Source organism: Bradyrhizobium sp. USDA 223, assembly GCF_044909005.1.
Taxonomy (GTDB): Bacteria; Pseudomonadota; Alphaproteobacteria; order Rhizobiales; family Xanthobacteraceae; genus Bradyrhizobium; species Bradyrhizobium yuanmingense.
Genome location: NZ_JBIYDR010000001.1, coordinates 5,503,412 through 5,560,296 on the forward strand (window position 1 = coordinate 5,503,412; position 56,885 = coordinate 5,560,296).

Annotated in this window: 52 protein-coding genes and 1 tRNA gene (2 of these 53 running past the window's edge); 29 read left to right on the top strand and 24 right to left on the bottom strand. The window is 64.4% G+C overall.

Annotated elements, in window-relative coordinates:
• From ABIA40_RS25545 to ABIA40_RS25555, 3 genes are all read right to left on the bottom strand, one after another.
• Window positions 1-457 carry the 5' portion of a response regulator transcription factor gene (locus tag ABIA40_RS25545; protein WP_404543796.1) on the bottom strand. The gene continues 236 nt to the left of window position 1, outside the view, so 457 of the gene's 693 nt are visible here — the first part of the coding sequence; it begins with the start codon at window positions 455-457; the stop codon falls past the left edge of the window.
• 97 nt (window positions 458-554) lie between these two features.
• A complete protein-coding gene (locus tag ABIA40_RS25550; protein ID WP_271541400.1) occupies window positions 555-968 on the bottom strand; it encodes a hypothetical protein in 414 nt (137 codons plus the stop codon).
• Between the two features lie 283 nt (window positions 969-1,251).
• Window positions 1,252-3,588 carry a Tex family protein gene (locus ABIA40_RS25555; protein ID WP_271541399.1) on the bottom strand — a complete coding sequence of 779 codons (2,337 nt, stop codon included), beginning with the start codon at window positions 3,586-3,588 and terminating at the stop codon, window positions 1,252-1,254.
• A gap of 242 nt (window positions 3,589-3,830) precedes the next feature.
• Here ABIA40_RS25555 and ABIA40_RS25560 point away from each other — a divergent pair, with 242 nt between their 5' ends.
• Complete coding sequence (locus ABIA40_RS25560; protein ID WP_404543799.1) at window positions 3,831-4,940, top strand: ring-opening amidohydrolase; 1,110 nt, start codon at window positions 3,831-3,833, stop codon at window positions 4,938-4,940.
• A gap of 116 nt (window positions 4,941-5,056) precedes the next feature.
• Window positions 5,057-6,532, top strand: coding sequence for an amidase (locus ABIA40_RS25565; protein WP_404543801.1), 1,476 nt, complete (start codon window positions 5,057-5,059; stop codon window positions 6,530-6,532).
• A gap of 76 nt (window positions 6,533-6,608) precedes the next feature.
• Here the strand turns inward: ABIA40_RS25565 and ABIA40_RS25570 are convergent, their stop codons facing one another.
• Window positions 6,609-6,929, bottom strand: coding sequence for a hypothetical protein (locus ABIA40_RS25570; RefSeq protein WP_025032108.1), 321 nt, complete (start codon window positions 6,927-6,929; stop codon window positions 6,609-6,611).
• A gap of 136 nt (window positions 6,930-7,065) precedes the next feature.
• On the opposite strand from ABIA40_RS25570, the gene ABIA40_RS25575 reads away from it, so the two are divergent.
• Together ABIA40_RS25575 and ABIA40_RS25580 are read left to right on the top strand one after the other, a co-directional pair.
• Entirely contained in the window at window positions 7,066-7,974 is a 909-nt protein-coding gene (locus ABIA40_RS25575) for a PaaI family thioesterase (protein WP_404543803.1), read from the top strand.
• A gap of 69 nt (window positions 7,975-8,043) precedes the next feature.
• Window positions 8,044-8,403, top strand: coding sequence for a hypothetical protein (locus ABIA40_RS25580; RefSeq protein ID WP_198399827.1), 360 nt, complete (start codon window positions 8,044-8,046; stop codon window positions 8,401-8,403).
• Window positions 8,404-8,405: 2 nt separating this feature from the next.
• Here the strand turns inward: ABIA40_RS25580 and poxB are convergent, their stop codons facing one another.
• From poxB to ABIA40_RS25595, 3 genes are all read right to left on the bottom strand, one after another.
• On the bottom strand, window positions 8,406-10,142 hold the full coding sequence (poxB, locus tag ABIA40_RS25585; protein ID WP_404543805.1) for a ubiquinone-dependent pyruvate dehydrogenase: 1,737 nt from the start codon (window positions 10,140-10,142) through the stop codon (window positions 8,406-8,408).
• 109 nt (window positions 10,143-10,251) lie between these two features.
• Window positions 10,252-10,884 carry a 2-dehydro-3-deoxy-6-phosphogalactonate aldolase gene (locus ABIA40_RS25590; protein WP_271541388.1) on the bottom strand — a complete coding sequence of 211 codons (633 nt, stop codon included), beginning with the start codon at window positions 10,882-10,884 and terminating at the stop codon, window positions 10,252-10,254.
• 14 nt (window positions 10,885-10,898) lie between these two features.
• Window positions 10,899-11,813: a 2-dehydro-3-deoxygalactonokinase gene (locus ABIA40_RS25595; protein ID WP_404543808.1), complete on the bottom strand. Its 915-nt coding sequence runs from the start codon at window positions 11,811-11,813 to the stop codon at window positions 10,899-10,901.
• 235 nt (window positions 11,814-12,048) lie between these two features.
• On the opposite strand from ABIA40_RS25595, the gene ABIA40_RS25600 reads away from it, so the two are divergent.
• Both ABIA40_RS25600 and ABIA40_RS25605 read left to right on the top strand, forming a co-directional pair.
• Window positions 12,049-13,146: an LLM class flavin-dependent oxidoreductase gene (locus ABIA40_RS25600; protein ID WP_128264029.1), complete on the top strand. Its 1,098-nt coding sequence runs from the start codon at window positions 12,049-12,051 to the stop codon at window positions 13,144-13,146.
• Window positions 13,147-13,204: 58 nt separating this feature from the next.
• On the top strand, window positions 13,205-13,759 hold the full coding sequence (locus ABIA40_RS25605) for a flavin reductase family protein (protein WP_271541382.1): 555 nt from the start codon (window positions 13,205-13,207) through the stop codon (window positions 13,757-13,759).
• A gap of 165 nt (window positions 13,760-13,924) precedes the next feature.
• Here ABIA40_RS25605 and ABIA40_RS25610 read toward each other — a convergent pair whose 3' ends face one another.
• From ABIA40_RS25610 to ABIA40_RS25630, 5 genes are all read right to left on the bottom strand, one after another.
• The gene (locus ABIA40_RS25610) at window positions 13,925-15,778 is read right to left on the bottom strand and encodes a sigma-54-dependent Fis family transcriptional regulator (RefSeq protein WP_404543811.1); all 1,854 of its coding nucleotides are present in this window, start codon (window positions 15,776-15,778) and stop codon (window positions 13,925-13,927) included.
• Between the two features lie 234 nt (window positions 15,779-16,012).
• Complete coding sequence (locus ABIA40_RS25615) at window positions 16,013-19,318, bottom strand: carboxyl transferase domain-containing protein (RefSeq protein ID WP_271541378.1); 3,306 nt, start codon at window positions 19,316-19,318, stop codon at window positions 16,013-16,015.
• 8 nt (window positions 19,319-19,326) lie between these two features.
• On the bottom strand, window positions 19,327-21,048 hold the full coding sequence (locus ABIA40_RS25620) for an AMP-binding protein (RefSeq protein ID WP_271541376.1): 1,722 nt from the start codon (window positions 21,046-21,048) through the stop codon (window positions 19,327-19,329).
• A gap of 147 nt (window positions 21,049-21,195) precedes the next feature.
• Entirely contained in the window at window positions 21,196-21,867 is a 672-nt protein-coding gene (locus tag ABIA40_RS25625) for an aspartate/glutamate racemase family protein (protein ID WP_271541375.1), read from the bottom strand.
• Window positions 21,868-21,879: 12 nt separating this feature from the next.
• A complete protein-coding gene (locus ABIA40_RS25630; protein WP_157285001.1) occupies window positions 21,880-23,562 on the bottom strand; it encodes a methyl-accepting chemotaxis protein in 1,683 nt (560 codons plus the stop codon).
• 293 nt (window positions 23,563-23,855) lie between these two features.
• Between ABIA40_RS25630 and ABIA40_RS25635 the strand changes: the two genes are divergently transcribed.
• Window positions 23,856-24,356 (top strand): hypothetical protein, encoded by a 501-nt coding sequence (locus ABIA40_RS25635; protein WP_157285002.1) that lies wholly within the window; start codon window positions 23,856-23,858, stop codon window positions 24,354-24,356.
• Window positions 24,357-24,370: 14 nt separating this feature from the next.
• Window positions 24,371-24,838, top strand: a complete 468-nt coding sequence (locus ABIA40_RS25640; protein WP_271541371.1) for a hypothetical protein — start codon at window positions 24,371-24,373, stop codon at window positions 24,836-24,838.
• 3 nt (window positions 24,839-24,841) lie between these two features.
• On the opposite strand, the gene ABIA40_RS25645 is transcribed toward ABIA40_RS25640, so the two are convergent.
• Window positions 24,842-25,441: a TetR/AcrR family transcriptional regulator gene (locus ABIA40_RS25645; protein ID WP_404543814.1), complete on the bottom strand. Its 600-nt coding sequence runs from the start codon at window positions 25,439-25,441 to the stop codon at window positions 24,842-24,844.
• A 159-nt stretch (window positions 25,442-25,600) separates the two neighbouring features.
• Here ABIA40_RS25645 and ABIA40_RS25650 point away from each other — a divergent pair, with 159 nt between their 5' ends.
• Window positions 25,601-25,978 carry a tautomerase family protein gene (locus ABIA40_RS25650; RefSeq protein ID WP_109145972.1) on the top strand — a complete coding sequence of 126 codons (378 nt, stop codon included), beginning with the start codon at window positions 25,601-25,603 and terminating at the stop codon, window positions 25,976-25,978.
• A 37-nt stretch (window positions 25,979-26,015) separates the two neighbouring features.
• Here the strand turns inward: ABIA40_RS25650 and ABIA40_RS25655 are convergent, their stop codons facing one another.
• From ABIA40_RS25655 to ABIA40_RS25665, 3 genes are all read right to left on the bottom strand, one after another.
• Window positions 26,016-26,885 (bottom strand): DUF1989 domain-containing protein, encoded by an 870-nt coding sequence (locus ABIA40_RS25655; RefSeq protein ID WP_271541368.1) that lies wholly within the window; start codon window positions 26,883-26,885, stop codon window positions 26,016-26,018.
• Between the two features lie 76 nt (window positions 26,886-26,961).
• A complete protein-coding gene (locus ABIA40_RS25660; protein ID WP_271541366.1) occupies window positions 26,962-27,891 on the bottom strand; it encodes a GTP-binding protein in 930 nt (309 codons plus the stop codon).
• A gap of 3 nt (window positions 27,892-27,894) precedes the next feature.
• Window positions 27,895-29,385, bottom strand: coding sequence for an amidohydrolase family protein (locus ABIA40_RS25665; protein ID WP_404543817.1), 1,491 nt, complete (start codon window positions 29,383-29,385; stop codon window positions 27,895-27,897).
• Between the two features lie 358 nt (window positions 29,386-29,743).
• On the opposite strand from ABIA40_RS25665, the gene ABIA40_RS25670 reads away from it, so the two are divergent.
• From ABIA40_RS25670 to ABIA40_RS25685, 4 genes are all read left to right on the top strand, one after another.
• Window positions 29,744-30,901: a hypothetical protein gene (locus ABIA40_RS25670; protein WP_404543819.1), complete on the top strand. Its 1,158-nt coding sequence runs from the start codon at window positions 29,744-29,746 to the stop codon at window positions 30,899-30,901.
• A 191-nt stretch (window positions 30,902-31,092) separates the two neighbouring features.
• Window positions 31,093-32,118 (top strand): alpha/beta hydrolase, encoded by a 1,026-nt coding sequence (locus tag ABIA40_RS25675; RefSeq protein ID WP_404543821.1) that lies wholly within the window; start codon window positions 31,093-31,095, stop codon window positions 32,116-32,118.
• Between the two features lie 195 nt (window positions 32,119-32,313).
• Window positions 32,314-32,784 carry an aminoacyl-tRNA deacylase gene (locus ABIA40_RS25680; RefSeq protein WP_036009608.1) on the top strand — a complete coding sequence of 157 codons (471 nt, stop codon included), beginning with the start codon at window positions 32,314-32,316 and terminating at the stop codon, window positions 32,782-32,784.
• A 186-nt stretch (window positions 32,785-32,970) separates the two neighbouring features.
• The gene (locus ABIA40_RS25685; protein ID WP_275509187.1) at window positions 32,971-33,390 is read left to right on the top strand and encodes a CBS domain-containing protein; all 420 of its coding nucleotides are present in this window, start codon (window positions 32,971-32,973) and stop codon (window positions 33,388-33,390) included.
• A gap of 320 nt (window positions 33,391-33,710) precedes the next feature.
• Here the strand turns inward: ABIA40_RS25685 and ABIA40_RS25690 are convergent, their stop codons facing one another.
• Window positions 33,711-35,528, bottom strand: a complete 1,818-nt coding sequence (locus ABIA40_RS25690; protein WP_404543823.1) for a DEAD/DEAH box helicase — start codon at window positions 35,526-35,528, stop codon at window positions 33,711-33,713.
• Between the two features lie 428 nt (window positions 35,529-35,956).
• Here ABIA40_RS25690 and ABIA40_RS25695 point away from each other — a divergent pair, with 428 nt between their 5' ends.
• The 12 genes from ABIA40_RS25695 to ABIA40_RS25750 all read left to right on the top strand — a co-directional run bounded on the left by ABIA40_RS25695 (window position 35,957) and on the right by ABIA40_RS25750 (window position 47,977).
• Window positions 35,957-38,245, top strand: coding sequence for a primase-helicase family protein (locus ABIA40_RS25695; protein ID WP_404543825.1), 2,289 nt, complete (start codon window positions 35,957-35,959; stop codon window positions 38,243-38,245).
• Window positions 38,246-38,625: 380 nt separating this feature from the next.
• A complete protein-coding gene (locus tag ABIA40_RS25700; RefSeq protein ID WP_404543827.1) occupies window positions 38,626-39,078 on the top strand; it encodes a hypothetical protein in 453 nt (150 codons plus the stop codon).
• A gap of 2 nt (window positions 39,079-39,080) precedes the next feature.
• Window positions 39,081-40,124, top strand: coding sequence for an FRG domain-containing protein (locus tag ABIA40_RS25705; RefSeq protein ID WP_404543829.1), 1,044 nt, complete (start codon window positions 39,081-39,083; stop codon window positions 40,122-40,124).
• A 111-nt stretch (window positions 40,125-40,235) separates the two neighbouring features.
• Window positions 40,236-41,921: a phage terminase large subunit family protein gene (locus ABIA40_RS25710; protein ID WP_404543833.1), complete on the top strand. Its 1,686-nt coding sequence runs from the start codon at window positions 40,236-40,238 to the stop codon at window positions 41,919-41,921.
• 138 nt (window positions 41,922-42,059) lie between these two features.
• Window positions 42,060-42,524: a hypothetical protein gene (locus ABIA40_RS25715; protein WP_404543835.1), complete on the top strand. Its 465-nt coding sequence runs from the start codon at window positions 42,060-42,062 to the stop codon at window positions 42,522-42,524.
• Window positions 42,525-42,641: 117 nt separating this feature from the next.
• Window positions 42,642-43,859, top strand: a complete 1,218-nt coding sequence (locus tag ABIA40_RS25720) for a phage portal protein (protein ID WP_404543837.1) — start codon at window positions 42,642-42,644, stop codon at window positions 43,857-43,859.
• Entirely contained in the window at window positions 43,852-45,591 is a 1,740-nt protein-coding gene (locus tag ABIA40_RS25725; RefSeq protein ID WP_404543839.1) for an HK97 family phage prohead protease, read from the top strand. The genes ABIA40_RS25720 and ABIA40_RS25725 overlap by 8 nt, the downstream gene beginning before the upstream one ends.
• A 5-nt stretch (window positions 45,592-45,596) precedes the next feature.
• The gene (locus tag ABIA40_RS25730) at window positions 45,597-45,824 is read left to right on the top strand and encodes a phage head-tail joining protein (protein ID WP_404543841.1); all 228 of its coding nucleotides are present in this window, start codon (window positions 45,597-45,599) and stop codon (window positions 45,822-45,824) included.
• 4 nt (window positions 45,825-45,828) lie between these two features.
• A complete protein-coding gene (locus tag ABIA40_RS25735) occupies window positions 45,829-46,164 on the top strand; it encodes a DUF2190 family protein (RefSeq protein ID WP_404543842.1) in 336 nt (111 codons plus the stop codon).
• Window positions 46,165-46,335: 171 nt separating this feature from the next.
• Window positions 46,336-46,587: a hypothetical protein gene (locus tag ABIA40_RS25740; protein WP_404543844.1), complete on the top strand. Its 252-nt coding sequence runs from the start codon at window positions 46,336-46,338 to the stop codon at window positions 46,585-46,587.
• A 44-nt stretch (window positions 46,588-46,631) separates the two neighbouring features.
• On the top strand, window positions 46,632-46,880 hold the full coding sequence (locus ABIA40_RS25745; RefSeq protein ID WP_404543845.1) for a helix-turn-helix transcriptional regulator: 249 nt from the start codon (window positions 46,632-46,634) through the stop codon (window positions 46,878-46,880).
• 2 nt (window positions 46,881-46,882) lie between these two features.
• Window positions 46,883-47,977, top strand: a complete 1,095-nt coding sequence (locus ABIA40_RS25750) for a tyrosine-type recombinase/integrase (RefSeq protein ID WP_404543847.1) — start codon at window positions 46,883-46,885, stop codon at window positions 47,975-47,977.
• A 12-nt stretch (window positions 47,978-47,989) separates the two neighbouring features.
• On the opposite strand, the gene ABIA40_RS25755 is transcribed toward ABIA40_RS25750, so the two are convergent.
• A tRNA-Glu gene (locus ABIA40_RS25755) sits at window positions 47,990-48,064 on the bottom strand.
• Window positions 48,065-48,121: 57 nt separating this feature from the next.
• Entirely contained in the window at window positions 48,122-48,466 is a 345-nt protein-coding gene (locus ABIA40_RS25760) for a hypothetical protein (RefSeq protein ID WP_404543849.1), read from the bottom strand.
• Here ABIA40_RS25760 and ABIA40_RS25765 point away from each other — a divergent pair.
• A complete protein-coding gene (locus tag ABIA40_RS25765) occupies window positions 48,465-49,472 on the top strand; it encodes an RluA family pseudouridine synthase (RefSeq protein ID WP_271538871.1) in 1,008 nt (335 codons plus the stop codon). The genes ABIA40_RS25760 and ABIA40_RS25765 overlap by 2 nt on opposite strands.
• 218 nt (window positions 49,473-49,690) lie before the next feature.
• The gene (gene rpoH / locus ABIA40_RS25770) at window positions 49,691-50,590 is read left to right on the top strand and encodes an RNA polymerase sigma factor RpoH (protein WP_157285013.1); all 900 of its coding nucleotides are present in this window, start codon (window positions 49,691-49,693) and stop codon (window positions 50,588-50,590) included.
• A 121-nt stretch (window positions 50,591-50,711) separates the two neighbouring features.
• On the opposite strand, the gene ABIA40_RS25775 is transcribed toward rpoH, so the two are convergent.
• The 4 genes from ABIA40_RS25775 to ABIA40_RS25790 form a co-directional block, all read right to left on the bottom strand.
• Window positions 50,712-51,338, bottom strand: coding sequence for an N-acetylmuramoyl-L-alanine amidase (locus ABIA40_RS25775; protein ID WP_157285014.1), 627 nt, complete (start codon window positions 51,336-51,338; stop codon window positions 50,712-50,714).
• A 34-nt stretch (window positions 51,339-51,372) separates the two neighbouring features.
• Window positions 51,373-52,572 carry a GGDEF domain-containing protein gene (locus ABIA40_RS25780; RefSeq protein WP_404543853.1) on the bottom strand — a complete coding sequence of 400 codons (1,200 nt, stop codon included), beginning with the start codon at window positions 52,570-52,572 and terminating at the stop codon, window positions 51,373-51,375.
• 708 nt (window positions 52,573-53,280) lie between these two features.
• Window positions 53,281-53,892 carry a LysE family translocator gene (locus ABIA40_RS25785; protein ID WP_404543856.1) on the bottom strand — a complete coding sequence of 204 codons (612 nt, stop codon included), beginning with the start codon at window positions 53,890-53,892 and terminating at the stop codon, window positions 53,281-53,283.
• A 44-nt stretch (window positions 53,893-53,936) separates the two neighbouring features.
• Window positions 53,937-54,311: a response regulator gene (locus tag ABIA40_RS25790; protein WP_404543858.1), complete on the bottom strand. Its 375-nt coding sequence runs from the start codon at window positions 54,309-54,311 to the stop codon at window positions 53,937-53,939.
• A 121-nt stretch (window positions 54,312-54,432) separates the two neighbouring features.
• On the opposite strand from ABIA40_RS25790, the gene ABIA40_RS25795 reads away from it, so the two are divergent.
• The gene (locus ABIA40_RS25795) at window positions 54,433-55,263 is read left to right on the top strand and encodes an SDR family NAD(P)-dependent oxidoreductase (protein ID WP_404543860.1); all 831 of its coding nucleotides are present in this window, start codon (window positions 54,433-54,435) and stop codon (window positions 55,261-55,263) included.
• 130 nt (window positions 55,264-55,393) lie between these two features.
• Here the strand turns inward: ABIA40_RS25795 and ABIA40_RS25800 are convergent, their stop codons facing one another.
• Window positions 55,394-56,200: a lytic transglycosylase domain-containing protein gene (locus tag ABIA40_RS25800; RefSeq protein WP_404543863.1), complete on the bottom strand. Its 807-nt coding sequence runs from the start codon at window positions 56,198-56,200 to the stop codon at window positions 55,394-55,396.
• A gap of 616 nt (window positions 56,201-56,816) precedes the next feature.
• Here ABIA40_RS25800 and ABIA40_RS25805 point away from each other — a divergent pair.
• Window positions 56,817-56,885 carry the 5' end (the start) of a hypothetical protein gene (locus tag ABIA40_RS25805; RefSeq protein ID WP_404543865.1) on the top strand. 168 nt of this gene lie beyond the right edge of the window, so 69 of the gene's 237 nt are visible here — the first part of the coding sequence; it begins with the start codon at window positions 56,817-56,819; its stop codon lies beyond the right edge, outside the window.

A 56,885-nucleotide genomic window follows, 5' to 3' on the forward strand; every position in this document is an offset into this window, starting at 1 on the left:
TGCGGCCGCGGCGCGAGGCGCTGCGCGCGATCAGGTCGACGGCGAGATCGCCGACGCGCAGCAGCGTTTCCTTGGCGATGGTCTCGCTGCGGCGACCGAGCGCCTCGAGCCGCGCCAGCAATTCCGTGAAGGAGAACGGCTTGACGAGGTAGTCGTCGCCGCCGGCTCGCAGGCCGCGCACGCGGTCGTCGACTTCGCCGAGCGCGGAGATGATCAGGAAGGGGGCGGCAATGCCGTCGTCGCGCAGCTGGCGCATCACGCTGATGCCGTCGATATCGGGCAGCATGCGGTCGATGGTGATCACCGCATAGTCGCGCGCGGCGCCCTGATTGAGGGCTTCGCGGCCATTGGCGGCGAGGTCGACGTCGTAGCCCGAAACCGTCAGCTCCTCGACGAGCTGGCCTGCGGTTTCCGGATCGTCTTCGACGACCAGGATGCGACGGTGACCTCCGGTCATGAAACACTCCGCGCGACAATCGCCACCAGACTATCCCGTTCCGGGGCTGGACGGAACCGCCCGGTGGCGATCGCGACAATGGTGCGGTACGGCGATGCTAGTACCAACCGCCCCCGCACACATTGACCCATTGCCACCCATAGGGCGTCCAGCTCCTGCGCCAGCAGCCGTCGTTGTAGCCGGTGTAGAAATAGGGCGCGCCGAAGACAGCGAAGCGACGGAAATGATGGTGATGGTGGAAGCCGTGACGGCCATGCCAGCCCGCGCCGGCGAAACGCGGCCCGATCGGCGCGTGCGCGAACCGCGCCCCGCCGAAGCCGGGTCCGCCGACATGAGCGAAGCGTGCACCGCCCATGCCGTCGGCCCGCATGCCGCCAAAGCTGCCGGCGTGCATGCCGCCGCCGAAATGGCCGCCACCGCCAAAGCCGCCGCGCGCGAGCGCCGGTGACGCGACCGCCATCATGGCCGCGATCACGCTCGCCGTGAGGCCCTTAAGAAACCTGTTGTTCATCGAAGCGTCCTCCTTGCAGTGCGGCGGTCTCGGCGCCGCACGAGGAGGATCAGATGAGGAGAACGGGAGCGTTGCTTCAACTTACAAATGCGCCAGATTCTGACGCGGGAGTTAGGGAGGGTAGTCCCAGCTCTCTCCCCGTCATTGCGAGGAGCCCTTGCGACGAAGCAATCCAGAATCCCTCCGCGGAAGCACTCTGGATTGCTTCGCTGCGCTCGCAATGACGACGTGGATGGAGCGAATTCCGACCTCTCCCCGCAAAGAGCGGGGAGAGGTTAAGAGGTCACGCCCGCTTGCCGCCGTTCTTCTCCGCCGCGCGGCGCAGCGCCTCGGCGAGTGCGCCGCCGCCCGAAGATTCCTGCTTGCGCGGCGCCGCCGACGTCATGCGGCTTGCGTTGCGCTGATTGTTGTCGCGCTGCATGCCCGGCGCGTCCTTCTTAGGCCCGACCTCGTCGTCGAGGCGCAGCGTGAGCGAGATGCGCTTGCGGGCGACCTCGAAGTCCAGCACCTTCACCTTGACGATGTCGCCGGGCTTCACCACCTCGCGCGGGTCCTTGATGTAGGTCTTGGACATCGCCGAGATGTGCACGAGACCATCCTGGTGCACGCCGATGTCGACGAAGGCGCCGAAGGCGGCGACGTTGGTCACGGTCCCCTCGAGGATCATGCCCTTCTTGAGATCCTTGATCTCCTCGACGCCCTCCTTGAACACTGCCGCCTTGAACGCCGGACGCGGGTCGCGGCCCGGCTTTTCGAGCTCGCGCAGGATGTCGGTGACGGTCGGCAGACCGAAGGTCTCGTCGACGAAATCCTTCGGCTTCAGCGTGCGCACGACGTCGCTGTTGCCGATCAGCGCCTTGATGTCGCTCTTGGTCGCTTCGAGAATCCGGCGCACCACGGGATAGGCTTCGGGATGGACGCCGGAGGCATCGAGCGGATCCTCGCCGCCGAGGATGCGCAAGAAGCCCGCGCACTGCTCGAACGCCTTCGGCCCGAGCCGCGGCACGTCCTTGAGCGCCTTGCGCGACTTGAACGGGCCGTTGGCATCGCGATGCGCCACGATGCTCTGGGCGAGGCCGGAGCCGACGCCCGAGACGCGCGCCAGCAGCGGCGCGGAGGCGGTGTTGACGTCGACGCCGACCGCGTTCACGCAATCCTCGACCACGGCGTCGAGCGATTTGGCGAGCTTGGCCTGACCGAGGTCGTGCTGATACTGGCCGACGCCGATCGCCTTCGGCTCGATCTTGACGAGCTCGGCAAGCGGGTCCTGCAGGCGCCGCGCGATCGAGACCGCGCCGCGCAGGGTGACGTCGAGGCCGGGCAGCTCCTCCGAGGCGAAGGCCGAAGCCGAATAGACCGACGCACCAGCTTCCGACACCACGATCTTGTTCATCTTCAGCTCGGGCAGACCCTTGACCAGCTCCGTGGCGAGCTTGTCGGTCTCGCGCGAGGCGGTGCCGTTGCCGATCGCGATCAGCTCGACGCGGTGCTTGATCGCGAGCCGGCCGAGGGTCGCCAGCGACTCGTTCCATTGCCGCTGCGGCTCGTGCGGATAGATCGCGGTGGTGTCGACCACCTTGCCGGTGGCATCGACGACGGCAACCTTCACGCCGGTGCGGTAGCCGGGATCGAGCCCCATGGTGACGCGGGTGCCGGCGGGCGCGGCGAGCAGGAGGTCGCGCAGGTTCGAGGCGAACACGCGCACGGCCTCGGTCTCGGCCGAGTTCCACAGCCGCATGCGCAGATCGATATTGAGATGCACCTGGATCTTGGTGCGCCAGGCCCAGCGCACGGTGTCGATCAGCCAGCGGTCGCCGGGGCGCTTCAGGTCGGCGATGCCGAACCGCTTCATGATCTTCAATTCATAGGCGCTCGGCACGCCCGGCGGCGGCGCCTCGGCCTCGGGCTGAATTTGCAGGTCGAGAATTTCTTCTTTCTCGCCGCGGAACATCGCGAGGATGCGGTGCGAGGGCAGTTTTGTCAGCGGCTCGGAGAAATCGAAATAGTCGGCGAACTTCTCGCCCTCGGTCTTCTTGCCGTCGCGCACCTTGGAGGCCATGCGCGCATTGGTCCACATCTCTTCGCGCAGGGCGCCGATCAGATCGGCGTCCTCGTCGAAGCGCTCGACCAGGATGGCGCGGGCGCCGTCGAGCGCGGCAGCGGCGTCAGCGACGCCCTTCTCGGCGTTGATGAAGCCTTCCGCCACGACCTTCGGATCATTGCCGGGTTCAGCCATAAGCTGATTGGCGAGCGGCTCGAGGCCGGCTTCCTTGGCGATCTCCGCCTTGGTGCGGCGCTTCGGCTTGAACGGCAGATAGATGTCCTCCAGGCGGGCCTTGCTGTCAGCGGCCATGATCGAGGCCTCGAGCGCCGCATCGAGCTTGCCCTGCTCGCGGACCGATTCGAGAATCGCCTTGCGGCGATCCTCGAGTTCGCGCAGGTAAACCAGGCGCTCCTCCAGAGTGCGCAATTGCGCGTCGTCGAGCGCACCGGTCGCTTCCTTGCGGTAGCGGGCGATGAAGGGAACCGTGGCGCCGCCGTCGAGCAGCGTTACCGCCGCCTCGACCTGCTCGGCGCGAACCCCAAGCTCCTGCGCAATTTTCTGGTTGATGTTGGCCACGCGAGATTCCCTCTAATCCAAGCACGCGGGCGCAGGGGCGAACCACCGGCCGCGGGACGCCGCTTATGGACCAACCAAGGTTGATTCATCAAGGTGCGGTACGCAACCGTCGACAGAGGATTTTTTGCCCGACCGATGCGATCTCGCCACATTCGTGGGGGCGCGGCGACTTGACATCGGCCCCGCGTTCCGCGCCTGCTTGCTCCCGCCGGGCCAATGAACTCTCCGCACGAGGACCAATCATGCGTACCACATCGGTCGGCGTCTTCAGGATCGCCACCACGGGACCCGGCGACGTCTCCGGCCTGATGGACTTGATCGTTTCAGGCGCGATCGATCCCAACTCGATTCTCGCCATTCTCGGTAAGACGGAAGGCAATGGCGGCGTCAACGATTTTACCCGGGAGTACGCGGTGGCCGCGCTCTGCATGGCGCTGGCGCCCAAGCTCGGCCTGTCGGCGGAGGCGGTCGAGCAGCGTATCGCATTCGTGATGTCCGGCGGCACCGAGGGCGTGCTCAGTCCGCATCTTACGGTGTTCACACGGAGCGAGGCCGAGCGCCCGGCAGGTCTGTCCAGCAAGCGCCTCAGCATCGGCATGGCGCACACGCGGGACTTCTTGCCTGAGGAGCTCGGCCGCGCCGCGCAAATCGCCGAGACAGCGAAGGCCGTGCAAGCCGCCATGGCCGATGCCGGCATCAACGATCCCACGGACGTTCATTTCGTGCAGATCAAGTGCCCGCTGCTGACCAGCGAGCGCGTTGCGGCGGCAAACGCCCGCGGCAACACAACGGCAACGACAAGCGCTTACAGCTCGATGGCCTATTCGCGCGGCGCGTCCGCGCTTGGCGTTGCGGTCGCGCTCGGCGAGATCGGCTCCGACCTCGGCGATGAGGACGTGCTGCGGCGCTATGATCTCTTCTCCAAGGTGGCCTCGACCTCGTCGGGGATCGAGCTGATGCATAACGTCGTCATCGTGCTCGGCAATTCGGCGTCATCGGTAAGCGCGTGTGTGATCGGGCATGCCGTGATGGAGGATGCCATCGACGCCTCGGCGGTGCTATTGGCGTTGAACAGCGTCGGGCTTGGCGCTGGGCCGCAAACCACCGCGGGCCGCACGCTCGTCAACATCTTCGCCAAGGCGGAGGCCTCGCCTGATGGCGCCGTGCGCGGCTTCCGCCACACCATGCTTGAAGACACCGACATCAGCTCGACACGCCACGCCCGCGCAGCGGTCGGCGGCCTGATCGCGGGCCTTGCCGGCACTGGCGCGGTCTACGTGTCCGGCGGCGCCGAGCATCAGGGGCCGGCCGGCGGCGGCCCGGTTGCAGCGATCGCACGACTGTCGGATTGATAGCCGACAGCCCGACCTCTCCGCCGGGCGCAACCCTGCCCCTCGTGGCGCCTCGGTTGATTCACGCGGGCCGTTGCGAAAAAGGTGACGCCGCGATCTTGAGGGGATTTGACTTCATGACTTTGCCGATGAGCTGGAATGAATGGACGCAGCACGATGGCGTCGCGCTGGCGGGGCGCGTCCGCAAGGGCGAGCTGACGGCGAAGGAGCTGGCGCGGCAGGCCGCCGCGGGCGTTGCCAAGGTCAATCCGGTGCTGTCCGGCGTGGTCGAGCTGTTCGAGGACGTGATCGCCGACCCCGCCAAGGACGGCGCCAATCTGGCAGGTCCGTTCGCCGGCCTGCCGTTCCTGATGAAGGACCTCGGGCCGACCATGAAGGGTCGGCTGCAGGAGATGGGCTCGCTCTTGATGCGCGGCAATCGCGCCGGCGCCGACACGTTCCTGACCGGTAAATTCCGGCAGGCCGGGCTCAACCTGATCGGACGCACCACGACGCCGGAATTCGGCGTGTGCTCGTCGGCCGATAATCCTGCCGTCTACGTCACGCGTAATCCCTGGAATACCGACTACACCACCTGCGGCTCGTCGGCGGGCAGCGCCGCGATGGTCGCCGCAGGCGTGGTGCCGATCGCGCATGCAACCGACGGCGGCGGCTCGATCCGCATTCCCGCCGGCGTCAACGGCAATATCGGCCTGAAGGTGTCGCGCGGCGTGTTCTCGCTGGCGCCGCACATGTCGGACCTGACCGGCCTCGTCTCGATCCAGGGCTGCCAGTCGCGCTCGGTGCGCGACACCGCCGCCTTCGTCGATCATGCGCGCGGGCCTGCGCCCGGCGAGTTCATGCCGTTCTGGACCACGGCGCAGCCTTACACCGAGATGATCAAGCGCGATCCCGGCAAGCTTCGCATCGCGCTGTCGCACACATGGGGCAATTACACCGCGACGCCCGAGCTCGCTGCCGAGCTGGAGAAGGCCGGACGCTTCCTCGAAGGCCTCGGCCATCACGTCGACTATGCACTGCCGGAGATCGACCTTCCCGCCGCCTTCGAGGCGCAGACCACCTGCTACATCTCGAACTTCGCGGTGGTGATCTCCAACATGCTCGCTGCGCGCGGACTGGAAAAGCCGCCGGAGGATCTGATCGAGCCCATGAACATCCGCATCTGGGAAGCCGGGCGCCACACCAGCTTTGCCGAGCGGGCGAAGATGCAGGCCGTGTTCAACACGACCTCGCGCGGCTTCGGCAGCTTCTTCGAGCAATGGGACGTGATCCTGACGCCGATCACGGCGCTGCCGACGCCGAAGGTCGGCACCAGGGAATATCTCACCATCTCCGACAACCCTGATGTGCGCGACTGGTTCGACAATCTGTGGCGCTTCTTCGCCTTCACGCCGCTCGCCAATCTCTGCGGCATGCCGGCGATCTCGCTGCCGATGGCAGCGCAAGACCACGGCCTGCCACTCGGCATCCAGGCGATCGCCAAGCAGGCCAATGACGGTCTGTTGCTGCAGCTCGCCGCCCAGATCGAGCGCGCGCTCGACGGCAAGTGGAACGGCGGCAAGACCGCGAAGGTGCATGTGACGAAGGCGTGAGATAACAGGTCAATGCGGGAAGGTGATCGCGTTTCGCCGTCAGACCGAGTCAATCAAAATCATCGGGCGTGCGATCTCAGTTCTTCACCGCCGGTATCTCCTCCGCCACCGGCTGCTTCTGACCTTGCTGATACATTGCGAGCGCCTTGTCGAGGGCTTCGCGCAACGCCAGCGCCGCGGCGACACTGCAACGTAAGTGCGCGGTCTGGACCACGTCGACCCTGACGGCGGCGCCGACCGGCATCAACAGGTTTGCGGCAAGCTCGATCTGGATCGCGCCGTTGTGGTGGCCGAAGCAGGATGCGCCGTCGAAATAGATGATCGGCGCCCGCTCGGCGCTGGAGGTGGAAATGGTGACGGGCCCCTGGGCGGTCGAGGGCGTTTCGGGGTCGGCCATGGGCGCTCCTTGCAGTTCATCGACGAACGAAGCGCCCACCATCGGCGCTTCGGCGCGCCCTGTCGAGACCTAACCGCCCGGTGCGGGGCTCATTCGGGGTTTTGCGCGAGGGCCGACACTGGTCTAGAAGGTCCCCATGAGCACCACGCCGACCACGCTTGCCTTCGAGGAACTCGCCGAGGCCATCAAGGGCCGCCGCTCCGATTACGGCCATATCAGCGGGCTCCAGCTCGACCGCTTCGCACCTGGCGAGGCGTGGTCCAGCCTGCCCTATCGACCGGTCTTCGTCGGCGACACCGAGACCGGCGTGCTGCATGGCGGCGTCGTCACCGCGATGCTGGACGAGAGCTGCGGCATGGCGGTGCAACTTGCGCTCGACGGCACCCGCGCGATCGCGACTCTCGATCTGCGCATCGACTATCAGAAGCCGGCGACGCCCGGCCTCGACATCAAGGCGCATTCGGTGTGCTACCGCACCACGCGCTCGATCGCCTTCGTGCGCTCCACCGCCTACCAGGAGTCCGAAGAAGATCCGGTCGCGACTGCAACCGCCTGCTTCATGATCGGCGCCAACCGCACCAACATGCTCGCCGACCGCCGGATGGATGCACGCAGCATCCCGACGCTGGAGGCGCCGGCGGATCCGGACGGTCCCTTTGCGCGCAGCCCGTTCGCGCGCGCGCTCGGCATCCGCGTCAACGATGACGGCACGCTGACGATGCCGTTCTCGCCGCAGATCATCGGCAATCCGATCCTGCCCGCGATTCACGGCGGCATGACGGGCGCGTTCCTCGAAACCACCGCCATCATCGGGGTGGCGCGGGAGCTCGGCGCTGCCGCACCGCCCAAGCCGATCGGCCTCACCGTCAACTACTTGCGCTCCGGACGCGCGCTCGACACGTTTGCCGACGTCTCGATCGTGAAGCAGGGCCGACGTATCGTCGCCTTCGAGGCGCGGGCCTGGCAGGACGATGCTTTGAAGCCGATCGCCACCGCTTTCGGTCACTTCATGCTGCGCCCGACGCCTGGAAGTGACGAGGAATAAGCCCATTTTGACTTGACGGCCGCAGCTCCGGCCCCAACGATAGCGCGCCTTTTCGCCAGAGGAATTGGATTGCGGCATCCGCTCGACATCGTTGCCATGTTCGCCGCACTCTGGCTGCTGGCATCGATGGTGCTCGACACGCTGACGCCGAAGGAGCTGACCGCGGTCATGATCGGCATCGCGATTGGCCCGGCCATCGTCATCACCGCCGTGTTCTATTACCTGCGCTGCCCGCGAACGGATTTTGCGGTGATGTTCGCAGCGCTGTGGCTGATCTCCGATATCGCCATCGCCCTCATCTCGCCAAAGCAGCTGCCGCATTTCCTGATCGCGCTCGGCTTTCTGCCGGCGCTGCTGATCGGCATCGTGCTGCACTGGCAGACTTTCACCTCTCCTCGACGAGGAGAGGTGAACCACCGCGCCGGCTGATATCACCGCGGCAAAAGATTCGTCTTCGCGAGGTCCAGCACCTCGTCGCCGCGGCCGTTCATCACCGCGCGGAGCACCCAGAGGCTGAAGCCCTTGATCTGCTCGGCCGTGATGGTCGGCGGCATCGACAGCTCCTGCTTGGCGGTGACGACGTCGAGCAGCGCCGGCCCATTGTGCGCCAGCATCTCTTTAATCGCGCCCGGAAGCTCGCCGGGATCCTCGACGCGCTTGGCAAAGATGCCCATCGCGCGCGCCATCGCGGCGAAATCCGGGTTCTCCAGGTCGACATTGGTGTCGACGAAGCCAGCCGCCTTCATCTCCAGCGCGACGAAGCCGAGCACGCCGTTGTTGAAGACGACCACCTTCACCGGCAGCTTCTCTTGCGTTAGCGTGATCAGGTCGCCCATCAGCATGGTGAAGCCGCCGTCGCCGGAGAGCGAGATCACCTGGCGCCCGGGCTGCGCAGCCTGCGCCCCGATCGCCTGCGGCATGGCATTGGCCATCGAGCCGTGCACGAAGGAGCCGATCAGCCGGCGGCGGCCGTTCATGTCGAGATAGCGCGCCGCCCACACCGTCGGGGTGCCGACATCGGCAGTGAAGACGGCATCGTCGGAGGCGTGGTCGCTGATGACCTTGGCGAGATATTGCGGATGGATCGGCTTGGCTCCGGGCGTGCCCTTGGCTAGCGAATCGAGGCCTTCGCGGGCTCTCTTGTAATGCGCGACGGAGTCGTCGAGATGCTTGCGCTGCGTCTTCGTCTTGAGCAGCGGCAGCAGCGCCTCGATGGTGAGCTTGACGTCGCCGACGAGGCCGAGATCGATCCTGCAGCGCCGCCCCAGATTTTCCGGGCGGATGTCGATCTGCGCGATCTTGGCATCATCAGGGAAGAACTGCTTGTAGGGGAAGTCGGTGCCGAGCATCACCAGCGCGTCGCAGCCGTGCATCGCGGCGTAGCCCGAGGAGAAGCCGATGAAGCCGGTCATGCCGACGTCATAGGGGTTGTCGTATTCGACATGCTCCTTGCCGCCGAGCGCGTGCACCATCGGGCTCTTCAGCGCTTCAGCGAGTTGCATCAAAGGCGCATGCGCGCCGGCGCAGCCGCGGCCGCAGAACAGCGTGATGCGTTCGGCGCCGTTGAGAAGATCGGCGAGCGCCTTCAGCTCGTCCGGCTGCGGCACGACCTTCGGCGGAGCCAGTGCAAGGCCGCGCGTCGTCGACAACGCGCGCTTCGGAGGACTCCGGAACGCAACATCGCCGGGCATGGCGACGACGGCGACGCCGCGCAAGCCCACCGCCGCGCGAATCGCGTTCTCCAGCACGTAAGGCAGCTGGCTCGGGTCCGACACCAGCTCGCAATAATGGCTGCATTCGCGAAACAGATTTTGCGGATGCGTCTCCTGGAAATAGCCGCCGCCGATCTCGGCGGTCGGGATCTGCGCCGCGATCGCCAGCACGGGAACGCGGCTTCGATGCGCGTCGAACAGGCCGTTGATCAGATGCAGATTGCCGGGGCCGCAGGAGCCCGCGCAGACCGCGAGGCTCCCGGTCATCTCGGCTTCGCCGGCCGCCGCGAAGGCCGCGACCTCCTCGTGCCGGACATGAATCCATTCGATCGTGCCGCGGCGGCGCAGCGCCTCGGTGAGCGCGTTCAGGCTGTCGCCGACGATGCCGTAGATGCGCTTGACCCCGGCCTGTTCGAGCGTTGCCACGAACAGATCGGCCACGTTGTTGATCGCCATGTCGGTCTCCTGATTCAGCCAATCGCGTACCACGATGCGCGCATGTCGGCATCGCGCCACCATATGGCAGAATAGACCATGTCAGGATTACGGCTAGTTTATTGCCGGCTCAATCTTTCTCAATTGCCCGATCGTATGCAGCAATTGTCACCTCTGCGCGGGCTGCGACATCTGCTGCTGTCATGCCTGGCTTGTAGAGGCTGGAGCCGAGCCCGAATGCGGTCACCCCGCCCTTGATGTACTCGGCAAAATTCTGATCGGAGACGCCGCCGACGGCGGCGATCATCACGCCTGCCGGCAACACGGCGCGGATCGCGGCGATACCGGCAGCGCCGAGCACGCTCGCCGGAAAGAATTTGAGGCTCGAGGCTCTCGAGCGCGCCGCCAGCAGCGCCTCGGTCGGCGAGAACACGCCGGGCATGGTCACCATGCGATGCTGATGCGCGCGCGCCAGCACTTCGGTGTCGACATTGGGCGAGACCATCAGCCTGCCGCCGACATCGTTGAGACGATCGACATCTGCCGTCGTCAGCACCGTGCCGGCGCCGATCAACACGTCTGATGGCGCGAGCTTCACGGCAAGCGCGATCGAGCGGAACGGATCGGGTGAATTCAGGGGGATCTCGATCGCGGTCATGCCGGCCTCGACCAAGACGCCGACGATCGCTTCGGTCTCCTCAGGCTTGATGCCGCGCAGGATCGCGACCAGCGGCCGCTGCATCGGCGGAAAGGGAACGCTCATCTCTCGCAGTCCTTCTACTTCGTCCAGATCGCGGCTGCCGCCATCGACAGGCCGCGGCGGACGGCTTCATCCGCATCGACCGGCTTTGCGGTTACCGAGAGCGCCTCGAATGCCAGCCGATACAGCACCGCAAGCCGCCCTGCGGCAATCAGCTGGACGCCCGCTTGCGGCACCGTGCCGGAGAGCCCTGCCGCGAGCTCCACACCGATCAACGTGCCCGACAGCGTCTCGCGCGCCGCGGCCGGCGTGCCGCCGAACAGAAGCTGTCGCGACCGTGCAGTGAACAGCAAGTTGGCGGCGAAGGCCGGAGCATCGAATGCGGCCTTCACGGCTGCCTTGAAGCTCGCGATATCTTCGGCGTCATCAGCGCCGGCGACCGCGAGCGACAGGATCGTCTCGCGCGAGACGGCGCTGAACAGCTCGCCGGTCATGAAGGTGGAGAAGCGCTCGACCGTGCCGTCTTTCACCCGCACCCATTTCGAATGCGTGCCGGGCATGCAGACCAGCGCCTCGCCCGCGGCATCGAGGCCGAGCGCGCCGAGCAATTGCGTCTCCTCGCCGCGCATGACGTCCGGCACCTTGGCATCGCGCTGGGCGATGCCCGGCAGGATGCGAATGTCGCGCGCCTCGCCCGGCACGCGCACTGCCTGTTTCAGGACGGCTGAGAGCTTTGCCGGCGTGTCGACGTAGCCGGCCTCGACCCAGCCGGTCTTGGCGCCGGCCATGCCGCAGACCAGAACCGGTAGATGCGCGGGCGCTTCGACCGCGGCCAGATGCGCTTGCAGCACGGCGGGAAAGCCGGTCTTCGCCGCCGCCAGCATGCCCTCACCGCTGCGGCGCTCGGCCAGCACCTGACCGGCGCGGTCGACCAGCCAGAGCCGGAAGCTGCTGGTGCCCCAGTCCACCGCGACATAGGCGGGTTCGGTCATTTTCAGGTCTCGTCCTCGTCTCATGGTCAAGACGCCGTCTCGCGACACATGAGACGATGTCCAGCAGGCTTCCGTCGAGATACCGGCTATTGCGCGGGCAAACCAGCCCTTTCTCTTCATTTTGAGGCTCCGCCGCGCTGGCACACCGCTTGCTCAAGGTTCATCACTCGACAAGGTTCATCACCCAACTCCGTCAACGCGCGACAAGACGCGTCAACATCAGATGAGGAAATCCATGGAGATCGGCTATTTCACGATGCCTTCGCATCCGCCGGAGTGCGGCCTCAAGGAAGGGAACGACTGGGATCTGCAGGTCATGCGCTGGCTCGACGAGCTCGGCTATCAGGAGGCCTGGGTCGGCGAGCACCACACCGCGCCCTGGGAACCCAATCCCACGCCGGACCTCCTGATCGCGCAGGCCTTGATGCAGACCAAGCGCTTGCGCATCGGGCCGGGCGGCTTCCTGCTGCCCTATCATCACCCGGCCGAGCTCGCCAACCGCGTCGCCATGCTCGATCATCTCTCCGAGGGCCGGCTCAATTTCGGCGTGGCGGCGAGCGGGCTGCCGAGCGACTGGGCGATGTTCAACGTCGACGGCATGAGCGGGCAGAACCGCGACATGACGCGCGAGGCGCTGGAGATCATCCTGAAGCTGTGGACCGAGCCGGCGCCCTTCACCCACAAGGGGAAGTACTGGACGGTGACCAAGCCGGACACGATGTTCGACTTCCTCAAGCCTCATATCAAGCCGCTGCAGGCGCCGCATCCGCCGATCGGCGTTGCGGGCCTTTCCAAGAACTCGGACACGCTCAAGCTCGCTGGCGAGCGCGGCTTCATCCCGATGAGCCTCAACCTCAACCCGGCCTATGTTTCCAGCCACTGGGACTCGGTCGAGATCGGGGCGGCCAAGACCGGTCGCAAGCCGAACCGCCAGGACTGGCGCCTGGTGCGCGAGGTATTCGTCGCCGACACCGACGAGGAGGCCTGGAAGCTCTCGACCGGCGACATGATGGGCCGGATGATGAGCGAGTACTTCCTGCCGCTGCTCGGGCATTTCGGCTTCAAGGATTATCTGAAGCACGCGCCCGATGTGCCAGACAGCGACGTCACGGTCGAATATTGCGCCAAGCGGAACTGGATCGTCGGCTCGCCCGCGACGGTCGCCGAGAAGATCGAGAAGATCTACGACGAGGTCGGCGGCTTCGGCGTGCTGCTCGTGTTCGGCTTCGACTACAAGCACAAGGCCGAGGCCTGGCACCACTCGCTCTCGCTGCTGAAGAACGAGGTGATGCCGCGCCTTGCGCATCTCGGCTCCGCGAAGAAGGCGGCTTGACGCTCAGCGGGTGCGGCGCGATCGTGTCGCACCCGCTTCAATTCTGGGAGATTTCCGCGTGACGGTGGACGCGAAGGACTTCAAGCAGGCGATGCGTCAATGCGCCGGCGCCGTGGCGCTGGTAACGGTCGGTGCCGAACACGGCAAGCGCACCGGGTTGACAGTGACCTCGGCCTGCTCGTTGTCTGACAAGCCGCCCTCGCTGATCGTCTGCGTCAACCGCAACGCCAGCGCACATGCGCGCATCCGCGAGGAAGGTGCTTTCGCCATCAACTTCCTGCACGAGGATCACGCGATGCTCGCCCTCACCTTCAGCGGCCAGAAGGGCGTCAACGGCGACGATCGCTTCGCCTTCGGGCAATGGACGCGTGGCGTGACCGGCGCGCCGGTGCTGACGGATGCGGTGGCCGCGTTCGACTGCGTGCTGGCGCAGGAGTTCGAGACGACGACGCATTCGATCTTCGTCGGCGAGGTCCGCAGCGTGTCGCATGCGGATACGGCGCGGCCGCTGGTGTACCTGCGCAGCAGTTTTCACACGCCACAAGAGATGCGCGAGATCGTGACAGTCGGCGACCTCGATTCACGCCATCTGAGCTGGACGGATTTTTCGTAGGCCTTGCGCCGACATTGTAGGGTGGGCAAAGGCGCACTTGCGCCGTGCCCACCTCCGATCAAACATCACGACAAGAGCGGTGGGCACTCTTCGCTTTGCCCACCCTACGACATCTGCGTTCGCGGCAGAGACCTCTCAACTTTCTTGCCGCACGCGGATCGAGCGCTACTGTGCCGTTTCGATCTTCAGCTGCTTGATCTTGCGATACAGCGTGGCGCGGCTGAGCTTCAATGCGCGTGCGGCTTCCGTCACGCGTCCACCATGCTCACGTAGCGCCGCGACAATCGTCGCACGCTCGGCTGCTTCGAGATCAGGCTCCGTCCGTCCAGCAAACGGCGGCAGATCGAGATCTGCATCGGTGATGACGCCATCTTCCGCCGTGCAGCCGGCGAGCCGCAGCACGTGGCGGAGCTGGCGCATGTTGCCGGGAAACGGGTAGGCCGCGAGCTGCGACCAGGCTTCTTCCGAGAGCCGGCAGTTCGGCGCCTCCTCGTGCGCGATCTGGCGGATGATGTCTCCGCGGTCGGCACGCTCGCGCAAGGCGGGCAGGCGCACTTCGATGCCGCGCAGGCGAAAATAGAGGTCGGCGCGGAAGGCTCCCGCTTCCGCCATGCGGCCGAGATCGCGATGCGTGGCGCTGATCAGGCGGATGTCGACCGCGACAGGCTTGAGCGCGCCGAGCGGCCAGACCTCGCGGTTTTCCAGAACGCGCAACAGGCGCGTCTGCAAGCCGATCGGCATGTCGCCGATCTCGTCGAGGAACAGCGTGCCGCCGTCGGCCTGCACGATCAGGCCCTTCGAGCCCTCGCGCCGCGCGCCGGTGAAGGCGCCGGCCTCGTAGCCGAACAGCTCGGCGTCGATCAGGCTCTCGGGCATCGCCGCGCAATTGAGCGCGACATAATTGTTGCGCGCGCGGTTGCTCGCACCGTGAATAGCCCGCGCGAACACGTCCTTGCCGACGCCGGTCTCGCCATGCAGCAGCACCGGCAGATTGTGGTCGCCGATGCGCATCAGCCGTTTCACGCTTCCGATCAGGCCGGGATCGCCGCCGGCGAGCCGGTGCAAGGCGTCGAAGCGATCGACGGGCGGATCGCGACGCTTGGTGAGCGGCCGCGCGCGCTGCGGCGGCGCGATCTGCCCCTGCCCCAATGGGCTGCCATCGGCGCGGCGCAGCTGGACTATGTCTTCTGCGTCGCGCGCGGCGTGATGATCGAACTTGATGTAGCGCGACAGGTCGATGCCGGACGCGATCAGGCCGTCGGTGAGGCCCAGCAATGCACGCGCGGATCGGCATGCGCCGACGACGCGGCGATCGTCGTCATAGGCGAGCAGGCCGCTACCGCCGTCGCCTGGCACGGTCGCGATCCAGGCATTGCGGAAATGGTCGCGGAAGATCGCGCCCTCGATGCGGCGCGTCGCCTGCATCGTGACCGCGAGCGCGAGCTGATGCGCGGCGCGGCTGAGATCATCCCGGCAAGACGTGATGTTGACGGCGCCCGCGATGCGGCCGACGGGATCGAATAGCGGCGCGACCGCACAGGAGAAGATGCCCCATTGCTCGCGAAAATGCTCGTCGCGATGAACCAAGATCGGCTTTTGCTCCGCAAGGCAGGTGCCAAGCCCGTTGGTGCCTTCATGGGCCTCGGAAAAATTCGAGCCGGTATAGACTTTCCAGCGCAGGAAGATCTCCGTGTCGGCCTCGCCCGGCAAGCGGCTGAACAGCATGGTCGCGTTGGCATCAGCAAGATTGACGCAATAGCCGGCCTCGCGCAGCACACGGGCGAGATCCTCGAGCTCGGACGTGGCCAGCCGGATCGTCGCCTCCATGGGCTGGGCGACGCGGCGGATCTCGGCTGCGGTCAGCGTCTGCGGCGGGCCCCGACGGGCCGGATCGAGTTTGTGGCTGATCAGGGAGCGCCGCCAGGAATCGGCAATCCGCGAAGAGGCATCGACGTCGGCCACATGATTGGCGACGGACAAGACACGGGCGACATGGTTCGAGGCCGAGAGGCTGGCCATCGCGGACGTCTCCACCCTGTATTATTGTGCAAAGTCTGGCACCACAGGCGGGGATGTCAATCGGGAACCGGGACGCAGTTGTAGGTCGCGATATCTCGGCGCCGTCATGGCCGGGCTTCGTCCCGGCCATCCACGTAGTGCAGCGCGCGCGAAAGAACGTGGATGCCCGGGACGAGCCCGGGCATGACGGCGTTGATATGGATTTGCCTCAAGCACCGGGTTGCTGCACCGCCCTCACCACGTGTCGATGCACGGCCGCTTCTTCTTCGTCCTCGGCTCGGGCTTCGGCACCGTGCGCAAGCCCGCCATGATCCAGCGCCGCGTCTCGGCCGGGTCGATGACGTTGTCGATCTCGAACACGGAGGCGATCGAGACCGCTTTGCCGTTGGCATAGAGCTCGGCGACCTTGTTGCGGTAATAGGTCTCGCGTTGCTCGGGGTCGGCGATCGCCTCCATCTCCTTGCGGAAGCCGAGGCGGACGTAGCCTTCCAGGCCCATGCCGCCGAACTCGCCGGTCGGCCAGGCCGCGGTGAAGAAGGAGGCATGGAAGCCGCCGCCGATCATCGATTGCGCGCCGAGACCGTAGCCCTTGCGCAGCACGATGCCGAACAGCGGCACGGTGAGGCTGGCGCCGGTCACGAACATGCGCGAGACGTGGCGCACGATCGCGGTCTTCTCCGCCTCCGGGCCGACCATGAAGCCAGGTGTGTCGCACAGCGAGACAACAGGCAGATCGAAGGCGTCGCAGAGCTGGAGGAAACGCGCGGCCTTGTCGCCGGCGTCGGCATCGATGGCGCCGCCGAGATGGCGCGGATTGTTGGCAATCAGGCCGAACGGCTTGCCTTCGATTCGGACCAGCGCCGTGATCATGCCGACGCCGTAGTCGCGGCGCAGCTCCAGAACGGAATCCCTGTCGGCGACGAGGTCGATCACGCTGCGGATGTCGTAGACACGCAGGCGGTTCTCGGGGATGGCGCGGCGGAGCAGGCGCTGGTCGGCGGCCTCCCACGCCGTCACTGCGCCCTGGAAATAGGACAGATACTTTTGCGCGACGCGGGTCGCTTCCTCCTCGTCCTCGACCAGGATGTCGATGACGCCGTTCGGCGACTGGAATGATACGGGGCCGACCTCGGCCGGATGATAGACACCGAGGCCACCGCCCTCGATCATGGCAGGACCGCCCATGCCGATCGAAGCGTTCTTGGTGGCGATGATGACGTCGCAGCAGCCGAGCATCGCGGCGTTGCCGGCGAAGCAATAGCCGGAAACGACGCCGACGACAGGCACGAGGCCCGAGAGCCGCGCGAACTGCACGAAGGACGGGCCGTCGAGGCCGGTCATGCCGAGCCGGTCGGTATCGCCGGGCCGGCCGCCACCGCCTTCGGCGTAGAACACCAGCGGCACGCGCCAGTCTTCCGCCAGCGTCAGCATGCGGTCTATCTTCTTGTGGTTCATGTGGCCCTGCGTGCCCGCGAGCACGGTGTAGTCATAGGCGACGACGATGCAACGCGCGCCTTCAGGCCCGAACTTCTCGGCATTGACCGTGGCGACGCCCATGACGAGGCCGTCGGCCGGCGTGTTCTTGATGAGATCGTCGAGCTTGCGACGGCGGCGCTGCGCCGCGATCGCGAGACTGCCGTACTCCATGAACGAGCCGTCGTCGACGAGCTGGGCGACGTTCTCGCGCGCGGTGCGCTGGTTGGTGTTGCGCCGCCGCTCGACTGCAGCGGGGCGGTTCTCGTCGAGCGTGTTCGCCTGGCGCGCAATCAGCTCGGCGAGATCGGGGCGGATATGGTCGAGATCGACATCGGCTTCCGCCGTCGTGCTGTCGGCGGCGACGTCGAGCGGCTCGAGATAGAGGATCGGCTCGCCATGCATCAGCGTGACGCCGTCGCCGGCGATGAGCTTCATCACCCGGCCGCCCTGCTCGGCCATGACGAGGTGCTCCATCTTCATGGACTCGATCACGGCGAGCTGCTGGCCCGGGCGGACGATCTCGCCCTCCGTCACCTGGATGGTGACGATGGTTCCTTGCAGCGGCGCCGCGACCATCACCGTGCCTTCGGGTACGGCTGGCGCGACGTGCACCTCCGCGCCGTGACCGGCGCCGCACTCGGACGCGGCGAAGTAAAGCGGCTTGGCGGCGCCATCCGATGCTTCCACGAGCCTGGCGATGTTGCGGTCGATGAAATCAGTCGCGATACGGTTGGTCCTGAAATCGGGATGCGCGAGCACCGCCTGAAGGAAAGCAATGTTGGTGACGACACCGTCGATCCGGAACTCGCGCAAGCTGCGCGAGGCTTTCGCGACCACATCATGCCAAGCCTCGCTCCGCGTGTGCACGATCACCTTCGCCAGCAGTGAGTCGAAGGAGGCGCTGGTCTTGTAGCCGGCATAGCCAAAGCTATCGACGCGGACGCCGGGCCCCGACGGCGGCTCGAACACGGCTAGGACGCCACCGGTCGGATGCGTGGCGCCTGACACGTCCAGCGTCTCCATGTTGACGCGAAGCTGCATGGCATGGCCGCGCGGCTTCGGGATCGATGCCTGCGCAAGACCGAGCGAGCTTAATGTGCTGCCTGCGGCGACCACGAGCTGGGCGCGGACGAGATCGACGCCGAGCACCTCTTCCGTGACGGTGTGCTCGACCTGGAGCCGCGGGTTGGCCTCGATGAAGGCGAAGCTGTCCTCGGCGGTTCCGTCGACCAGAAACTCGAACGTGCCGAGATTGTCGTAAGACGCAGCACCCGCCAGCTGCTTTGCCGCCTCAATGATGCGGCCGCGCAGGGCATCGCTCAATGACGGGCTCGGCGCCACCTCGATCAGCTTCTGGTGCCGGCGCTGGATGGTGCATTCGCGTTCCCAGAGATGGGAGATCGCACCATGGCGGTCGCCGATGATCTGGACCTCGATGTGGCGCGCCTGCCGGATCAGCCGCTCGGCATAGACGCCCTCGAAGCCGAACGCCGCCTTGGCCTCGGATTGGCAGCGCGCATAGGCTTCCGAAAGATCGGACGCGTTCTCCACCACGCGCATGCCACGGCCGCCACCGCCCGCCATCGCCTTGATCACGATCGCAGCGCTGCTGCCGAGCGAGGTAAAGAATGCCGTGATCTCCTCGAGGCTCGACGGCCCGCTGGTGCCGGCAATGATCGGCACGCCGCAGCGTTTCGCCAGCTGACGTGCCGCAACCTTGTCGCCGAACAGCTCGAGCGCAGCGGGTTTCGGCCCGACGAAGGTGATTCCGGCGTCGGCGCAGGCTTTCGCGAAGGCCGCGTTCTCGCTGAGGAAACCGTAGCCGGGATGCACGGCATCGCACGCCGCGCTCTTCGCCGCCATCACCACGGCGTCGACGTCGAGATAGGCCCGTGCGCCGCGGCCGGGGATCTCGATCGCCTCGTCCGCAACGCGCACGTGCAGCGACAACGCATCGTCGGCAGGATGGATCGCGACCGTCGCAATGCCGGCATCGGCCGCCGCGCGTGCGATGCGGATGGCGATCTCGCCGCGATTGGCGATCAGGAGCTTCTTGAACGACATCGTCTCTCTCACTGGACGGCAGGAGGATTTGGATTGAGGTCCTGCTTCCTGACCTTGCCCGTTGCCGTCAACGGCAGCCCATCGATAATGCAGACTTCCGGAACCTTGTAGACGGCCATGCGCTCGGCGCACCAGGCGCGCAGTTCTTGTTCTGAGACCGTGCCGATCGCTTCCGGCTTGAGCTGGATGTAAGCGACCGGCACCTGGCCCTTGTCCGGATCATCACGGCCGACCACGCCCGAGCCCAGCACCTTCGGATGCTGCCCCAGCAACGCCTCGATCTCCGGCGGAAACACGCTCATGCCCTTGACCTTCAGCATCTCCTTGCGCCGGCCGAGGAAGTGCAGAAAACCGTCCTCGTCGATGGTGCCGATATCCCCGGTGCGCAACCAGCCGTCGACGAGCGATTCCGCCGTCGCCTCGGGCTTGTTCCAGTAACTCTTGAGCAGCGACGGCGTACGCACGCGGATCTCGCCTTCGGCTCCCAGCGGCAGCAGCGCACCGGTCTCGAAATCGGTGATCTTGAACTCGGCGCCGGGGACCGGCAGGCCGACGAAGATCGGCTGGCTGTTGAGGTCGAAATCCCCGTCCTGAAAGCCAGCGGTGAAAGTATTGGAAGTGTGGGTTTCGGTCATGCCCCAGGCCGCCTCCATCAGGATCGTGCCGGTGAGGTCCTTCCAGCGCCTGCGATAGCCGGCGTTGAGCTTCTTGACGAAGGAGACCACGCGCACTTGTTGCAGCGACGACAGGTCGAACTCGCTCCAGCGCGGATGGTCCATCATCTCGACCGCGCTGTCGACCGGCATCGCCGTCATCGTGACCTTGTACTTGTCGATCGCCGCCATCGCGCCGACAGCGTCCCAGCGCGCGAGCAGAACCAGCGTGCCGCCCGAGAACAGCGGGAAGATCAGACCGGAATTCTCGCCCGCAATCCAGAACTCCGGAAAGAACGACAGGAACACGCTGCTCTCGTCCGAAGGAATCGAGATGCCGTAATTGGCGGCAGCCGTGTAGACCATGTCGCGATGGGTATGCACGCACCCTTTGGGCATGCCGGTGGTGCCGCCGGTGTAGTTGAGCGCAGCGACATCATCGAGGTGAGGCGGCGGCAGCGGGGTCGGTGCGGGCAGTGCCGCGAGCGCCGGCAGGAGATCAGTTGCGCCGGAGACCGCAACGCGCGGCGTGCGGATCGAGTCCGGTGCCGGAAAGGCAGGCGCCGCCGGCACGACATCGGCGAAGCTGGTGACGATGATCTCGCGCAGGCGCACGTCGCCGCGGACCTGATCAACGATAGGCATGAGCTGGTCGAGCGCGACGATCACCTCGGCCTGGGTGTCATTGAGCTGGTAGGACAATTCGAACGCGCGCGACAGCGGGCTGACGGGGGCATGGACCGCGCCGAGCTTCAGGATACCGAAGAACACGACGTGGAATTGCGGACAGTTCGGCAGGAAGACGGCGACGCGATCGCCCTTGCGCACGCCCTTTGCCTGCAACAGCGCCGCAAAGCGATCGCTCTGCCGATCGAGATCGGCATAAGTGGTCACATGCCCGTAGAAGATCACCGCGGGCCGCTCCGGACTCCGCTTCGCCCAGGTGCGCAGATATTCCGTCAAGGGAACTTCGCCGTGCAGATAGTTCGGCGAGCGCGGCAGGCCCTTCGGCCAGGCCTTGTCCCACAGGCCGCGCAAGGTGGCGAGGTAGTCATTCTCGTCCAGGCCCGTGTTCATGACGTCCTTCCCGTGTTGCTTTTCTTTTCGCGAGGGACGCAAGGCAGCATCGCTCGACCTCGTTACACGTCGAGCACCGCAGAGTTGATGTCAAGGAAAACAGTTTTCCGCAGCACGGCCGATGCCGCGGCGCGGAAAAACCAGAGGTTACGCCGCGACGAGACGAGTGATCCGTCGCACGGCAGATGGGATCGGGGCGATGATTGGCGCCGCGAACATCGGCTGAAGCTCGTGGGCCGCTTCACCCAGCGGCCCGCCGCCGATGATGACCGCTTCCGCTCTGTCTCGCACAATGCAGGCCTCAACCGCGCCGGCGAGCGCTGCGCGCAGCTGCGCCGGATCGCGCATCAGCTCTTGCGGATCACCGTCGGCGAAGCGCGTGCCGGTGTAGCTTGCGCGCAAGCCCAGCGTATCAGGCAATGCATCGATCTTCGCTTTCAGCAACGGCGTCGTGGTCGCCACGCCGAACCGGCGACCGTTCCCGGCGGCTTCCAGCATCGCGGATTCGCCGATGCCGACGGCGGGCAGCTTCATCGCCGCCTTGATCCCGGTGAGACCGGGATCACCGAATGCCGACACGATGACGCCGTCGCACTCGCCGCCACGGAGACGCGCGATCTCCTCGACCTCCAGCGCAGCCACTTCCAGCGCGTCCGCCGAGACGATCATCGTGGGCGCACGCGTTGCCGTGGCGCCGACGATATCGAAACCATCGGCGGCAGCGGACCTTGCGATCGCCACCATCATCGTGGTGGTCGCCTCGTTGCTGTTCGGATTGATCAGGAGGATGCGCGCGCGTCGATCGGAGTTTTGGCCCATCCTCCCGCTATACTAAGCCGCCCGCACGCCCGCAACGAAGGCGCTGACCTCGTCCTGCAGCGATTGCAGCTTGTGCGTCAGCCGGCCGCTCGATTGCAGTACAAGGCCGGCGGCCTGTCCGGTCTCGGCCGTCGCATCGGTGACGCCGGAGATGTTGTGCGAGACCTGGTCGGTGCCGGAGGCCGCCTCCTGCACGCTGTGCGCGATCGCCTTCGTCGCGGCGCCCTGCTCCTCGACCGCCGCGGCGATCGACGAGGAGATCTCGTTGACCTCCATGATGGTGGCGCGGATGCTCTCGATGTTGCCGACGACCTGATTGGTCTCGGCCTGGATCGCGGTGATCTGCGCGCCGATCTCGTCGGTCGCCTTCGCGGTCTGGCTCGCCAGCGACTTCACTTCGCTCGCGACCACCGCAAAGCCCTTGCCGGCCTCGCCCGCGCGCGCCGCCTCGATGGTGGCGTTGAGCGCGAGCAGATTGGTCTGCGAGGCGATCTGGTTGATGAGGTCGATGACCTCGCCGATCTTGTGCGCGGCGGCGGCAAGGCCCTGCACGGTGTCGTTGGTGCGCTGGCCGTCGGCGGCGGCCTTGTCGGCCACTGTCGCGGCCTGCGCGACGCGCTGGCTGATCTCGGCGATCGAGGCCGACAATTCGCCCGCGGCGGAGGCCACCGTCTGCACGTTGCTCGAGGCCTGCTGGCACGCGGTGGCGACGAAGCTCGCACGGTCGCTCGCCTTGTTGGCGGTTTCCGACATGCCCTGCGCGGCCTGCTGCATCGCGCGGGCCTCGTCGAAGACGTCGCGGACGACGGCCTGCACGCTCGCCTCGAACTTGCCGGCGAGATCGGTCATGGTCTTGCGCTTCTCCTCGTCGGCCTTCTGCTTCAACTCCTGCTGCTCGGCATGCATCCGGCTCACCGCCGATGCATTGTCCTTGAACACGGCGAGCGCCTTGGCGAGGCCGCCGACCTCGTCGCGGCGGTCGGTGTAGGGCACGTCGAAGGCGCTGTCGCCGGCGGCAAGGCGCTCGGTCAGCGCGGTGATCCGGGCCAGCGGCCGGGTGACGCTGCGGCCGATCAGGAAGGAGGCGCCGAGCACCACGACCAGCACAGCGAGACAAATATAGGCGAAGGTCATCGCGTTCTGGCGGAAGGCGGCATCGACGTCGTCCAGATAGATGCCAGTGCCGATGATCCAGCCCCAGGGCGCAAAGCCCTTCACATAGGAGATTTTCCCGACCGGCTGGTCGAAGCCGGGCTTCGGCCAGAGGTAGCCGTAGAAGCCCGCACCCTGCTTGGTGACGACGTCAACGAAGCCCATGAAGAGCGCATTGCCGGCGGGATCCTTCATCCCGGAGAGATCCTTGCCGTCGAGCTCGGGCCTGATCGGATGCATGACCATCTTGGGGGTCATGTCGTTGATCCAGAAATACTCGACCTTGTCGTAGCGCAGACTCTTGATCTCGGCCATCGCGCCGGCCTGCGCCTGCTCGCGCGAGAGCTTTCCTTCGCTCTCGAGTTTCTGGTAGTGCGCCAGGATGCCGTAGCCAACATCGACCATCTGCTGCGTCTTGGCCTGACGGTCGGCGACCATCTGCGTGCGCAGGGTCGAGAGGGCGACCGGCGCCAACGCGATCATGCCGAGGAGGCTGATGCCGACAATCAGGACCAGCTTGAAACTGATGCGGGAGAAAATCATCGGTGCTCACAGGAATTGGAAGGGCTGATATGCCAGATTATCCCGCGTCTCTTAGCAAAGCTTTAAGCATTCGGGTTCCGACACTCCGAAATTTTGCGGGGAACGTGACCGGCACGCTCGTATGGCCACGAGACAAAGCGAGACCGACCTCACCCGAGATACGAATTCTTCCAATCTAGAACACCTCGACATCGTCTCTCCGCGCGTTGACTTGGAGAGCTCTCTGGCAGAACGATCGGCGCAGATCATCCGCGCCAGCGCTGGCGTGAGCGCAGCCGGAGGCCAGAGGCACAATGCATCGATCGACATACACGAGGCCCGTCGACCTTCCTGCGCTGAGTGCGGCGGAGCGGCTCTTCATCTGGGGATTTCGGGCGAAGGCGCGTAGCGGAAGCGCCGTCCCGACGGCGGCCGATATCCAGCAGGTGTACGACCATTTTCGCGTCGGCGATGCCGTGCTGTCGCTGGATTCCATCATCGAGATCTTTGCCTGCACCGCGCATACCGCGATCGAAGTGCACTGCCCCACCTGTCCGCGCATGTCCGACAGCGAGCGCGGAATCTTGCGCGCGATTGCCGCGGCCCAGCAGGACCGCGTCGATGTCGCGCGCGAGCAGTTCGAGCGCTGGCTGCCGCCGATCGGCGCCGATTGGGCGCTCGCGCCGGTCCTGGGGCTTGCGACGATCTTCCGCATGGCCGGCCTCGTCCTGCCCGACCGGCACGAGCCGCCTGTCGCGCATGACGGAATTTCGGCGATGAAGAGCTGGTTCGTCGGCAGCGCCACGTTGCATTGACGCGATCGTTCAAGATGCGGGCCAGTTGCGATTCTGCGGCGACGTCGGACGCGGGTGAGCGGCTGCTCTGTCCACTCCAAGCCGCGCTTGCGACCCGTCCGGACATCGACAGCTACGATGATTTTTCCCGCCTCGCGCTGGCGCTGCTCCGCTTCATCGGAGCGGCCTATGCGACCGGCGCATCGGATTGCTGGGAAGCGGCCTATCGCTTTGCCGAGGAAGCGCCCGGCATTGCCGACAGTCCGCTGCTGGTCGCGCGCGCGGCCGCGCTCGTCAGGATCCTGCGCAAGGAGCGGCCCTGCGAGCTGTGCTTCATGCCGCCGTCCTGCAGGCGCCTTTCCAAGGACGAGGCGGAATTGATGCGACTGCTGGCGGTCGCGCGCCGCAAGCAGCCGGGCGAGCTCGAATCCACCGTTGGCCAGGTCGTTGACTTCGGCGAGGATGCTGCGACACGCGCGGTCAACGCGCTCGCGCTGTGCTGACACCTATCCGCCATTCCTGCCGAGCACGAGATCGATCGTGTGCGCGGCGATCTTGCGCAATTGGGGCTCGTCCCCGAAGGCACGCTCGAGCACGGCGAGGCCGCGCGTCACGGTGACGATGTGCAGCGCCGCAGCCGCGGGATTGCCGTCGAACTCGCCCCGCGCCGCGCCAGCGGCCAACGTGTCCTGAAGCAGTGCGGTGATGCGCGAGATCAGGTTCGCAAAAGCCTGGCGCGCGTTGTCGTCGAGCCCCTCGCCTTCGGCGCCGCCGAGTTCCATCAGCCCGCGCGTCGTCGGACAGCCGCGCGGCGGCGTGCCCGAGCGGAAATTGGTGATGGTCAGATCGAAGAACGCGGTGAGGCGCTTGCGCAAGGAACCTGCCCCGAGCGCCTTTTGCACCTTGGCGAGATAATCCCCCGCGTAGCGTTCATAGGCCTGCAGGAATAGCGCCTCCTTGCTGCCGAAGGCATTGTAGAGACTCCCGCGCTGGACCGCCGCATCGCGCGCAATGTCGGACAGCGAGGTGCCGCGCACGCCCTTGCGCCAGAACTGGTCGAACGCGATGCGCAGAACCTCGTCATGATCGAACTCGCGCGGTCTCAAGCTTGGCTCCGCAAAATATTTGACATGCCGTCAAGAACATGCTTTCTCGACATCGTGTCAAAAACCGATCGAGATTGATAGTCCGTTTTTTCTCAATTGGCCGAGCCGGCGGCGTTCACATCGCCGTGTCGGCCGGAGCCGCATGCAAAGGGCCGCGTGATGCCTCTCCTCCACATTTCGATGCGCGCTGGTAAGCCGCAAAGCTACCGGCAGGCGATTCTGGACGGACTTTACCGCGCGATGCGCGAGGCCCTGAACGTGCCCGAAGGCGATGCGTTCATGGCCATCACCGAGCATGAGCCGGCCAACTTCCGCTGCGGCAATGCTTACGGCGTCGAGCGCAGCGAAGACGCCCTGCTGATCCAGATCACCGTGTTCGCCTCGCGCACGGCCGAGCAGAAGAAAGCGCTGTATCGCCGGATCGCCGACCTGCTCGGCGAGAACCCGGGGATCAGGCCCGAGGACGTGTTCGTCAACGTGCTCGACGCGCCCAAGGAGAACTGGTCCGTCGGTCACGGCATCGCGCAGTTCGCGTGAGGTGCACGGCGACGGATGGCCAGTCGAGGACTGAGATTCAGCGTCCTGCATGCGCACCGTGGTGACGGTGATAAGCGCTCGGCGAGGGCCAGGTCCAGCCCTTCAGGGCCGTTCGATCCGGCTCGAAGATTTCGATCTTGAGCGGATGGCATGCCGCGGCATCGCTGGAATGGGTTGCGCTGCAGTCTCCACCCGGACAGGCCGACAGCGCGCCGAGCAGGTCGATCTCCGCGAAGAACTCGATGAAGTCGCCGGGGCGGACTGGACTTGCCTTCATGAAATATTGGTGCGTGTCCCCAGTGAAGCCGGTGCACATGAAGACGTTGAGCACGTCGTGGACATCATGCTCCACTGCGGCCGGATCCGCCTTCAATTCGGTGGCGAGGGCGCGGGACAGGTTGGAGTGGCAGCAAAAATCGTAAGCCGTGCCGTTCAGCAGGAGATTTGTGTAGGGATCGCAGCGCGTGCCGATCACATCGTGAATGCCGGCACCGTCCGCGTCGAAGCCGTACCAGCCAAGCGTATCGTGGCTGATGGTCGCCATCGGCCGAAGATAGGGCATATTGCTCCAGAGCCGGTCACCGATGCCGACATGCGTGCCATGGAGCGCCCGCGTCTTGCCGCTGAAGAAGCGCTCGGAGAGATCGTCTGCATTCCAGAGATTGAGGTCGCCGACCTGCGGGCCTTCGATGCTGACGATGCGGAAGAACTGGCCGCGCGCCACGCGAAAGGCACGGGCATCGCGTGGGGGCACGATAAGCTCGTGCGTCTTGACCGCAGCACGGCGGACTATTTCGAGCGCGGCCATGTCCGGCCCGGGCATCGTCCCGACCGGATAGACGATGGCCGGCTTGGCAGCGCGGCGCGAGGCAGCATCAGCGGGGGCGAGTGGGATATTTGGCGGCATAGTTCGGCCTCGGATCGACTCGGCAAGAGGAGAGGTGGTGGCTAATGGCGGAAGCGGTTGACCCTACCCCCTCAGCTCAGCCGCCGGCAACGCACGCCTCCATGACTTCATCGAGCTCCGCCTTCGAGAGAACGCCAAGCTCGGCAATGAAGACGATCCGCGACCGCGCCGCGCCCGGTGCCGGCGCATCGCCTGGCGCGAGCGTCGCGCGGCCGGCGGCGAACTGAAACACCATCGTGCGGCCGGGCTGCTCGATGGTTTCGAACAGGCCCTTGGCGCGCGCCAGCTTCGGCGCAAGGCGGTTGATGGCCTGCTGCAGGCGCGGCAGCGAGACCGGCTTATCCGAGGTCCAGCTCAGTGCCTCGAAGCGCTCCTCCGCCGGCCGTTTCGGTCCCACCTCGCGCGACGCCGGAGAGCGGTCGGCGTCGGCGGGAAACAGCAGCGCGGGCGGAATCTCGCCGTGGTGTGCATCGACCACCACCGCGGGCACGCGCTGGGCGCGGATGGCGTCACGCATCCGCACCCCCGCGCCCGCGCCCGCCAGATCCAGCTTGCTCAATGCCACGATATCGGCGACGCGCAGCTGCGACCGCATCAGCGCGTCGTCCAGAGCCGAAGGCGGTGTCCCTGCGTCCAACACGCAAAGCACCGTCTCCAGCTGCGCCTCGCGCAGAATCACCGGGTCCATCAGGTTGCGCACGATATCGGCGGGATCGGCGACGCCGCTGGTCTCGATGACGATACAATCGGGCTTGGGATCACGCCGCAGCAGCGTCGAAAGCGTGCGGAGCAGATCGCCCTCGAGCGAGCAGCAGATGCAGCCATTGGCAAGGCTGACCACGCCGTCGCTCGCACCCGCGATCAGCTCCGCATCGATGTTGATCGCACCGAAATCGTTGACGACGGCGGCGATCCGCCGCCCCTCCGCATGCGCCAACAGATGATTGACGACCGTGGTCTTGCCGGCCCCCAGAAAGCCGGTCACCAGGAGAATGGGGACCGGCATGGCTCAGCTCTCGACGATTGGGCGCCGCACCGGCCGGCCCGGCCGCGCAGCCACATCGAGAATACCGTCGCTGATCAGCACCTGGCCGCTGACGACCAGATGCCGCACGCCCTCAGAGGGCCGGTTCATCGCCGTGAAAGTCGCTCGGTCCGAAAGCTTCTCGTAGTCGAACACGACGATATCGGCATCCGCGTCCTTCGCCAGCCGGCCCTTGGCGCGCATCGCCGGCGTGCTCTGCGAGAGGATCTCCGCCGGGATCAGCGCGCATTTGCGCACGCCTTCCAGCAGCGACACGGCCTTGCGCTCGCGGACCCATTCGCGGATGAACTTCGTGAAGCAGCCGGCCGAGCGCGGATGCGAGGTCGCGTCATCCGGCAGCGGCCAGGCATCGCCGGTGTAGGTTGAGCCGTCCGACAGCGTCCACGGCATCGCGTCGGAGGCGATCGCGCCGCCGGGATACAGCACCGACATGTCGAGCAGGTCGCGGTGATGCGCGTTGTTGTCGGTGTCGAGGATGTGCCAGAGCACCAGCGAGGACGGCTCCTCGGCCTGCGCCTTCAAGAGCTCCTCGCGGTCGTGGAAGCGGTAGCCGTCGGTCACGCGCTGCACGGAATCGTAACCGGTGCCGTTGCGCTCGACGAACTCCGGATCACTGAAGAAGGCGGCGGCCAGCACGGTCGAGCCGGTGCCGTAAGGATAAGCCTCGACCGTGATCGGCAGGCCCTGTCCTTGCGCCTTCTCGATCAGCACGCGGCAACGCTCGACATCGGTCTTGCTCGACGAGTTGAAATGGCAGATGTGCATATGCGCGCCGGTAGCGCCGGCATAGCCGATCAGGCGGATATAGGCTTCCACCGCGCTCTCTGGGTCGATGCGCGACATGAAGGCGACATGGGTGAAGGTGGGCACGTCCTGCTTCGCGGCGAGCTGGCACACTGCGGTCAGCTCCTGCACGCCGGCGCCGGGCGCATAGGCGTTGAGGATGCCGATGCCGATGCCGCCCTCGTTGAGACCGCGCCCGAGACGCTCGAGGATGCCCGAGACCTCCGCATCGGTTGCGACGTTGTCCATCCAGCGGCGATCGCGCATGGCGTTGCCGAACGCCTCCAGCGAGCTCTCCGCGTTGGAGCCCGTCATCGCGCCGATGCGGGCGAAGGCCCAGTTGGTGGCGGCACCATAGTTCAGCACACGTCCCTTCCGTGCCTGGCGCTCATACCAGGACGCGACCGGCAGCACGCCGGCCTCGAGATCGAGCGTCGTCGTGACGCCGTCGAACGCCTGCATGCGGTCGGCCGGGATCGACTGGCCATGGGCGTGCAGATCGATGAAGCCGGGCGCCACCACGAGGCCGGTGGCGTCGATCACCCGCTCGGCGTCGCCGAGACCGGTGCCGACGGCGGCAACCTTGCCGTCCACCACCGCCACGTCGCCAACGGCGTCCATCCCGCTCGCGGGATCCACCACCCGGCCGCCAGAGATCACCAAACCGCTCATCTCGTCACTCCGAAAAGCAAATTGCCAAAATCTCCGAAGGCCCGGCAGCAGCTTCGGAGGCGCATCGGCGCGCATAGTGCAGATTTTGAGATCGACGACCACCTCCACTGAAGCCGACGCAGCATGCATATCGCCGCTCAGCCAATGCCCGGATCGCGCTGGCGGATGCAGTCTCGGGTTGCATCCCGGCAAAGGCCACGCTATTGGATGCACGCAATCTTTCTTTCTTGGAGGCGACCATGTCTACGACTGCACGCTTCCCGGGTTCGACGCGCGATATTTGACGCGCCCCTCCCGGGATTGAGTCCCGGATGAGATCACAACGCTCCGTATCAAATCGAATGTGCCGCGGTGCCTCTTGGGCCGCGATCGCGAACCTGTTGTCATGACATCCAATCTCCTGCCGGCCCCTTGTCGGGTGACCGCTCGCTCCGACCTGCTCGAACGCAGGCTTCGGCGGTATCATCCGCATTTCCAGGGTGCCGTACGCACTCTGGCCCTGCAGCACCCGCGCTTGGCCGACCTTGCCGCGAGCTTTCCCGCGCTGCTCTTCGCGCTGGCTGTTCCGCGGACACGGCTCGATCCCGCGCGTGCGATCGCACGCGTGGTCGAGGGCGCTCCCCTCGCGCAAGCCGCCGCAGCTGCCGATCTGCCCCTGTGGCTGCGCAAGCTGCCGCCGGAGGCATTCGCGCGCCCGGTCCCGCGCCTGCCTGACGGTGAGCTGTTCCGCCGGCAGATCGCGAACCACCTTCCGCGCTCACTCAAGCTCGCGCCGTGCTGGCTTCAGCTCATCGCCGAGGCCGCCGAGCTCGCGCATGCGCCGATGACTGTGTGGATCGCGCGCGAGTTCGTCCGCGAGCCGCAGCGTGTGAGGACTGCGCGGTTGCGGTTCATCTGTCTCTGGGCGTGGTTTTCGTCTCAACCGACGACATTGGGGCACGATCTGATCGAGAGGCCGTGGACACCGGACCTGGGGATCGATGCCGCACGTTCGGCCGCAGAGGATTGGCGAACGGTCGTTGCCTTGCACACCAACCTCGGCCGCCTGCCGATCGCCGACATGTGGCTGCGGCCCGGCCGGATGGCAGGCTACGAATTCGTGCCGCTGGATTGCATTGCCGCCATCACCGAAGAGGCAAAGGCGATGCGGAATTGCCTCAGAACCCTTGGCAGCAGCCTCGCACACAATCATTCGCGACTCTGGAGCATCCGGAAAGACGGCGAGCGGATCGCGACGTTACGGATCTCCCGCCGCTACCGTGATCCGCTGCCGAACCTCGTCGAGCTCCAAGGCCCCGGCAATGCTGAAGTATCGCGCGAATTGTGGTGGGTCGCTCGCCAATGGCTGCACAAACACGATCTATCGCAGATCGACATGAGGCAATTTGACTGGGGTACGGCACCGATCGACCGCGAAAGTTGGACATTGCTTTGGCGGCCGTACTGGCTTGCCAAGCGGCGCATCCCGCAATGGCTGCCGGTCGCGCCGTCGCGCACGGCGCTTGAGTTGCTGTGAGCCGGAAATGACGCTCTCTGAGATTGATTGCGGTAACTCGCAGAGCTCCACCCATTCTGCGAGCCGATTGGCCTTCGTTCGGACGCAAAGACAACCCGCCGGGATGCGACTCTGCCGTCTTCTCGCCCCCATTCTCCTTCAGGGAGCTAGCGGGGCGGCGTTACGGTGGGCAAAGTTCCCTGAGGTTCCGTGTGATCGTCCGACGTCTTCTGCAACGCGACTGCCGTCCTTCCGTTTCGCGCCGCGCCGTCCTTGGCGGACTCCTGTCGGCAGGCAGCGCGCTCGCGCTCGGCGGATGCGCGGGCCTCGGTGCGACCGGCGCGCGCTACGACGCCTCGTCGCTCTCCGTTGACCCCACGTTGCTTGTCGTCACCACGCGCAAGCCCGTCAACGGCGCCCGCGCGAAACCCTGGTTCGGGCCGGAGCGCGCCGCGAGCATGACAATCGCACGGGCGAAGCTGACAGCGCCGGATGAGAGCCGACTTTCCCTCGCCTCGGTTGGCCTCGAGGATTGGCGTCTCGACCGGATCGAGCCGGTGCCCGCCGAGGCGGGCGATCTCGCTGCGCAGGCCGGCGGCGGGGACGTGCTGATCTATGTGCACGGCTTCAAGCAGACATTCGAGACGGCGGTGCTGGATGCAGCCCACCTCTCCAATGGGATCAAGTTCCGCGGCCGGACCATGGCGTTCTCCTGGCCTTCCAAGGCAGGACTGTTCGACTACGCCTATGACCGCGACAGCGCGATGTGGTCGCGCGATAATTTCGAGCGCGTGCTCTCGGCGCTGGTGTCGGCACCGGGGGCGGGGCGCGTGCACATCGTCGCTCACAGCATGGGAACCATGCTGACACTCGAAAGCCTGCGCCAGCTCCATGGGCGATACGGCGACACGGTGACGAGCAAGATCGGCGCGGTGGTGTTTGCCGCCCCCGACATCGACATGGACGTGTTCTCGTCGACGATCCAGCGCATCGGCCCACTCGCCGGCAAGATCACGGTGATCGCCTCGACCAACGATCGTGCACTGGCGCTGTCGGGACAGCTCGCCGGCGGCATGACCCGGGTCGGCGCGGCCGAGAAGGCCGCCATCGCTGGGCTCGGCGTGCGCGTGGTCGATGCGTCGGCGGAAGGCTGGGGCATCATCAACCACGATCTGTTCCTGTCGAATACGGAAGTGCAGCGGGTGATCCGTCGCTCGATCGACGGCACGGCCGCGTAGGAGAGCGCCTGCGCCGGCCACGCGAAAAGCCTGCTCCTGCCCACATCCGTTGCGGCTCCCAGGGGAATTGCATTGCAGCTTGCGGATGGAAGACCTATGCTGAGTTTCTAGTCAGGCAGCCGCCCATCGTATGGCGAGAGACTGCAGGATCGGCCTCACGGTGGATGGTTTCCATTCAGCATCGGAGGTGATGCCATGGCCATTGCTCCCACCCTCCAGAAATACCTCGCCGCCGAGAACATCCAGTACGAGGTGATCCCGCACGAACTCAGCATGACGTCCGCCCGAACGGCGCAGGCATGCCATATCTCCGGCGACCGCCTCGCCAAGGGTATCGTGTTGCGGCGCGACGGCGGATACATGCTGGCCGTCTTGCCTGCATCGCATCACCTCCGCCTGTCGGACCTGAGGACAAGCCTCGGCGACAATGTCCACATGGCCAATGAAACCGAGATCAATCGGCTGTTCAGCGACTGTGCTCACGGTGCAGTTCCTGCCGTCGGCAAATGCTACGGATTGGATATCATCGTCGACGACAGCCTCGAGGCACAGCCGGACATCTATATGGAAGCCGGCGATCATGAGACGCTGCTTCACATGGGTCACGCGCAGTTTGCGCGCCTGACGGCCAACGCACCGCACGGCCGCTTCAGCGCGCATGACTGAGGATCCTGTGCGCCGCCCATTGTCCTTGCGGCCCTGGGCGGGAACTCTAGCCGCAAGATCGCCGTCATACCGTTCCGCAGGGTGGCGGCGAGAGTGTCTGCGCTTTGTCTTCTGGTCGGAGTTCGGAGGATGGGGGTGCCGCTGCATTGCATCAACGCACTTGAAACCCACGAACGGAGGCTCACCATGAAAGTCAAAGACGTGATGCACAAGGGTGTCGACTGGGTCAGCCCCGACACGCCAATCACCGAGATTGCCAAACTGATGCGGGCGCATGACATCGGCTGCATTCCGATTGGCGAGGATGACAAGCTGGTCGGAATGGTGACCGACCGCGACATCGTCTGCAAAGGACTCGCGAGCCACAGCTTCGATGCCGGCCGCGCGACGGCACGTGACGTGATGACCGAGGGCATCCATTGCTGCCGCGAGGACGATGACCTCGCCAAGGCGATGCATCATATGGAGAAGCTGCAGGTCCGCAGGCTGCCGGTGATCAACAAGAGCAAGCGGATGGTTGGCATCATCAGCCTGGGTGACATCAGCCATTCCTCATCGGGTGACATGCTCACCGAGACCGTCAGAAGCGTTTCGGCGCATCACTGAAGTTACCGCCAAAACGTATGGCCACGGCTCCTCTCGCGATCCCCCCGAATAGGGTTGGGGGGGGAGCCCGAGGCATGCGCTCGTGGTGCAACCGTCGCGCGGCGCAGAAGCGACGACGCGATGCGGCTCATTTTGCGCCGGAGTGAATGCAAGTTGCGCCGGAATGGATGCAGGGCCCGTTCACTCGATCACGTCATCATCGATGACGCTGCGACGCGCAACCTACCACGATGTGTTCTTTCAAATGCGGGCCTGCAGCGGGCGATCCGCCGCTCGATTGACTGCACTGCCGCGTGAAAGAGCGCCTGCACAGCGTCGGGCTACGCGATCAAGCGCTGCACCAATGCCGACTCGCTCGAATACGTCAGGAGCGCCTCGTGAGTTGCACGGGTCACCCCGACATAGGTCAGCCGGACACATTCCTCGACGGTCTCGCCGTGGCGGCCGAGCAGGCCCAAGCCGGTGATGGCGACGCAGGGAAACTCCAGCCCTTTCGCGCTGTGCATGCTCAGGAATCGCACGGCGACCCGCTTGACCGAAACGCGGTTGCGATTGTCCTTGGCGATGTCGATCGGCGCACCATGCCCAGAGAGAATCTGCGCGACCCGTCCGCCGATCCAGTGCTCCGGGTAGAGACACGCCATCTGCGACCACTCGTAGCCGGCTTTCTTACGGTCGAGAAACCACTCGGCAACGCAGTGAGCTTCTGCGTCGATGCTCACGCACCGCCGCACATCCGGCTCCAGTCCCTGCCGACCCGCATCTTCGGGCAGCAGGATGGCGTGTTCGTCGTCGGCCGTGATGCCGGGAGCGCCGATAACGTCCGCGGCGAAGCGTCTCGCGAAGGCAACGATTTGGGCGGTGTTGCGATAGTTCACCTTCAGTACGGTCGTTCTGCCCTTTGCTTCAATGCCGAGCTGGCTCCAGACCGGCCGTTCACGCCCCTTATAGATAGCCTGGATATCGTCGTAGACGACCATCAGCGCCTTGGTGCGCGGGTTCACCATCTTGGCCGCAAGCGCGAGCCATTGCGGTTCGAAGTCGTGCGCCTCGTCGATCAGGACCGCGTCGTACTGCTCCGCCGGGATATGGCCGTGATCGACCGCCTTCACGACCTCTGAAACGCTCGCAGCCAGGCGCTCCGCGTAGTCCGGATAGTCTCGCTCGGATGGGGCGACAATCCCGTACGTCCGCAGCATCCGGTAGCACCACGAGTGGAAGGTGAGAACCTGAACGCGGTCCTCGACGCCTCTGCTCTGCATGGCATCTTCGAGCCGGCCGGCGATGCCGTTGGCGTAACACAGGATCAGCACCGGCTTTGCCGCCGCACGTGCCAGATACTCGGCGCGAAAAGCGAGGATCAGGGTCTTGCCCGATCCGGCGACGCCGCGAATGATGCGATGCCCCTCGCCCAGGCTGCGCGCGAACTGCTCCTGATGAAGGTCCATGACCGCGAGCGTCCGATCCGAAGAATCGGCGCGAGGCGCATCGTCCAAAGGCAGGGCAATCTGTCGTATCCGAACCTCCGGAAACAGCAGCGCGCGCAGGCGGTCGAATTGCGGCATGGACAGCGGCTCTTCGACACGCGGATGAACCATGCGCCACAATTTCGAACGGAATTCCTCGGGGTCCGCGCCCTCGGTCATCTCGTCCTTGAACAGACAGAGATGCTCGGAGAACACCTCCTTGAGATCGGTCTGATCGAACTGCTTGCGGGTGATGTTCGTGAACACGGCCCCGAAGCCGAACGGAACAATGGACCGGCCCGCGAGGCGATGCCCCGGCGGAAACAACAATTGCCCGTCGCGCTCCAGCGTTCGCACGACCTCGAACGTATATTTGCGAGCCTGCTCGAGCGGATTGCTTTCCCGCACCGCACCACGGCTCGTCAGCAGCTCGACCTTCGTCTTGTCCGCCGAAACGATCGTCTCCAGGCGCCAGTCTTTCACCTCGAGCACGAGCAGGCCGTTCGCGGGATGAATGATGATGAAATCCGGATGCCGGTTGCGAGGGCCGACGGGCAGGTTGTGCCAAACGACGGCGTTCTCCTCGAGGAAGTCCTTCAATCGTTCCGCCAGTCGTAGCTCCCCACGGCTGTCGAAGCGTGCGAAGCCGAGACTCGGGATCAAGATAGCCATGTCACGGCCGCGAGCACCATTTGCGGACCGCCTCGTGAGCTACGTGCAACAGAGCGGCCGCTCCAGGCTCACATGGTTGCCTAGAATGTGCAGGTTTTCAATGGCTTAGGATTTGGCTGGCGCTCCCTAGGGGACCGCATCTTTCAAGCGAAAACAGCGAGTTAGTGAAGCATTTGGGGAAAACTTCCTTCACTGCGCTGCAACCTGTTTCAATAGCGCTCCCCAAACGGCGGACGGCCAGCTAGAAACGACGTGCAAGACCGCAGGGGCGGCGCTGCACAAGTAAAGGGGCCGCCATGGGCTATGGCGACCCCTCAACTTAACAAATTCAGCAGCAGCCCCCGCTTATAGACCTTGGCCAAAGGATGCAAGTGCATCTTCCGGGTCCGCGCTTGGGGCTGCCTCACCATCTAACGAGGCATCTACCAATGAACGCACCTATCCGACGCATTACCGCCCCCACCCCGCTCTTCCACCCCACCGTCCCGGCGCTGAGGGCATACATCGACCGCATCGGCGCGGAGGAAAGCAACTTCCGTCGCTATTTGGTGAAGGACTATCACGGGCACTACTACAAGGAGCGCGCCGTCATCAAGCTGGCAGACGACGGCACTATCACGTTGACCGGAGACCCCACGTGTGAGCCGACGGAAGACGAGCGAGCGCTCATCAAGTCCGCGTTCGCGAGCGTCAGGATGCCCACCGGAATGCCCATACGGCCCGCAGGCATTCAAGATTTGATGGTGAAGCTGCGCACTCAGCACCTAGAGCACTCAGTGAACGCGGACGGCGACCCGCTCTTCTTTGTTTTCTACGATCAGCGCACCGGGAATGTGCGCATGGTGCAGCAGCGCATCGACACGCCTAACGGCAAGCGCTACCTGCCGTGGTCCTTCTGGAACGACGGGGAATGGCGCTGCATGGAGCCGGACGGCGGCTTGCCCTTCTGGAAGCCAAAAGAGGCGAGCGACAAAACCAAGATCATGGTGCACGAGGGCGCGAAGGCGGCGAAGTTCGTCACCGAAATGTGCGCCGACGAAGCCTGCACCCACCCATGGATTGAAGAACTGCGTCAGTACGAGCATTGGGGCATGATCGGTGGAGCGCTTTCGCCGCACCGCGCGGACTATGAGGAGCTATTCGCCCGCAATCCGGACCTGATGGTGTACGTCTGCGACAATGACGAGCCGGGAATGAAGGCTTTGGCTACCGTCAGCAGGAACTACAGGCGCACCATGTGGGGCGTGCAGTTCGACCAGACGTGGCCACCGCATTGGGATATGGCCGACCCGATACCGCTCTCCTTCTACAAAGCTGATCGCTATGTTGGCCCGGTTATCGACGACCTGTTGCGCCATGCCACCTACGCCACCGACCTGATCCAGCCACCGGCTGGCAGCAAGGCGCGGCCGACCTACGCGATCACGCCTCACTTCGCGAAGGAATGGTTTCAGGTGCGCGAGCCGGAAGTGTTCGTGAACGTGAACAAGCCGAACAAGTTGCTAAGCGAGAAAGCCTTCAACGGCTGGGTCAGCCCGTTCAGTGACGCCGAGGACACCGCGCGCATCTTGCGGCGCGTACAGACGAACAAGGCCGCAGGGCTGAAGTATGACCCGACAAAGCCGAGCGGGTTGCTGAACGACGTCCGCGACAATGCATATGTGAACACGTATGTAGGTCCGCGCTTGGTGGCTGAGGCTGGCGATTGCTCGTTGTGGGAGGCTTACCTCGAACACACCTTCCCGATTGAAACGGACCGCAAGGAAGTGATCCGCTGGGCTGCTACGCTCGTATGCCACCCAGAGGTCAGGATGAATTACGGCCTGCTGCTGATCAGTGAAACGCAAGGCGTTGGCAAATCCACGCTCGGCAGCGACATCCTCAAACCAATGATCGGAGAGTGGAATTGTTGCGAGCCGAGTGAAACAATCGTGGTCGACGGCAACTTCAACGGTTGGGCGGCGCACAAGCGCCTCGCCGTCGTCCATGAGATTTACGCGGGTCACAACGCGAAGGCTTACGACAAGCTGAAAAGCGTCATCACCGAGAGGAGCCTGCGGATCAACGAAAAGTACATGGCGGCCTATGATATCGACATTTGGCTGCATGTGCTCGCTTGCTCCAACTCCAAACGCGCGCTCAAGCTCAGCATGGACGACCGCCGCTGGTTCGTTCCATCGGTCAGCGAGCAGAAGCGCGACCCGGCAGAATGGACGCGGCTGCATAAGTGGCTCGACGATGAAGGCGGGCACGGCAAGATCAAGCACTGGATGCAGGAATGGCTAACCGCGAATGGCGGGCCGGTCAGTCGCGGCACTCCACCACCAAATTCACAAGCGAAGAGGGAAGTGATCGAGGAGGGCTATTCGCAGGGTCAGCAGATGGTTGTGCAAGTTCTCAGCGACCTGACAGAGCGCTTCCCCAACACCAAGCTGATCGTGACCGATGCTGGCTTGCGGAAGATGATCTCCGAACGCGTCCACGGCGGTCGCCCCACCGACAAGCTCGAAAGCCTCGCCACCATCCGCAAGGTAGCCAAGGGCGAAGGATGGCACACCGTCAAGCAGCGTGTGAAGCTCGCAGGTTGGCGCGCCCCGGACGCGGTGACCATGGCGCTCACCAACGACACGGACCTTGTGGGGTGGGCGATAGCCGACCTGATGGCGGCGCACAACGAGGGGGCCGTGAGGTTTGTGGACGTGGGCGGGGCGTTATGATCCGGGCTTGGCAGTTTGGGACCGGGACCACACAGGAGGCCGTTTTGCCACTCTTATACAAACTGTCTCTTTCTATCTCTCAGTTTCCACAAGAGTATAGAACAGGGCACTTTTTCCGTCCCGGTCCCAAACGCCTGTGCTGTGTGTTGGCTGGCGACCCGCAGCGCGGGCCGTACAGCCGAGCAAACGCATCCGCTCGGCCCAACCTACCAGCAGCCCGAACAAACGCACCAGTCGCCGCCCTTATCGGCTGGGTCCCTGTGGCCGCGCCCCACTGCGGCGCTACGCGTCCCGGAATTCGGCCCAATGCAGGTTCTTCCGATGCCTGGTTCCGTGCAGCAAAAGCAAACGCGAACGGCACAAATCATGGAGGTCTGTAGATGCCCGCACCGGTAACCGCAGCCGATATGGGCCGCATGGTGGGCGTTACCGCCCGCCAAGTGCGCAGCCTCGCGGATCGCGGCCACATGGTACGCGAAGGGGATGACCGCTATGCCGTCGAAGCGTCGATCCGCGCTTACTGCGCCTTCCTCCGTGCCGCTGCCCAAGCCCGTGGTGGTGAAGCCGCTTCGGACGCAGCTGCGGAGCGCGGGCGGCTGGCCAGAGCGCGCGCAGACTACGCTGAAACCAAAAACGCGATCATGCGCGGCGAGCTTGTCTCGGCTGCCGAGGTCGAGGCGGAATGGTCGGCCATCCTGCGTCAACTTCGGGCCGCGATGTTGGCGGTGTCGACGAGAGTGTCGCAGCGGCTGCCGCATCTTTCTGCCTATGATACATCGGAGATTGACCGCGAGGTCCGCGCCGCATTGTTGGAAATAGCTTTGGAAGGTTAAGGATGGCACAGGCTGATTGGAAAGATGAAGGTCCCGGCATCCAAGTCGCTACAGCGGCATCCGCCGGAGAATTTCTGGAATGGCTCCGAAGATCAAATTCACAATGGTGGGAGGGCGATCACAATCCTTGGGTCTTCAGAGGTCATGCTGACGAGAACTGGCCGCTCCTGCCATCTGCGTGGAGGTCAAATAACGCGATCATTAGCGCTTCGCGAGAGGAGGCGACCAAGAGATTTGATAGAGTTAAGCCAACGCAATCGTTATTCTGGTGGCTGCCCCCAAACTTCCATACTGGGGCTGCAACATTCGGCAACGATGATAAGAAGCTGCAGAGAGAACTCGCCATCTCGGTAACAGCGGAGCTTTTGCCCGTTTGGGACTTTTGCATCCGATGCAACGAACTTGGCCTGCCGACAGCCATGTCACATGTGCCACCTGATGCAGCATCGAACCCCGATTGGCTCTGGGACGCTGGAGCACCGCTGGTGGCGGATCACCTGCTGCGTTTCAGCGACATACCACCAGTGTTAGCGCTGGCGCAGCACCATGGCTTGCCGACGCGCCTTTTGGATTGGTCCTTCAACCCTGTCGCAGCAGCCTTCTTCGCCGTCGAAAATACCGATATCGAAACCTATGACAATATTGCGGTATGGGGCCTGCATCGCCTGAATGCGACTGGCGTTGCGACTGCGGGCGTCGAGTTTCCGAATGGAAACCAGCCGTTGCGTATCGAACCGCGAGTTGAAATCATTCGCCCCTCGGTGCGAGATAACCCCTATCTGGCCGCCCAGTCAGGTCTATTCACCACCGTAAGCGCATCCGGCGTCTATTTCATGCAAAACGGTGGAGAACGACCATCATTGGAAACATTCGTGCGAAAATCGCAGACGACTAAAGTTGTTCTGCGCAAAATGAGATTGTCGTGCGAACACGTTCCTGACCTCGTCCAAACCTTGCAGCGCGAACAGATGTCTCGTTCAGGGCTAATGCCAACAAGGGACAATGTTGCTGGAGATGTCCGCAAGCGATGGCTGGACCGGGACTAGCCAGTGACAGGCATCTCTCACCCCTCACCTCTCGAAGGTGTTCGAAAGCGGGCGCTCGCATCTCTGCGGCCCCCTTTGCGCCTAAAGCTGAGCGATTGGATAGAGCGGCAAATGCGTCTGCCGGCCTCAACAGCGGCGCTGCCGGGCCCCGTCCGACTGTGGCCGTACCAGCACGCAATCGCAGACGCCATCAGCGATCCTGAAATTGAGCGCGTTACGATGGTCAAGCCCGTGCGCGTGGGATTCACCACGCTGTTGACGGGTGCGATCGGACACTTTGTGGCGAACGAGCCAGCGCCGATCTTGTGCTTGCTGCCGACCGACAGCGACGCTCGCGATTACATGGTGAGCGACATTGAGCCAATCTTTGAGGCCAGTCCTGCACTGAAGGACGCGTTGATGGATGGCAACGAGGAAGGCGAAGACCGCAACACGCTCATGTCACGCCGCTTCCCCGGAGGCAGCCTGAAGATTGTTGCCGCCAAGAGCCCGCGCAACCTGCGCCGACACACCGCACGCATCCTTATCATCGACGAAGCGGACGGAATGGAGGTCGGCAAAGAGGGCAACCCGCTGCGCCTTGCCGAGCGCCGCACGCTCAGCTTTGCCAACCGCAAGATCATCCTCGGCTCAACGCCCGTGGCGGAAGACACCAGCCACGTTCTGCGCGCTTATGAAGCTTCCGATCAGAGAGTGTTCGAGGTCCCGTGCCCTAGCTGCGGTGTATTTCATGAAATCATGTGGGAGGACATCGAGTGGCCTGAAGGCCATCCAGAAGAAGCCGCCTTCCGCTGTCCTCATTGTCGCCAGCTAATTTCAGAGCGGCACAAAGGCGGGATGGTGGCTGCCGGTGAGTGGCGCATCACCAAGCCTAAAGTGAAGGGTCATGCGGGCTTCCGCCTGAACGCGCTTGTCAGCCAACTGGCGAATGCAAGCTGGGCTAAGCTCGCCGCTGAATACATCACCGCCCGCAACGATCCGGCAGAACTGCAAACCTTCGTCAACACCATTTTGGGCCAAGGCTGGCGTGAGGCGGGGCAAGAGCTTGACGAAGCCGCATTGGTCGGCCGCGTTGAACCGTTCGGCCTGAGCGACGTGCCCGCCGAAGTCTTGGTCATCACAGTTGGCGTTGACGTCCAGGACGACCGCCTTGAGTACACGGTCACAGGATGGACAAAGGACGGAGCGTGCTTGGTGCTTGGCCATTCGATCATCTGGGGCAGCCCGGACGATGATCTCACGTGGGTGGAATTGGACGAGTTACTGCGCACCGAGTGGCGTCACCCATATGGAGGCAAGCTCAAGGTTGATGCCTGCGCAATCGACAGTGGCGACGGCGACTGGACTGATCGCGTGTACGCCTACTGCTTCCCTCGTGCCACGCGCCGCGTGATGGCAATCAAAGGCATGAGCGGACAACGCCCTGCTATGCAGGTGAGTGGCGGCAAGGTGAAGGGCGGACGGCTTTGGATTGTTGGCGTGGACACGATCAAGACGACCATCTTCACCCGCTTGCAACGTGCGCACGGCGTTCGCTTTAGCAACACCCTTGAGGCAATCTACTTTGACCAATTGGCTTCGGAGAGACGTGTCGTCCGCTATAGGCGCGGCGCTCCCGTGCGCAGTTTCGAGCGCATCCCCGGGAAACGGGCCGAAAGCCTAGACTGCCTTGTGTACGCCTGGGCTGCCCGGCAGGCCTTGCAAATCCCGTTGGGGCAGCGCGAGGACGACTTGCGCAAGGAGCGCCCTTCACCTCCCCAACCAAGCGTCATCCGATCCAGCTGGATGGCTCGGTAGTCGGTTGTTTTGACTTACGAATTTTTAGTTTGGGAGAAATCTTCTGTTTGTTTTTTTATTCTTGTTGCGAACAGCACCAGATGAGCGCCATATATACCACAAATGTGGTATCAAACTCCATTTATGTGGAATTCGCTCATGGCTGGATTTTCTTTCGCTCAGGTCCTTGACGCTCTGGGAGTGCGGCGAACCCGCGCTGATCAATGGATCGCACGTGGGCACTTCAAAGTAAGCGAGACCACTGCATCAACGCGCGAGTGGTCATTCGGTGATGCTATGCGACTGGCCGTATTCGCCCGGCTGCAAAAGGACGTCTCGGCCGATCATGCGGGGCGCCTCACGGAGCGAAACTTTCACGGCTTCAGGGACGACAAGGCTTTATTTGTGGTCTGGAGCGGGTGGACCGAAACTGCAATCCAACAGCACGGCCGCCGAGTAAAGATCAGAACACCGGAAGCTTGGTCGTCGAAAATCATCCCTAGCAGAGAGTTAGGGGATTTCATCAACAGCGATCTCGTTGAGACCGCCATTATCATCAAGCTCGACACCCTGAAGGATGAGCTCGAAGCCATTCTTCCACGAGCCGAGAAGTGGCATCGTTGAGGCGCGCTGCAAATGCAATTCCGCGCCCGCCTTGCCGCCTTCGCCCGTGACCTGCTCAAGCGGTCTACTGGGTACAACGCCGCCAGCGGCTCCCCCCGTTGGCCCGCATGGGCCACCATGAGTGCCCCGGTTGCGCAGACCCACGCCGCCGCTCACCTTGCTGGCAGCCGCGCATACTTCGCTGTCGGCAGCACGCCGATGGCTGCCAGCCTTGCGGCCGTCTACACCGATGCGCTCTTCCCAGACGCGCCTTCCGTGAAGCTTGCCAACTCCAACCGCAACGCCGAGCAGGCTTTCGCGAATTGGCTCGCGGCAAACACCGCAGCGCTTCGCACCCTTGTACGCAGTCAGTTCGTGAACGGCGAAGGGCTGGCACATATGCGCTTCACCCGACGCGGCGAACTGCGGCTGCTTGTCCTGAACAACGAACAACTAGACCGCAGCATCAGCCGCGACATTGAAAATGGCGGTCGCATCATTGCTGGCGTGGAGCTTGATGCTGCCGACAACGTGGTTGCCTACCACGTCCTTCCCGATGCGGTTGATCAGCCCTTCGCCACCATCGCTCCGGCACGGCGCATCCCGGCCGACGACATCATCCATTTCTTCGAACAAAAAGTTGCGGGCCAGCGGCGTGGGATCAGTGAGCTAGCACCAGTCCTGACTCGATTGCACGAGCTTGAAAAGCTGCAAGACGCTCTGCTGGCCCGCGCCAATACAGCCGCGCTCTTTGGCGGATTTATCACCGATGCCACCGGCAACGCGTTCGGCGACGCCACAGCGCGGCCGCCAGAAGCCGACCTTTCCCTTGAGCCGGGCGCACTGCGAGTTCTGCCAGTAGGTACAGACATACGTTTCCCCACAATGCCAGACACGGCAGATGCGCCCGGCTTGCTCAAGGCCATGCAGCGCGACATCTGCGCTGGTGTGGGCATTCCGTACGCCCTCGCGACCGGCGACCTCAGCGATAGCAATTACAGCAGCTCAAAGCTGGGGCTCGAAGCGTTCAAGCGCCGCGTCAAGGCCACACGCGCCAGCCTGCTCATACCGCTGGTCATCGAGCCGCTTTACCGCCGTTGGGCGCTGCTGCGTCTGCTGAACGGGCAGGCCACCGCGATCAGCGATGCCACGTTCCTCTTCCCAGATTGGGCTTCCATTGAGCCGAAGAAGGAAGCGGAAGCCGATGTAATCCTGCTCAACGCGGGGCTGCGCAGCCGCGCAGAAATCATCTCGTCCAGAGGGAGGGACATTCAGGACGTGGATGCCGAGATCGCCGCCGACACTTTCGTACCCAAGGCTCAGCCGGGCCAAACACAGGAGACTGAGAATGCATAAGCTGCTGGTGCGCGAGAGCGCCGCCACCTTTGAGACGCGCCGCGCGAACCTGCGGCCCGGCTCCTACAACGAACAGGCGCGCACGATCGAGGCCGTCATCGCCACGTCCAATCCCGTGGCCCGCCGCGACGCGAACGGCAACTTCAACGAAATCCTCGACGTGGCTGGCGCGGACCTTAGCGTGCTGCCCGGCGCGCATGTGCTCAACAGCCACCGTCAGGCCAGCGTGACCGACATTCTTGGCACGGTGGAAAGCGCGTGGCGTGAGGCTGAGGGCATCGTGGCGCGTATGCGTCTCAGCGACCGCCCCGAGGTTGGCTCTATCGTAGCGGCAATCCGCAGCGGCGACATCAGTGGCGTTTCCATCGGCTACGAAGTCTCGACGTGGGCTGATGGCGTGGACGGTGCGGGCAACCGCACGCGCACGGCGACCGCTTGGCGCATCCGCGAAGTTTCTTTCGTACCCGTCCCCGCCGACCCCCACGCCCGCACGCGCGGCAGCGCTAACGAGACGATCCGCCAACTGGCCCGTCAGGCTGGCATGGAGCAACGCTCCATCGATGCCTTGATTGATCGCGGCGCCACGGTCGAAGAAGCGCGTGGCGCCATCCTGGACGACATGCTGACCCGCAGCGCCACGATCATACGCTCGTCCCACAACGTCCACACCATGGACAACAGCGAAGCCTTCATCCGCGCGGTTGGTGGTGCGCTGTATGCCCGCGTCGAGCCAACCCACCAGCCGGACGGGGCAGAGCGTCAGTACGTCGGTTATAGCTTGCTCGACGTTGCGCGCGAGGTTTTGCGCCGCAGCGGCACCAACATCACCGGGCTGGCCTCAGTCGCGTTGATTGAACGCGCCCTGACCACGTCTGACTTCCCGCAAATCTTGGCGAACACCGTCGGCCGCACCCTCCGCGCGTCCTACGGTCAGCCCGGCAGCGGCATTCGCCAGCTTGCCCGCCAGACGACGGCGAATGACTTCCGCGCCAAGACCAAGCTGATGCTGGACAGCGCTGGCATCACGCTGGAAAAGGTGAACGAGCACGGCGAGTTCAAGTCCGGCTCGCTGGTGGAAGCGGGCGAGAGCTACAAGCTCGCTACCTTCGGCCGCATCATTTCGTTCACGCGGCAAGCCATTGTCAACGACGACCTCGGCGCGTTCACCGACATTGCGCGCCGCTTGGGCTTGGCCGCACAGGCATTCGAGGCTCAGCAGCTGGTCGATCTGCTTCAGGCCAATGCGGGCGTTGGCCCGATCATGGCGGACGGCAAGGCGCTGCACCACGTTGACCACGGCAACATTGCCCCGGCTGGCGCGGCTCCGTCCGAAACCACGCTCAGCGCAGCGCGCTTGGCCATGCGCAAACAGACCGGTCCGGCTGGTGCGCTTATCACAGTCACGCCGCGCTATCTGCTTATCCCGAGCGAACTGGAAACCAGCGTGGAGAAACTCCTCACCGCCATTCAGGCCATGACTACGGCCGACGTGAACGTGTTCAGCAAGCTGGTGCCGGTTGTTGAACCGCGCCTGACTTCACCAACACGCTGGTGGCTGGTAGCCGACAAGGCGGAGGTGGACGGCCTTGAGTACGCGCACCTTGCTGGCGCTCCCGGCCCGCAGACCGAGAGCCGCGCTGGCTTCGAAGTAGACGGCGTTCAGACCAAGGTCCGCTTGGACTTCGGCGCTGGCTTCGTTGACTGGCGCGGCTGGTACACGAACGCGGGCTGAGCCAAATGGCAGACCTCGCCACCCTCCAAGCCGAGCTTGAAGCGCTGAAGTCGGCTCGCCGTGGTGGCGAGCACAGCGTCAAATACGAAGGCCCGAAAGGCAGCCGAGAGGTTGTCTTCAAGTCCGACAAGGAAATGGCGGCAGCGATTGCCGCCACGGAAGCCGAAATCGCAGCACTGACGGGCAGTTCCGTAGTGCGCACCATCAACGTTCGCAACAAAGGTTGGAGCTAGAACTATGAAGAACTTTGTGCAGCCAGGTGACATCGTCACCGCTATCGCGCCTGCTGGGGGCACCGTCAGCGGCACGCCCTACCTAATCGGCGCTTTGTTCGGCGTGGCGACCACCACGCAGGCCGCTGGTGAAGAAGTAGAGCTTGCCACTGTCGGAGTGTTCGAACTGCCGAAGGTCGCGGCTCAGGCTTGGGCCACCGCGTTCGCTGCCATCTATTGGGACAACGCCGCGAAGAACTGCACGACCGCCGCGGCCGGTAACACAAAAATTGGCGTGAACATGCTGCCGCAGGGCGCGGCGGACAGTAAGGCGCGCATCAGACTGAACGGCGCTTTCTAATACCAAATTGGACCGCGTGCGATCCTAGAAGGGTGACGGAGCCCATCCCACAACGGCAAGCAAACCTCCCGCACACGCGGTCTGGATGGGTTCATTGGAGTGGACCCCATCCGTCCAACACATCGGGTCAAGGTAGGCGAGGCTCCACTTAACACAGCAGGGCAAGCAGCAATGAACCACATCGAAACGATTAAGGCCAGAGCGCTCGATGCGCTTCACGCCGAATCACTACCAACCAATGCATGGGCGCTGAAGAACCGCGTCGCCGTCACGGTGCTTGGGGTTAGCACCGCCATATTCAGCGAGTGCATGGCGGCCAAGCGCGAAGTTCCGCGTCTGACCAAAGGCGATCATAAAAACATCCAGCGCGACATCCTCAAGCAGCTGAACGCAACGCCCAAGACCGGCACGCCGCTTTCGTGAATTTCAAGGCTGTCAAAGCAGACGACTCACCATAAGCGAAACAGATGCGCCACGCTGCACTCCCCTTCAACCTACCGCCTCGCATGCTGAGCCGCGAGGCTGCGGCTGCTTATGTGAACGTTTCACCGAACACGTTCGACGGCATGGTGGCTGAAGGCAGGATGCCCAGTGCACGCAAGCTGAGCGAGCGGCGCATTTCGTGGGACCGCATGGAGTTGGATGCTTACATTGAAAGGCTCGCCCGCGTCGATGACGACGGCGCAGCCGAAGTCGATACAACATGGAGTAGATGATCATGGCGCGCAGGCTGCCGCTGTATTGTCAGCATCACTTTGTTGGTAAGAAGAACTATATTTATTTCCGCAGGGGCAAAGGCCCACGCTTGCGGCTTCCCGATGACCCGACGAGCGAAGCCTTCATGCAGGCCTACCAAGCCGCGCTCGCTGGCTCTACCGCACCACCACCGAAGCCGAAAGAGGACGTGCCCGGCACGCTCGGCGCGCTGATCGTTTCATTCAAGCGATCCTCCAAGTTCAAGAACCTTGGAGAAGGCAGTCGCGCCGCATACAGCAACCGGCTTGAGACGATCCGTAAGGCGCACGGCCACCGCACCGTCAAAGCCATGACGCGCGAGGGCATCGACGAGTTAATTCTTGCCCCATATGCCGACCGACCGGGCGCACAGATCGACACGCTTAAGAAGATGCGCATCCTGATCAAGCACGCCATCCAGATCGGATGGCTCAAGCAGGACCCTTCCAGCGGCATCAAACGCGGCAAGTCGAAGGAAATCAGAGCTTGGCGCGACGATGAGATGGCGGCTTTTGAAGCGCGTTGGCCGGTCGGCACCAAGCAGCGCGCCGCATATGAGCTCATGTTGAACGTCGGCACCGCCCGCGCTGACGTGCACCTGACGACGTGGAAACAGGCCGACGACGAGGACTTTGAATACACTCGCAAGAAGACCGGCGTGCCTGTTGTGGTCTCTATGGCGACGTCGTTACGCGCGGCGCTGACCGCCCTGCCGCGTCGGCACGTCTGCATCATCACCACCGACTACGGGAAGCCGTTTACGGTTGATGGTTTCAGCGGCTGGATGCGCGACGCGATCAAGGAAGCTGGCATCACCGACCTGACATGCCGGCCGCATGGCTTGCGCAAAACGCTGGGGCGGCTCATGGCCGACGCCGAATGCACGGCGCATGAGATCATGGCGGTGCTCGGTCACACCACGCTGGCCGAAGCCGAGCGCTACACGCGCGAAGCGGATCGCAGGCGCGGCGGACGGCGGGCTATCGTCAAGCTAGAAGACCGAAGGAAGAACAAAACGCCCCAAAACCCGGCGCTCCGCATTCCCCAAAACTCTAAAAGTGAAAGGAAGACAAGGTGATACCAGCAGGGCTGGCGCTCCCTAGGGGAATCGAACCCCTGTTTCAGCCTTGAGAGGGCCGCGTCCTAACCGCTAGACGAAGGGAGCGTGAGGGCTAGCCAATAGCCTCGAAATTTGTCCGCCGCAAGGACCCCGAGGGGCCTTTTACGGCTCATTGGCGAATTTCAGCCGTCCGGCCGACTTCAGGGTAAGGGCATCGAAGGTGCGGATCTCGATGACCCCGCCGAGATCCAGCGTCACTACGAGGCGGTCGCCGGCGACCCCGGTCGAGACGATTTTCGCGCCCTTGGGCAGGGTGGCAGTGACATCGCTTGCCGCTTCGACCGCCCTTCCCTCCGACTTGAAAAGGCGGTAGCCCACCGCGATCAGCACGGCGCAGAACGCCAGCGCCGTGGTCAACCCCGCGATCAGCATCATCCGCCGCACCCGCGCGAACAGCGCGGCCTGCTCGGGGGTCGGTTCGGGAACAGCGGTATCAGACGTCGTCATGGAAAGCCCTGGGTCAGCGCAAAGGTTGGAGGTTGTGGTCGAAGGCTCCGAGGGCTCGGCCCGGCTCGACCGCGTGCTGGCGGCGCGCCTGCCGGAGCTGTCGCGATCGAGGCTGAAAGCCCTGATCCTGGCGGGCGCAGTGCACCTGAAGGCCTCCGCGGTCCGCGACCCCGCTTATCACGTCGCATCCGGCGATACGATCATAATCGACGTGCCGGAAGCGGCGCCCGCCGAGCCCAAGGGGGAGGACATCGCCCTCGATATCGTGTTCGAGGACGACGACATCGTCGTCCTCAACAAGCCCAAGGGCCTCGTCGTGCACCCCGCGGCCGGTCACGAGACCGGCACCCTGGTGAATGCGCTGATCGCCCATTGCGGCGCCTCGCTCTCCGGCATCGGCGGCGTGCGCCGGCCCGGGATCGTGCACCGGCTCGACAAGGACACGACCGGGCTGATGGTGGTTGCCAAGAACGATCTCGCCCACGCTTCATTGACGGCGCAATTCGCCGATCACGGCCGCACCGGCGCGATGCGGCGCGGCTACATGGCATTCGCCTGGGGCGTGCCGAACCGGCACCGCGGCACCGTCGATGCGCCGATCGACCGGCATCCGCATGCACGCGAGAAGATGGCCGTGCGCCAGGGTGGCCGCGAGGCGGTGACGCATTGGGAAATCCTGGAGAGCTTTCATGGACGCGACGGCAAGGGCGTCGCCGCCCTGCTCGCCTGCGAGCTCGAGACCGGCCGCACCCATCAGATCCGCGTCCATCTCGCCCATATCGGCCACCCCCTGATGGGCGATGCCGTCTATGGCCCGCATTTCAAGACCAAGGCCAACCAGCTCGGCCCCGACTCGCAGGCGGCTTTGGCGGCGCTGGGGCGTCAGGCCTTGCACGCTTACCTGCTGGTGTTGGAGCACCCGAGGACGGGAGAATTACTGCACTGGGAGGCGCCTTTGCCGGAGGATTTGCTTCTCCTGGAACGGGCGCTCCAGGCGGCGCTATGACGCAGGCCGCTTCAGAAAGCCTTTACATTACAAAAAGTTATAGCTGCCACACGGGGACGTGACGTCAGCAATCCTTCCCTTTTTGACTCCCGATGGGGTATATTGCGTCTGCGTTGAAATGACCAACGCGGAACATCGCAGCTACGGCCGGCTTTAACACAGCGGTCGTCTGCCTGGCCCGCCGCTATCGGGGGCCTGAACCTTTTGGAGGGCGCACTATGGCCCGTACCGCTGCTTTGCCGGTCCTCAATGGAGAATCCGGCCTTTCTCGCTACCTCGCCGAGATCCGCAAATTCCCGATGCTGGAACCGCAGGAGGAGTACATGCTCGCCAAGCGTTGGCGCGAGCATGACGATCGCGACGCGGCACACCAACTCGTCACCAGCCATCTGCGCCTCGTGGCCAAGATCGCCATGGGTTATCGCGGCTACGGCCTGCCGATCTCCGAGGTCGTCTCGGAAGGCAATGTCGGGCTGATGCAGGCGGTGAAGCGATTCGAACCCGAGAAGGGATTCCGTCTCGCCACCTACGCCATGTGGTGGATCAAGGCGTCGATTCAAGAGTACATCCTGCGTTCGTGGTCGCTCGTGAAGATGGGCACCACCGCGAACCAGAAGAAGCTGTTCTTCAACCTTCGCAAGGCGAAGAGCAAGATCAACGCGCTGGACGAAGGCGATCTCCGCCCCGACCAGGTCAAGATGATCGCCAAGCGCCTCGGCGTCACCGATCAGGACGTGATCGACATGAACCGCCGACTCGGTGGCGATGCGTCGCTCAACGCACCGATCCGCGACGACGGCGAAGCCGGCGAATGGCAGGACTGGCTGGTCGACAACACGCCCAACCAGGAAGCCATGATGGCGGAGCACGAGGAGTATGATCACCGCCGTGACGCGCTGAACGGCGCCATGGGCGTGCTCAACCCGCGCGAACGCCGCATCTTCGAGGCCCGCCGCCTCGCCGATGAGCCGATGACGCTGGAAGACCTTGCTGCCGAGTTCGGCGTGTCGCGCGAGCGCGTCCGCCAGATCGAGGTCCGCGCCTTCGAGAAGGTGCAGTCCGCGGTCAAGGGCACGATCGCAAAGGCCGAACAGGCCGCGCTGGAAGCCGCGCACTAAGCGCGGCGGTTCAGCGCCCCAGATTGGCGGATCGAGAGAGACGAAAAGCCGGCGGCAACGCCGGCTTTTTTGTTGGTGTGATGCGAACTGCGCCCGATAGCGGTGCGTGTGGGCACACCGCCTATTCCCCCCATTGCCTTGCCATCGTCGCGAGCGTGCAGCCTTCGCAATAGCGGGCGTCCTTGTAGTCGATCCAGTTGTGCGCGTAGACCCGCTCGAGCGGGATGTCGTAGCGCGCGCGCAGCACCTTGACGAGGATCTTCCACGCCGCGACCTGTGCCGCCGTCGGCCCCGTCGTCACGTCGGGATAATTGCCGGCGAACTCGACGCCGATCGAATTGTCGCGCAGGACCTGGCGATAGGTCGGACGATTGTCGATGTACTTGTTGTCGTTGCGGTTGGCGCCATCGCCGTGGGTCGGCACGAGGTTCTCGGCGACCGCCCAATAGACCGTGCCGTCGGTCTCGACCCAGACCGTGACGCCGCGCCGCGTCGGGTTCTTCGCCTGCGCCTGCGCGCCGCCGCGGGCCGAGCCCGCAGGTCCCTCGGTCTGGTGCACGATGATGTTGCGCCAGGATCTTGCGCTAGCGACGTCGCCCCACGGCGCCAGCCAGACGATCTTCAAGCCGGGGATGTCGGGCGTGCCGGAGGCGCGCGCGAGCCTGGCGAGTTCGGCATCCGCAGCAGCGGCGGGGACGATCGGAAGGAGAGCGACCAGGACGGCCACGAGCAGGCGAAACGTCATCATGCAAGGTCCCATGCGACCTCGAGCCTAACAGGCTTTACGCGAATGTCCTCACCGTCCCGACAGACTCGGGCGACAGCCGCGGGGCGGGGTCATAGACCGCAAAATCGTTCTTGCCGTTCTTCTTGGCGGCATAGAGGGCGTGGTCGGCATTGGCCATCAGGCGGTCCGGGAATTGCCCGATGCCGCGGTCCCACTCCGCAACACCGATCGAGATCGCAATCTGAATGTCGCGGCCGCTGCAGCTGGCGGCGTCCTGACGGCAGACTTCGAGCACGCGGCGGGCGATCGCGGCAGCCTCGCGCAGCGACGAGGACGGCAGCACGATGCAGAACTCGTCGCCACCGGTGCGGGCGAGCATGTCGCCGGGCCGCAGTCGCGTCTGCGCCGTCAGGGTGAAGTGCCTGAGGCAGGCATCGCCGGCGGCATGGCCGTGGGTGTCGTTGATGGTCTTGAAGCCGTCGAGGTCGATCAGCAGCAGCGAGAACGGCTCACCGCTGCGCTCCGACCGTGCGCATTCCTCCGACAGACGCTTCAGCAGATGCCGCCGGTTGGCCACGCCGGTGAGATCGTCGAGCAGCGCGAGGTCGGCGACCTCGCCTCGCAAGCTGTCCATCGCCATCAACAGGAAGCCGAAATTAAGGGTCATCGACAGGAACAGCAGCCCGAGCACCATGATCGCATGGGCCTGGCCGCCGGCGCGCGCCGAGAGATCATAGCCAAGCATATTGCCCACGGTGCGCGCGAGCAGAATCGCGATGATGCTGAGGATGACGATGCCGGACAGCTTGGCGCCCGGGCTGACGCGGCCTTCCGGCGACAACAACAGACGCAGCGCCAGCATCAGCGGCAGGGCCTGACCGAACGTGTAGCTCAGCATGCGCAGCTGCATGTGCTCGAAGCCGACCATGAAGAGCACGACGCCGACAAGGCTCAAGCACCCCGTCGCGGTCATCAGGCGCCACGAGACCGGACGGTCGTAGAAGCGCTGAATGCCCATGGCGGCAAGGCAGCTCGCAGCGATGACGCCGCCGGCGCCGAGCAGCAGCGGCAGGGGAGAGGCGACGAACAGACGGATCAAGGCCGTCATCGCGCCGGCGGCACCGACGAAGGCCGATGCCATCCAGAACCGCGCAGCCACGAAATTCGGATAGGAACGCGTCACGTAGGCCCAGATCACGCCGAGCGCCAGGAAGTTGACGACGAAGACCGTCCACAATGTCGGTACGTTCAGCATGACGCGTACAGCACGCGCAGCGTCCCGCCCCCCGATCCCGGCAGCCGTCCGTCCATGACCCATCCCCGTTTTCTTGCGGAAGACAATGCGATGGTTGCGCTTAATGGAGTCTCACTGCGGCTCGCGAAAACGCGCCCTTGGTTTTGGATTCATGAACGGCACGCGGCTATTGCCGGATCGTTAAGGCTGTCGCGGCCGATGGCCGTGCTGACGCGTGGAGCGGATTCGCGCCAAAAATCACCCGAAAATGCATCTGAGCTGTGGATAACAGGATGACACGGATGTGACGACGCGGGGCAGCCGGCTCCGAATCTGCTGAGTTTGTCGTCGAGGATGTTGCGAGGCTGGCCCTCCGCCGAGCACCCTCGTGTCGCGTTCCACCATTTAACCCTTGAGAGGATACTATGGCTAAGAAAGCGAAGAAGGCGACGAAGAAGAAGGCGAAAAAGGCCAAGAAGGCGAAGAAGAAGTAACGAGGCTTCTGTTTCTTTGCCCGGGTGGAGCGAGCTCCGCCCGGGCGTCGGATCGATCGCAGGCGGCGGGCGCAAGGCCCGCTTTTTTATTGTGCGAGAGTTCGAAGTGTACCCGCTCTAACAGCGTCATGGCCGGGCTTGTCCCGGCCATCCACGCCTTGCCGCACGGTCCGAAGAACGTGGATGCCCGGGACAAGCCCGGGCATGACGAGACCTTTCGAGAGGTGACGAAGACCTACCGCTCCGACAAGGCCAGCTTGGCGCCGAGCGCGGCGAAGCCGGCGGCAAAGGAGCGGCGCAGCCAGGCCATGACGGCCGGGCGGGAGATGACGCGCTCGCGCACCGCGGCGGCGCAGAAGCCGTAGAGGACGAACACCGCAAAGGTCATCGCCATGAAGGCGCCGCTCAATTCCAGCATGCGCGCCAGCACATGGGCCTCGTCTGCCGCAATGAATTGCGGCAGGAAGGCGAGAAAGAAGATCGACAGTTTTGGATTGAGGATGTTGATCAGGAAGCCGGTGACGATGACGCGGCTGCTCGACCGCTCGCGGATGTCGCCGCCAACCGCCAGCGCCCCGGTCTCGCGCAGCGCCTGCCAGGACATATAGAGCAGATAGGCGACGCCGCACCATTTCAGCGCGGCGAAGGCGAGCGCGCTGGTGTGGAGCACGGCGGCAAGACCGAGCATCGCCGCCGCCATGTGCGGCACGATGCCGAGCGTGCAGCCGAAGGCGGCCGCCACGCTGGCGCGCGAACCGCGGGTCAGCGCTGCGGCGAGCGTGTAGAGCACGCCGGTGCCGGGGGAAGCGATGACGATGAGCGAGGTGAGCAGGAAGGACCAGGTCATGGTCCGACCTTATCACCGCAGGGCGCTGCGAGAAAGCGGGCGCGTCAGGACAGCTGAGCGATCTCGGCCTCGCGCAGCACGTCGAGCGGCGCCCAGGGCTTGGCCCAGAACTTGGCGCCGTCGGGCAAGGGCTGCTTCAACGGGCGTCCCGACGTGACGACGACGTCGAGCTTGGGATTGCGGTGCTTGGCGACATGTGCGAGCTCGACGCCGTTCATGCGGCCGGCAAGCTGGACGTCGGTCAGCATCAGGCAGAGCGCGCCGGCGTTCCTGTCGAGCACGCGCTCGGCGGCCTCGGCGCTTTCGCACTGGATGACCTGGTAACCGCTCTCCTCCAGCAGGACGCAAAGCATCTCCCGCTGCATGGCGTCGTCTTCAACAATCAGCGCAGTCGCGCGAAATGGCGTCGCTTGTCCCATCGGCGGCTCCTCATGCATGCCTCCATAACGAATGTTAAAAACGGAGGCCGGATACGGTTCGGTTCCATTCTGAAAAAATGTAAAGCATAGTTCCCGCATCAGGGGCTTGACGGGGAACATCATGACGACGATTCGGGGCGCCGCCGCCATCACGGGAGCGGCGAGCGGCATCGGCCGGGCGCTGGCCATCGAGCTCGCGCAGCGCGGCTGCGACCTCGCGCTGGCCGATCGCGACGAGGGCGGATTGAAGGCGCTCGGAGCAGAGATCGGAACAGCGCGCAAGGTCAGCCTGCATCACGTCGACGTCGGCGAGCCCGACGACGTCGTGCAGTTCGCGCGCGAGGCCATCGCCGCGCATCCCGCCCTCGGCATCGTCGTCAACAATGCCGGCGTTGCGCTGATGGGCACGTTCGAGGAGATCGACCAGGCCCAGATGGACTGGCTGTTCGACATCAATTTCTGGGGCGTGGTGCACGGCACGCGCGCCTTCCTGCCGCACCTGAAGACGATGAGCGAGGCCCACATCGTCAACCTTTCCTCGATCTTCGGCATCATCGCCCCGCCGGGCCAATCGGCCTATGCCGCGGCGAAGTTCGCGGTGCGCGGCTTCTCCGAGAGCGTGCGGCACGAGCTCAGCGTCGCGGGCAGCCCGGTGAAGCTGTCGGTCGTGCATCCCGGCGGCATCGCCACCGCGATCGCGCGCAACGCCCGCACCGGCGTCGGCATCACCGACAATGCCCGCCGCGCGCAATCGATCGAACGGTTCGAGAACGCGGCGAAGACCTCGCCGAAGGACGCGGCACTGCGCATCATCAGGGGCATCGAGCGGAACGAGCCGCGCATCCTGATCGGCAACGACGCCCGCTTCATGGACCTGCTGCAGCGTTTCCGCCCGGGAACCTATTGGGCGCCCTTGCAGCGGAAGCTGGAGAAGATGGCGAAGGGGACGTAGGCTGGGAGAGACGTGTCTCTCCGCCGTCATTGCGAGGAGCCCTTGCGACGAAGCAATCCAGACTGTCTCTGCGATTCTGGATTGCTTCGCTGCGCTCGCAATGACGGATGTGGCCGGCGGAGTGCCGCCGTCACTGCCCCATCAGCCGGTCCGCGAAATAGCCGATCGTCTTGCGATAGACCACCGCCCTGTTCCACTCACGCATCGCCTCGAAGTTCGACGTTCCCTCGCCATAGGGCTGGCCCATCTTGAAGCCGCTCGTGTGCAACAGGTTCGCGGTCGAGGCGAGCACGTCGGGGATGCTGTGGCGGAGGTCGACATGGCCGTCGCCGTCGAAATCGACGCCGTACTTGATGTAGGACGACGGCAAGAACTGGGTCTGGCCGATCTCGCCTGCATAGGCGCCGATCATGTCGCGCAGCTGCAGGTCGCCGCGTTGTACGATCTTGAGCGCGGCCAGCAGCTCGCCCTGGAACAGATCGGTGCGGCGGCAATCATGCGCGAGCGTCGCCAGCGTGCGGACCACCGGCAGCTTGCCGGTGTCGCCCTTGCCGAAATCGCTCTCGAGCCCCCAGATCGCGACGAGGATATAACGGGGCACGCCGAACTTCTGCTCGACGCGCGACAGCAGCGCGGCATGCCGCTGCAGCATCGCGCGCCCGCCATTGATGCGGCCCGGGCCGACGCGGGTCGCGACGTACTGCTCGAAGGTCTTGTTGAAGGTGTAGCGCTGGCGCCGGTCAAAGGCGAGAACCGCAGGGTCGGGTGTCACGCCACCGAGCGCCGCATTGGTCACACTCCCCGAGACGCCGGCGGCCTGCGCCTCCTGCGCCATGCTGGCGATGAAGCCGTTGAAATCGCCGCCGCAGCGGGCGGCCTGCGCCGCCCCGCCGGAGAGAAGCACGACGAAGGCAGCGGCGAGAAGCAGTCTCAGCATGTGGAGCAATCCCCCAGGAATCCCAGCGAAGCAGCGCTGAGGATCATGCCCGGGAACGGGATTCGCGTCAAAGCGACCGGATCGATCATAGCGGTGTCCGCTACCCGGCGCCGAAACAAAAACTGCAAAACAACCCCATGCACAGTAGACGTCAAGCGATGGCGTTTGCTATTTTTCCGAAACGACCTTGACCGTCGGGCAAAACAGTGCTATTGTGGCAACATCGCAGATTGCAGCCGTTGACGCCTAGGGGCTCTCGCCGCGCTTTCGAGGGCGCGGCAAGATGAACAAAGTACTTCGACGATCCGCCGCATCTGCTTTTCGAGATTGTGGGAAATTCACGATGGCCGTCAGCTGCATATCTGATGCGCGTGCTGCGACATCGTCACGCGACGATTGGCCTTGCCATCGCAGAGCGCAGGCGATAGCCTTCTATCTCAGGTTGTCGCCCCTGCCAGCCCCGGGCGACGCTGAAGCGATAAACGGCGGGCTTCGGCCCGCCGTTTATTCAAGGGCATGTATTGAAGGGGCTGGCGACGATCTCGAAAGTCATTTGCCCGAAAGTCATTGCCCTAAAGTCATTTGACTGCGGCGTCCTGATCGAGGACAAGCCGCCATGGCCAAAAAACCCGGAACCAACCCCAAAGGCGAATTCGCCTTCTTCAACGTCGTCTACGCCGACGAG

Bases quoted from the DNA above. Each gene is read 5' to 3' on its own strand.
- ABIA40_RS25610 (WP_404543811.1), bottom strand. From the start codon at position 15,778: ATGGCCAGCCTCTCGGCCTCGAACCATGTCGCCCGTGTCTTGTCCGTC.
- ABIA40_RS25620 (WP_271541376.1), bottom strand. From the start codon at position 21,048: ATGAACACGGGCCTGGACGAGAATGACTACCTCGCCACCTTGCGCGGC.
- ABIA40_RS25590 (WP_271541388.1), bottom strand. From the start codon at position 10,884: ATGAGCGTTCCCTTTCCGCCGATGCAGCGGCCGCTGGTCGCGATCCTG.
- ABIA40_RS25775 (WP_157285014.1), bottom strand. From the start codon at position 51,338: ATGATGACGTTTCGCCTGCTCGTGGCCGTCCTGGTCGCTCTCCTTCCG.
- ABIA40_RS25565 (WP_404543801.1), top strand. From the start codon at position 5,057: ATGACTTTGCCGATGAGCTGGAATGAATGGACGCAGCACGATGGCGTC.
- ABIA40_RS25795 (WP_404543860.1), top strand. From the start codon at position 54,433: ATGACGACGATTCGGGGCGCCGCCGCCATCACGGGAGCGGCGAGCGGC.
- ABIA40_RS25570 (WP_025032108.1), bottom strand. From the start codon at position 6,929: ATGGCCGACCCCGAAACGCCCTCGACCGCCCAGGGGCCCGTCACCATT.
- ABIA40_RS25735 (WP_404543842.1), top strand. From the start codon at position 45,829: ATGAAGAACTTTGTGCAGCCAGGTGACATCGTCACCGCTATCGCGCCT.
- ABIA40_RS25575 (WP_404543803.1), top strand. From the start codon at position 7,066: ATGAGCACCACGCCGACCACGCTTGCCTTCGAGGAACTCGCCGAGGCC.
- ABIA40_RS25780 (WP_404543853.1), bottom strand. From the start codon at position 52,572: ATGCTGAACGTACCGACATTGTGGACGGTCTTCGTCGTCAACTTCCTG.
- ABIA40_RS25665 (WP_404543817.1), bottom strand. From the start codon at position 29,385: ATGAGCGGTTTGGTGATCTCTGGCGGCCGGGTGGTGGATCCCGCGAGC.
- ABIA40_RS25745 (WP_404543845.1), top strand. From the start codon at position 46,632: ATGCGCCACGCTGCACTCCCCTTCAACCTACCGCCTCGCATGCTGAGC.
- ABIA40_RS25635 (WP_157285002.1), top strand. From the start codon at position 23,856: ATGCATCGATCGACATACACGAGGCCCGTCGACCTTCCTGCGCTGAGT.
- ABIA40_RS25630 (WP_157285001.1), bottom strand. From the start codon at position 23,562: ATGATTTTCTCCCGCATCAGTTTCAAGCTGGTCCTGATTGTCGGCATC.
- ABIA40_RS25705 (WP_404543829.1), top strand. From the start codon at position 39,081: ATGGCACAGGCTGATTGGAAAGATGAAGGTCCCGGCATCCAAGTCGCT.
- ABIA40_RS25760 (WP_404543849.1), bottom strand. From the start codon at position 48,466: ATGACGACGTCTGATACCGCTGTTCCCGAACCGACCCCCGAGCAGGCC.
- ABIA40_RS25655 (WP_271541368.1), bottom strand. From the start codon at position 26,885: ATGCCGCCAAATATCCCACTCGCCCCCGCTGATGCTGCCTCGCGCCGC.
- ABIA40_RS25550 (WP_271541400.1), bottom strand. From the start codon at position 968: ATGAACAACAGGTTTCTTAAGGGCCTCACGGCGAGCGTGATCGCGGCC.
- ABIA40_RS25710 (WP_404543833.1), top strand. From the start codon at position 40,236: ATGCGTCTGCCGGCCTCAACAGCGGCGCTGCCGGGCCCCGTCCGACTG.
- ABIA40_RS25725 (WP_404543839.1), top strand. From the start codon at position 43,852: ATGCATAAGCTGCTGGTGCGCGAGAGCGCCGCCACCTTTGAGACGCGC.
- ABIA40_RS25595 (WP_404543808.1), bottom strand. From the start codon at position 11,813: ATGACCGAACCCGCCTATGTCGCGGTGGACTGGGGCACCAGCAGCTTC.
- ABIA40_RS25615 (WP_271541378.1), bottom strand. From the start codon at position 19,318: ATGTCGTTCAAGAAGCTCCTGATCGCCAATCGCGGCGAGATCGCCATC.
- poxB (WP_404543805.1), bottom strand. From the start codon at position 10,142: ATGGCGATCAACAACGTGGCCGATCTGTTCGTGGCAACGCTCGAACAG.
- ABIA40_RS25650 (WP_109145972.1), top strand. From the start codon at position 25,601: ATGCCTCTCCTCCACATTTCGATGCGCGCTGGTAAGCCGCAAAGCTAC.
- ABIA40_RS25715 (WP_404543835.1), top strand. From the start codon at position 42,060: ATGGCTGGATTTTCTTTCGCTCAGGTCCTTGACGCTCTGGGAGTGCGG.
- ABIA40_RS25765 (WP_271538871.1), top strand. From the start codon at position 48,465: ATGGAAAGCCCTGGGTCAGCGCAAAGGTTGGAGGTTGTGGTCGAAGGC.
- rpoH (WP_157285013.1), top strand. From the start codon at position 49,691: ATGGCCCGTACCGCTGCTTTGCCGGTCCTCAATGGAGAATCCGGCCTT.
- ABIA40_RS25800 (WP_404543863.1), bottom strand. From the start codon at position 56,200: ATGCTGAGACTGCTTCTCGCCGCTGCCTTCGTCGTGCTTCTCTCCGGC.
- ABIA40_RS25720 (WP_404543837.1), top strand. From the start codon at position 42,642: ATGAGTGCCCCGGTTGCGCAGACCCACGCCGCCGCTCACCTTGCTGGC.
- ABIA40_RS25730 (WP_404543841.1), top strand. From the start codon at position 45,597: ATGGCAGACCTCGCCACCCTCCAAGCCGAGCTTGAAGCGCTGAAGTCG.
- ABIA40_RS25680 (WP_036009608.1), top strand. From the start codon at position 32,314: ATGGCCATTGCTCCCACCCTCCAGAAATACCTCGCCGCCGAGAACATC.
- ABIA40_RS25640 (WP_271541371.1), top strand. From the start codon at position 24,371: ATGCGGGCCAGTTGCGATTCTGCGGCGACGTCGGACGCGGGTGAGCGG.
- ABIA40_RS25790 (WP_404543858.1), bottom strand. From the start codon at position 54,311: ATGGGACAAGCGACGCCATTTCGCGCGACTGCGCTGATTGTTGAAGAC.
- ABIA40_RS25660 (WP_271541366.1), bottom strand. From the start codon at position 27,891: ATGCCGGTCCCCATTCTCCTGGTGACCGGCTTTCTGGGGGCCGGCAAG.
- ABIA40_RS25700 (WP_404543827.1), top strand. From the start codon at position 38,626: ATGCCCGCACCGGTAACCGCAGCCGATATGGGCCGCATGGTGGGCGTT.
- ABIA40_RS25695 (WP_404543825.1), top strand. From the start codon at position 35,957: ATGAACGCACCTATCCGACGCATTACCGCCCCCACCCCGCTCTTCCAC.
- ABIA40_RS25560 (WP_404543799.1), top strand. From the start codon at position 3,831: ATGCGTACCACATCGGTCGGCGTCTTCAGGATCGCCACCACGGGACCC.
- ABIA40_RS25685 (WP_275509187.1), top strand. From the start codon at position 32,971: ATGAAAGTCAAAGACGTGATGCACAAGGGTGTCGACTGGGTCAGCCCC.
- ABIA40_RS25740 (WP_404543844.1), top strand. From the start codon at position 46,336: ATGAACCACATCGAAACGATTAAGGCCAGAGCGCTCGATGCGCTTCAC.
- ABIA40_RS25750 (WP_404543847.1), top strand. From the start codon at position 46,883: ATGGCGCGCAGGCTGCCGCTGTATTGTCAGCATCACTTTGTTGGTAAG.
- ABIA40_RS25625 (WP_271541375.1), bottom strand. From the start codon at position 21,867: ATGGGCCAAAACTCCGATCGACGCGCGCGCATCCTCCTGATCAATCCG.
- ABIA40_RS25785 (WP_404543856.1), bottom strand. From the start codon at position 53,892: ATGACCTGGTCCTTCCTGCTCACCTCGCTCATCGTCATCGCTTCCCCC.
- ABIA40_RS25690 (WP_404543823.1), bottom strand. From the start codon at position 35,528: ATGGCTATCTTGATCCCGAGTCTCGGCTTCGCACGCTTCGACAGCCGT.
- ABIA40_RS25600 (WP_128264029.1), top strand. From the start codon at position 12,049: ATGGAGATCGGCTATTTCACGATGCCTTCGCATCCGCCGGAGTGCGGC.